44 protein-coding genes, 2 tRNA genes, 3 pseudogenes and 1 riboswitch (2 of these 50 cut by a window edge) are annotated in these 57,671 nt (G+C 60.4%); of the genes and pseudogenes, 25 read left to right on the top strand and 24 right to left on the bottom strand.

All coding sequences use genetic code 11. The features are described from left to right. The 3 genes from NQ492_RS15855 to NQ492_RS15845 all read left to right on the top strand — a co-directional run. A protein-coding gene (locus tag NQ492_RS15855) for a hypothetical protein (RefSeq protein WP_044054690.1) crosses the window boundary here: on the top strand, nt 1–1,067 show its 3' portion. 367 nt of this gene lie to the left of the window's left edge; 1,067 of the gene's 1,434 nt are visible here — the last part of the coding sequence; the start codon falls outside the window, past its left edge; it ends in the stop codon at nt 1,065–1,067. Between the two features lie 99 nt (nt 1,068–1,166). Next, complete coding sequence (locus NQ492_RS15850) at nt 1,167–2,369, top strand: MFS transporter (RefSeq protein WP_015546208.1); 1,203 nt, start codon at nt 1,167–1,169, stop codon at nt 2,367–2,369. Nucleotides 2,370–2,436: 67 nt separating this feature from the next. Further along, nucleotides 2,437–3,774: a fimbrillin family protein gene (locus NQ492_RS15845; RefSeq protein ID WP_015546207.1), complete on the top strand. Its 1,338-nt coding sequence runs from the start codon at nt 2,437–2,439 to the stop codon at nt 3,772–3,774. Nucleotides 3,775–3,813: 39 nt separating this feature from the next. On the opposite strand, the gene NQ492_RS15840 is transcribed toward NQ492_RS15845, so the two are convergent. Genes NQ492_RS15840 through NQ492_RS15830 form a run of 3 tightly spaced genes read right to left on the bottom strand, consistent with a single transcriptional unit; the run spans nt 3,814 to nt 7,336 of the window. Then, nucleotides 3,814–5,022, bottom strand: a complete 1,209-nt coding sequence (locus NQ492_RS15840) for a homoserine dehydrogenase (protein WP_015546206.1) — start codon at nt 5,020–5,022, stop codon at nt 3,814–3,816. Between the two features lie 14 nt (nt 5,023–5,036). Continuing rightward, entirely contained in the window at nt 5,037–6,050 is a 1,014-nt protein-coding gene (locus NQ492_RS15835; protein ID WP_256169591.1) for a homoserine O-acetyltransferase family protein, read from the bottom strand. Beyond that, complete coding sequence (locus tag NQ492_RS15830; RefSeq protein ID WP_195635658.1) at nt 6,050–7,336, bottom strand: O-acetylhomoserine aminocarboxypropyltransferase/cysteine synthase family protein; 1,287 nt, start codon at nt 7,334–7,336, stop codon at nt 6,050–6,052. The genes NQ492_RS15835 and NQ492_RS15830 overlap by 1 nt, the downstream gene beginning before the upstream one ends. A 376-nt stretch (nt 7,337–7,712) precedes the next feature. On the opposite strand from NQ492_RS15830, the gene NQ492_RS15825 reads away from it, so the two are divergent. Then, the gene (locus NQ492_RS15825) at nt 7,713–9,896 is read left to right on the top strand and encodes an LruC domain-containing protein (RefSeq protein WP_083810168.1); all 2,184 of its coding nucleotides are present in this window, start codon (nt 7,713–7,715) and stop codon (nt 9,894–9,896) included. Next, a complete protein-coding gene (locus tag NQ492_RS15820; protein ID WP_050794748.1) occupies nt 9,893–10,084 on the top strand; it encodes a DUF4842 domain-containing protein in 192 nt (63 codons plus the stop codon). Before NQ492_RS15825 ends, NQ492_RS15820 begins: the two co-directional genes overlap by 4 nt. Before the next feature lie 279 nt (nt 10,085–10,363). Here the strand turns inward: NQ492_RS15820 and NQ492_RS15815 are convergent, their stop codons facing one another. Genes NQ492_RS15815 through NQ492_RS15800 form a run of 4 tightly spaced genes read right to left on the bottom strand, consistent with a single transcriptional unit; the run spans nt 10,364 to nt 16,683 of the window. Next, complete coding sequence (locus NQ492_RS15815) at nt 10,364–10,945, bottom strand: TetR/AcrR family transcriptional regulator (protein WP_015546204.1); 582 nt, start codon at nt 10,943–10,945, stop codon at nt 10,364–10,366. Further along, nucleotides 10,945–12,315 (bottom strand): TolC family protein, encoded by a 1,371-nt coding sequence (locus NQ492_RS15810; protein WP_015546203.1) that lies wholly within the window; start codon nt 12,313–12,315, stop codon nt 10,945–10,947. The genes NQ492_RS15815 and NQ492_RS15810 overlap by 1 nt, the downstream gene beginning before the upstream one ends. A gap of 3 nt (nt 12,316–12,318) precedes the next feature. Next, nucleotides 12,319–15,504 (bottom strand): efflux RND transporter permease subunit, encoded by a 3,186-nt coding sequence (locus NQ492_RS15805; RefSeq protein WP_044054001.1) that lies wholly within the window; start codon nt 15,502–15,504, stop codon nt 12,319–12,321. A gap of 3 nt (nt 15,505–15,507) precedes the next feature. Beyond that, the gene (locus tag NQ492_RS15800) at nt 15,508–16,683 is read right to left on the bottom strand and encodes an efflux RND transporter periplasmic adaptor subunit (protein ID WP_044054000.1); all 1,176 of its coding nucleotides are present in this window, start codon (nt 16,681–16,683) and stop codon (nt 15,508–15,510) included. Nucleotides 16,684–16,846: 163 nt separating this feature from the next. Here NQ492_RS15800 and NQ492_RS15795 point away from each other — a divergent pair, with 163 nt between their 5' ends. The 11 genes and pseudogenes from NQ492_RS15795 (at nt 16,847) to NQ492_RS15750 (ending at nt 28,419) form a co-directional block, all read left to right on the top strand. Continuing rightward, complete coding sequence (locus tag NQ492_RS15795) at nt 16,847–17,695, top strand: AraC family transcriptional regulator (RefSeq protein ID WP_022061356.1); 849 nt, start codon at nt 16,847–16,849, stop codon at nt 17,693–17,695. A 304-nt stretch (nt 17,696–17,999) separates the two neighbouring features. Then, nucleotides 18,000–19,052 (top strand): class I fructose-bisphosphate aldolase, encoded by a 1,053-nt coding sequence (locus NQ492_RS15790; protein ID WP_015546201.1) that lies wholly within the window; start codon nt 18,000–18,002, stop codon nt 19,050–19,052. Nucleotides 19,053–19,096: 44 nt separating this feature from the next. Next, nucleotides 19,097–20,119 carry a 2-hydroxyacid dehydrogenase gene (locus NQ492_RS15785; RefSeq protein WP_015546200.1) on the top strand — a complete coding sequence of 341 codons (1,023 nt, stop codon included), beginning with the start codon at nt 19,097–19,099 and terminating at the stop codon, nt 20,117–20,119. Then, nucleotides 20,116–20,862, top strand: a complete 747-nt coding sequence (gene gpmA / locus NQ492_RS15780; protein ID WP_015546199.1) for a 2,3-diphosphoglycerate-dependent phosphoglycerate mutase — start codon at nt 20,116–20,118, stop codon at nt 20,860–20,862. The genes NQ492_RS15785 and gpmA overlap by 4 nt, the downstream gene beginning before the upstream one ends. A 315-nt stretch (nt 20,863–21,177) precedes the next feature. Then, on the top strand, nt 21,178–22,368 hold the full coding sequence (locus tag NQ492_RS15775; protein ID WP_407651285.1) for a cupin domain-containing carboxymuconolactone decarboxylase family protein: 1,191 nt from the start codon (nt 21,178–21,180) through the stop codon (nt 22,366–22,368). Between the two features lie 14 nt (nt 22,369–22,382). After that, the gene (locus NQ492_RS15770; protein ID WP_015546198.1) at nt 22,383–23,225 is read left to right on the top strand and encodes an aldo/keto reductase; all 843 of its coding nucleotides are present in this window, start codon (nt 22,383–22,385) and stop codon (nt 23,223–23,225) included. Between the two features lie 151 nt (nt 23,226–23,376). Then, nucleotides 23,377–24,187 (top strand): annotated as a pseudogene (locus tag NQ492_RS16325) (4Fe-4S binding protein); the annotation flags it as partial. 65 nt (nt 24,188–24,252) lie between these two features. Next, nucleotides 24,253–24,879 (top strand): annotated as a pseudogene (locus tag NQ492_RS16320) (4Fe-4S dicluster domain-containing protein); the annotation flags it as partial. 13 nt (nt 24,880–24,892) lie between these two features. Next, nucleotides 24,893–26,299, top strand: a pseudogene (locus tag NQ492_RS15760) (aldo/keto reductase). 104 nt (nt 26,300–26,403) lie between these two features. Then, a complete protein-coding gene (locus tag NQ492_RS15755; RefSeq protein ID WP_015546194.1) occupies nt 26,404–27,756 on the top strand; it encodes an MATE family efflux transporter in 1,353 nt (450 codons plus the stop codon). 84 nt (nt 27,757–27,840) lie between these two features. Beyond that, nucleotides 27,841–28,419 carry a Crp/Fnr family transcriptional regulator gene (locus NQ492_RS15750; RefSeq protein ID WP_015546193.1) on the top strand — a complete coding sequence of 193 codons (579 nt, stop codon included), beginning with the start codon at nt 27,841–27,843 and terminating at the stop codon, nt 28,417–28,419. 9 nt (nt 28,420–28,428) lie between these two features. On the opposite strand, the gene NQ492_RS15745 is transcribed toward NQ492_RS15750, so the two are convergent. Genes NQ492_RS15745 through NQ492_RS15735 form a run of 3 tightly spaced genes read right to left on the bottom strand, consistent with a single transcriptional unit; the run spans nt 28,429 to nt 34,193 of the window. Then, nucleotides 28,429–29,826, bottom strand: coding sequence for an efflux transporter outer membrane subunit (locus tag NQ492_RS15745; RefSeq protein ID WP_022061616.1), 1,398 nt, complete (start codon nt 29,824–29,826; stop codon nt 28,429–28,431). Further along, on the bottom strand, nt 29,823–32,921 hold the full coding sequence (locus NQ492_RS15740; protein ID WP_015546191.1) for an efflux RND transporter permease subunit: 3,099 nt from the start codon (nt 32,919–32,921) through the stop codon (nt 29,823–29,825). The genes NQ492_RS15745 and NQ492_RS15740 overlap by 4 nt, the downstream gene beginning before the upstream one ends. Before the next feature lie 6 nt (nt 32,922–32,927). Further along, complete coding sequence (locus NQ492_RS15735; protein ID WP_015546190.1) at nt 32,928–34,193, bottom strand: efflux RND transporter periplasmic adaptor subunit; 1,266 nt, start codon at nt 34,191–34,193, stop codon at nt 32,928–32,930. Nucleotides 34,194–34,416: 223 nt separating this feature from the next. Between NQ492_RS15735 and NQ492_RS15730 the strand changes: the two genes are divergently transcribed. Further along, a complete protein-coding gene (locus NQ492_RS15730; RefSeq protein ID WP_083810166.1) occupies nt 34,417–34,989 on the top strand; it encodes a L,D-transpeptidase in 573 nt (190 codons plus the stop codon). A gap of 59 nt (nt 34,990–35,048) precedes the next feature. On the opposite strand, the gene NQ492_RS15725 is transcribed toward NQ492_RS15730, so the two are convergent. The 9 genes from NQ492_RS15725 to NQ492_RS15685 all read right to left on the bottom strand — a co-directional run bounded on the left by NQ492_RS15725 (nt 35,049) and on the right by NQ492_RS15685 (nt 44,776). Continuing rightward, nucleotides 35,049–36,764, bottom strand: a complete 1,716-nt coding sequence (locus NQ492_RS15725; RefSeq protein WP_022061620.1) for a sensor histidine kinase — start codon at nt 36,762–36,764, stop codon at nt 35,049–35,051. A gap of 3 nt (nt 36,765–36,767) precedes the next feature. Next, nucleotides 36,768–37,889: a sensor protein KdpD gene (locus tag NQ492_RS15720; protein WP_015546187.1), complete on the bottom strand. Its 1,122-nt coding sequence runs from the start codon at nt 37,887–37,889 to the stop codon at nt 36,768–36,770. Between the two features lie 3 nt (nt 37,890–37,892). Further along, the gene (locus tag NQ492_RS15715) at nt 37,893–38,540 is read right to left on the bottom strand and encodes a TorF family putative porin (RefSeq protein WP_044054686.1); all 648 of its coding nucleotides are present in this window, start codon (nt 38,538–38,540) and stop codon (nt 37,893–37,895) included. A gap of 105 nt (nt 38,541–38,645) precedes the next feature. Then, complete coding sequence (gene kdpC / locus NQ492_RS15710; RefSeq protein ID WP_015546185.1) at nt 38,646–39,215, bottom strand: potassium-transporting ATPase subunit KdpC; 570 nt, start codon at nt 39,213–39,215, stop codon at nt 38,646–38,648. 15 nt (nt 39,216–39,230) lie between these two features. Further along, nucleotides 39,231–41,273 (bottom strand): potassium-transporting ATPase subunit KdpB, encoded by a 2,043-nt coding sequence (gene kdpB, locus NQ492_RS15705; protein ID WP_015546184.1) that lies wholly within the window; start codon nt 41,271–41,273, stop codon nt 39,231–39,233. A gap of 13 nt (nt 41,274–41,286) precedes the next feature. Continuing rightward, complete coding sequence (kdpA, locus tag NQ492_RS15700; RefSeq protein WP_015546183.1) at nt 41,287–42,978, bottom strand: potassium-transporting ATPase subunit KdpA; 1,692 nt, start codon at nt 42,976–42,978, stop codon at nt 41,287–41,289. A 4-nt stretch (nt 42,979–42,982) separates the two neighbouring features. Next, nucleotides 42,983–43,063, bottom strand: coding sequence for a potassium-transporting ATPase subunit F (locus tag NQ492_RS15695; protein WP_015546182.1), 81 nt, complete (start codon nt 43,061–43,063; stop codon nt 42,983–42,985). A 6-nt stretch (nt 43,064–43,069) separates the two neighbouring features. Beyond that, nucleotides 43,070–43,270 carry a hypothetical protein gene (locus tag NQ492_RS15690; RefSeq protein WP_044053998.1) on the bottom strand — a complete coding sequence of 67 codons (201 nt, stop codon included), beginning with the start codon at nt 43,268–43,270 and terminating at the stop codon, nt 43,070–43,072. Nucleotides 43,271–43,441: 171 nt separating this feature from the next. Beyond that, a complete protein-coding gene (locus tag NQ492_RS15685; RefSeq protein ID WP_015546180.1) occupies nt 43,442–44,776 on the bottom strand; it encodes a sigma-54-dependent transcriptional regulator in 1,335 nt (444 codons plus the stop codon). A gap of 483 nt (nt 44,777–45,259) precedes the next feature. Here NQ492_RS15685 and NQ492_RS15680 point away from each other — a divergent pair, with 483 nt between their 5' ends. Further along, complete coding sequence (locus NQ492_RS15680; RefSeq protein ID WP_022061629.1) at nt 45,260–46,393, top strand: acyltransferase family protein; 1,134 nt, start codon at nt 45,260–45,262, stop codon at nt 46,391–46,393. A 95-nt stretch (nt 46,394–46,488) separates the two neighbouring features. Here NQ492_RS15680 and NQ492_RS15675 read toward each other — a convergent pair whose 3' ends face one another. The 3 genes from NQ492_RS15675 to NQ492_RS15665 all read right to left on the bottom strand — a co-directional run bounded on the left by NQ492_RS15675 (nt 46,489) and on the right by NQ492_RS15665 (nt 48,606). Then, nucleotides 46,489–47,628, bottom strand: a complete 1,140-nt coding sequence (locus NQ492_RS15675) for a site-specific integrase (RefSeq protein WP_015546179.1) — start codon at nt 47,626–47,628, stop codon at nt 46,489–46,491. 179 nt (nt 47,629–47,807) lie between these two features. Further along, a tRNA-Gly gene (locus NQ492_RS15670) sits at nt 47,808–47,880 on the bottom strand. Nucleotides 47,881–48,003: 123 nt separating this feature from the next. Continuing rightward, on the bottom strand, nt 48,004–48,606 hold the full coding sequence (locus NQ492_RS15665) for a nitroreductase family protein (RefSeq protein WP_015546178.1): 603 nt from the start codon (nt 48,604–48,606) through the stop codon (nt 48,004–48,006). A gap of 94 nt (nt 48,607–48,700) precedes the next feature. Here NQ492_RS15665 and NQ492_RS15660 point away from each other — a divergent pair, with 94 nt between their 5' ends. The 6 genes from NQ492_RS15660 to NQ492_RS15635 all read left to right on the top strand — a co-directional run bounded on the left by NQ492_RS15660 (nt 48,701) and on the right by NQ492_RS15635 (nt 54,753). Continuing rightward, entirely contained in the window at nt 48,701–49,687 is a 987-nt protein-coding gene (locus tag NQ492_RS15660; RefSeq protein WP_015546177.1) for an acyl-CoA reductase, read from the top strand. 56 nt (nt 49,688–49,743) lie between these two features. Beyond that, entirely contained in the window at nt 49,744–50,259 is a 516-nt protein-coding gene (locus NQ492_RS15655) for an IS1096 element passenger TnpR family protein (protein ID WP_015546176.1), read from the top strand. Further along, the gene (gene miaA, locus NQ492_RS15650; protein WP_015546175.1) at nt 50,249–51,154 is read left to right on the top strand and encodes a tRNA (adenosine(37)-N6)-dimethylallyltransferase MiaA; all 906 of its coding nucleotides are present in this window, start codon (nt 50,249–50,251) and stop codon (nt 51,152–51,154) included. Before NQ492_RS15655 ends, miaA begins: the two co-directional genes overlap by 11 nt. A 42-nt stretch (nt 51,155–51,196) precedes the next feature. Further along, nucleotides 51,197–51,282 (top strand) — tRNA-Leu (locus tag NQ492_RS15645). A gap of 763 nt (nt 51,283–52,045) precedes the next feature. Next, a complete protein-coding gene (locus tag NQ492_RS15640) occupies nt 52,046–52,357 on the top strand; it encodes a hypothetical protein (RefSeq protein ID WP_227042872.1) in 312 nt (103 codons plus the stop codon). Nucleotides 52,358–52,446: 89 nt separating this feature from the next. After that, entirely contained in the window at nt 52,447–54,753 is a 2,307-nt protein-coding gene (locus NQ492_RS15635) for a TonB-dependent receptor (protein ID WP_044053997.1), read from the top strand. A 15-nt stretch (nt 54,754–54,768) separates the two neighbouring features. On the opposite strand, the gene NQ492_RS15630 is transcribed toward NQ492_RS15635, so the two are convergent. Then, nucleotides 54,769–55,515 (bottom strand): Dph6-related ATP pyrophosphatase, encoded by a 747-nt coding sequence (locus NQ492_RS15630; RefSeq protein ID WP_009597486.1) that lies wholly within the window; start codon nt 55,513–55,515, stop codon nt 54,769–54,771. Beyond that, nucleotides 55,503–56,075 carry a DUF2284 domain-containing protein gene (locus NQ492_RS15625; RefSeq protein WP_044053996.1) on the bottom strand — a complete coding sequence of 191 codons (573 nt, stop codon included), beginning with the start codon at nt 56,073–56,075 and terminating at the stop codon, nt 55,503–55,505. Before NQ492_RS15625 ends, NQ492_RS15630 begins: the two co-directional genes overlap by 13 nt. An 86-nt stretch (nt 56,076–56,161) precedes the next feature. Then, nucleotides 56,162–56,358: riboswitch (cobalamin riboswitch) on the top strand. A gap of 144 nt (nt 56,359–56,502) precedes the next feature. Between NQ492_RS15625 and NQ492_RS15620 the strand changes: the two genes are divergently transcribed. Continuing rightward, nucleotides 56,503–57,671, top strand: partial view of a putative transporter gene (locus NQ492_RS15620; RefSeq protein ID WP_044053995.1) — the 5' portion only. Its footprint extends 514 nt past the window's final position; only the first 1,169 of its 1,683 coding nucleotides appear in the window; it begins with the start codon at nt 56,503–56,505; its stop codon lies beyond the right edge, outside the window.

Below are 57,671 nucleotides of genomic sequence, written 5' to 3'. Positions count from 1 at the left end.
TGAGCGGCAAGCCGGCCAACAGTTATCTGATCAACAAGAAGGAGACCAACTACCTGATCGACGCCATGTACAAGGGCGACCTGACCGGGCTGGCGACCTCTTCGGTCGATGTCGTCTGGCAGAGCCAGTCGAATCTGATCCAATACCTGGAGTTGAAAGACGGCAAGGCGTCGTTCTACGTGGCTGCCGACAGCGACGACGGGGACAAGATCAAGGAGGGCAACGCCGTGATCGGGGCCTACGACGCCGGCGGCACGCTGATCTGGAGCTGGCACGTATGGGCTGCGGACTACGATCCCGAAGCCGAGGGCGGTGCGGTCGATTTCAACGGCTATTCGATGATGACCCGCAACCTCGGGGCGCTGGCCGCCGACAACTCGTCGGTGGAGAACATCCTCGCCTCGTACGGACTTTATTATCAGTGGGGCCGTAAGGACCCCTTCATCGGCCCGAGTTCGTACAACGCCGCCAACGGCGCATCGGCCAGCATGTACAACGGCGGCGGCAGCCGCGTCTACCTGCGGACGGCCGCTTCGAGCGCCGAGACGGGTACGGTGGCTTACGCCGTGCAGCACCCGCTGACCTTCATCACGGGCGTCTCCGGTTCGGAGAACGACTGGTTGTGGAGCGCACATTCCGACGATTTGTGGTCCGCTTCGGAAAAGAGCGCCTACGACCCCTGCCCCTATGGCTGGCGGGTGGCTCCGTCGGCCGTGTTCGACGGTTTGAAACTTGTGGGAGCCCCCACGGCGGCGGATGCCGACAAATACGGCTGGGGCCTGACCGATCCGGAGCGGGGAACCTCGTCGCTGTTTATCGGCGCAGGACGCCGCCGTTACGACAACAGCACGATTCTGAACGTTTACAACCCCGTCACCGTGCGCAGCGTGGCCGAGGAGGCGCAGCCTTGGGAGGGTCTTTATTGGACCGCAGGGACGCTGTCGGGTACGAAATCCCCGGCTTTCCACTTCTGGTTCGAGAAGAAGACCACCGGCGGAGGCCTCGAAAACAACGTCCCCTATGCCCGTGCCAACGGCATGTCGGTGCGTTGCGTGAGGGTGCAATAGGGACATCCGGAAGAAACCGAACGACGGACCGGCCTTGATGCCGGTCCGTTTTCGTTTGGTATAACAGTTGCGGGGATAGCGGTACTAAAATCCCCGGCTATGAAAATCAAGACAGGAAAAGGCTCCGTTACGCTCGTCGTGCTGCTGGCAATCTGGTCCGTGTCGGCCATTGCGTCGCTGCCCGGACTGGCCGTCTCCCCTATTCTGGGCGATCTGAACAAGGTGTTTCCCAAGGTTACGGACCTCGAAATCCAGATGCTCACCTCGCTGCCGTCGCTGCTGATCATCCCCTTCGTGCTGCTCTCCGGAAAACTCTCCGAGGGGAGGGACAAACTCAAAATCCTGATCGTAGGACTTTCGATTTTCTTTTTGAGCGGCGTGGCCTGCCTGTTCGCCCGCAGCATGGCGTGGCTCATCGTCATCAGCTGCATCCTCGGTGTCGGCGCCGGCATGGTCATCCCCCTCTCGACGGGCCTGATCGTCGACTATTTCACGGGGGACAGCCGCGTCCGGCAGCTGGGGTACAGTTCGGCGATCAACAACCTCACGCTCGTCGTGGCGACCGCCGTGACGGGTTACCTGGCCGAGGTCAACTGGCATCTTCCGTTCCTGGTCTATACCCTGCCGGGCATCTCGCTCGCGCTGTCGTTTTTCCTCCGGCGCAGCCGCTCCACGCCCGAGCCGGAGCAGAGCATCCAGATGCGCCACAAACGGATCGACCGGGGCAAGCTCGTCGGACTGATGCTCTTTTACTTCTTCGCCACTTACGCCGTGCTGGCCATCGCCTTCTACGCCTCGTTTCTGGTCGACGACTACAAGATCAGCAGTTCGTTTTCGGGTGTGCTGATCTCGTTGTTCTTCCTGGCGATCATGCTTCCCGGGCTGTTTATCGACCGGATCATCCGCGCGCTGAAGCAGAACGTCAACCTCGTGTCGCTGGGGCTGGTCTGCGCGGGGCTGCTGTGCGTGGGGATCTTCCGTGACAAGACGATGCTCGTCGTCGGGGCGTTGCTCACGGGCTTCGGCTACGGGGTGATCCAGCCCGTCATCTACGACAAGGCGGCGACCATCGCTCCGCCCCGCTCGGCGACGCTCGCGCTGTCGTTCGTCATGGCGATGAACTACCTTGCGGTGATGATCTGCCCCTTCATCATGGACATGTTCCGCCATCTGTTCCACACCCACAGCGACCGTTTCCCGTTCTTCTTCAACGCCGCGCTGGTGTTCGCGCTGGCCGCCGTCACCTGGTTCCGGCGCGGGAATTTCACGCTCGGACTCGACGAATCGTATTACAAAAACTGACCGGAGGTCTTGTGAATAACATAAAAAGGTTTATTTTTGTGCTTAAAAGTCGCAAAAATAAACCTGAATGATGAAAAGACAACTCCTTCTTGCGCTTCTGGCGGCGGGCCTCGCCGCTGCACCCGGCTGTGCCGATAAGCGGGATGCGGTTCCCGGCATCCGGATCACGCCGTCGATCAAAACCCGCGTCACGGGGCTTCATTTCGATACGGGCGACTGTATCGGTCTGACCGTCACGAAGAACGGCTCGGATTACGTCCGGAACCACCAGATGACCTACGACGGCTCGGCCTTCACGGCTTCCGGCCTGCTGTGGTACAACGACCTGAACGAAACCTCGACGCTCACGGCCTATTTCCCCTATTCGGCGTCGGGCGTTCCCGACGAGTTCTCCGTGGCGCGGGATCAGAGTGCGGGCTGCGCCTCCTCGGACCTGCTGGGGGCCGTGGCGAAGAACGTGACGCCCACGGGCGCGCCCGTCGGGATGCTGTTCTATCACCTGATGTCACAGCTGACCATCGTCATTACCAACAATTCCGATGCTGCGGTTTCGGGCGTCGCCGTGGGCGGATTCGTCCCGACGGCCTCGGTGGATCTCTCCGTGCCGACGGCTTCGGCGAAAGCCGGCGCGGCGGCCGCTGAAATCGAAACCTTCGAAGTGACGCCCGACGCCTCCTACCGTGCGATTCTCGTGCCGCAGCAGGGGGCGCTGACCGTCACGGTCTCCACGCGCGACGGCAAGAGCCGCAGCAAGACCCTCTCTTCGGCGACGCTCGAAAGCGGCCGAAGGTACGACATGTCGGTGCTCGTCACCAACATCGACATCGAGCTGAAGCTGAGCGGCGAGGTCAGCGACTGGGAAGACGGCGGTTCGCTTGACGAGGGCGACGGCGGGGAGGCTTCCGAACTGGAATACGGCGGCGATACCTACCGCACGGCGAAGATCGGCGGACAGGTATGGATGGCCGAGAACCTGCGCTACCAGCCTGCGGGTACGGAGATCGGCGATGGCGTATGGTATCCCGAGGAGGGGCTTTCCGCGGTGGCGGAAAAAGGGCTGCTGTACGATTATAAGACGGTGACGGGCGGCGCCACGGTCCGGTCCGGGACTCCGCTGCGGGGCATTTGTCCCGAGGGCTGGCACGTTCCCGCATTGGCCGAACTCGAAGCGCTCCTTGCCGCCGGGCCTGCGGCCGGATTTTTCAGGTGCGCCGGATACTGGATCGTGAACGGCACGTCGAACAGGTACGGAGACGCCGACAAAGGTTATCTGATAAGCTGCGAGGCCACGGCCGAGCGGAGCGGCTGCCTGGTTTACAGCACCACGACCGATCCGGTGACCGGCGAGGTTCCGCTCGGATACGGCCTGTCGGTCCGCTGCGTGAAAGACGACGCCGTGCGGTAGACAATGAAAAAGGTCCCTTGTCAAGGGACCTTTTTCTGTTTAATCGCGGTTCAGGAAGAAGATCGGGATGTTCGCCAGGAAGACGTCCCTGCCCGAAAGCTGCGATCTTTTTTCGAGCAGTTCGCGCAGCGGAATCTCGCCGATCACGTAGTTGCTCTCCTCGCTGATGAACTGTTCGTGAATCTTCGAGAAGTTCAGAATGCCCTGCACGTCGGTCTCCTTGTAGCGGGCGTAGATTTTCAGCGTGATGTCGGTCGTGTAGTCGGGTTTCTCGATGTAGTTCATCTTCTTGTACTCGTAGCGGTAGTTGTTCAGCCGCGCCATGATGTCGCTCAGGATCGACGACGCCGTGGGCAGGCTGCCCGCGCCCTTGCCGAACATGAACTGCCGGTCGTAGCATTCGCCGCGGATCACCACGCCGTTGTACTCGTCGTCGACGCTGTAAATGTACTTGGCAGGCGTCACGAACTCCGGCATGACGAACATCGTGAAATGTTCGTCGCTCACCTTGACGACCTGCGCCACCAGCTTGATCTTCACGTTTTTCTCACGGGCGTACTGAATGTCCGAATCGTGGATCGTCGAGATGCCGTAGGTGAAGATGCGCTCCGGGGCGACGTAGGTTCCCAGCGCATGCACGGTGATGATCACCAGCTTGAACAGCGAGTCGTAGCCCTCGATGTCGAACGAGGGATCGCTTTCGGCGAAGCCCAGCGCCTGCGCCTGCGCGAGGGCGTTGGCGTAGGAGTCCTTGTGGTCGAAGACGCGCGAGAGGATGTAGTTCGACGAGCCGTTCAGAATGCCCTTGACCTCCAGCAGCAGGTCGTTGTCGTAGTACTCTTCGAGGTTGCGGATCACGGGGATCGAGCCGCACGACGAAGCGTCGTAGAGCAGCGCCACGTTGCGGGTTTTCTGAATCTCGATCAGCTCGGGAAGGTGTTTGGCGAGCATCGTCTTGCTGCCCGACACGACCGGGATGCCGCGCAGCATGGCCCGTTTGACGATGTTGTAGGCGGCATCGGCATCGTCGATGACCTCCACCACGAGGTTGATGTTCTGGTTGTCGAGGATGTCGTCGACCGAGGTGGTGAACAGCGAAGGGTCGACTTCGATCTTGCGCGGCTTTTTGGGGTCGCGGACGCAGATTTTCACGATTTCGGCGTGGGCGTTCTTCGATTTGCGCACCACTTCGTAGATGCCCTGTCCGACGACGCCGAATCCGAACAGTCCGATTTTGATTTTGGTCATGGGGTATCCGGTTTTTAATTGTTCATAAAAGGCAGCAGTATGTCGTTCAACTGTTCGTGTTCGACGAGGAATCCGTCGTGGCCGAACGGCGAGTCGATTTCGTGGTACGCGCTGCCGGGGATCATGGCGTGCAGGCTGCGCATCTCGGCGGGCGTGAAGATGATGTCGGTCGTGATGCCGACCACCAGCGTCCGGGCCGTGATGCTGCGGAGCGCCTGCTCCAGTCCGCCCCGCCCGCGGCCCGCGTCGTGCGTGTCGAAGGCGTCGAGGATCGCGTAATAGGAGTAGGCGTTGTAACGGCGGCGGAGTTTTTCGCCCTGGTATTGCTGGTAGGTGCACGCCCGGTGCACGGCGGGGCGCTCCTCGCGGTCCTGCTGGGTGAGGTTGTAGCCTTCGGGACCGCGGTAGCTCAGCAGGCCGATGGCCCGGGCCGCCGCCAGTCCTTTCATCCCGGCGTCGTCGCGCGGCTGGCCGAAAGTCGTGTCGGCCTCGATGGCCATGCGCTGCGTTTCGTCGATGGCGATGGCCCAGGGCGAAGCCTTGGCCGCGGTGGCGATCAGCACGAGCCGTTCGATCCGCTCCGGTTCCGAAACGGCCCACTCGATGGCCTGAAAACCTCCGACCGAGCTGCCCACCAGCGTCCCGATGCGCCCGATGCCGAGCGCGTCGGCCAGCAGCCGGTGCGCCCGCACGATGTCGCGGATCGTGAAGGGCGGAAAATCCTTGTACCAGGGCCGCCCCGTGGCGGGATTCACGTGCAGCGGCCCCGTCGTGCCGTAGTGCGAGCCGATGATGTTGGCGCAGACGACGAAATGGCGCGCGGGGTCGAGGAACCGTCCTGCCTCGACCGTGTGGGGCCACCAGTCGGCGACGTCCGAATTGGCCGTCAGCGCGTGGCACACCCATGCCACGTTGTCCTTGGCGGCGTTCAGCGTGCCGTAGGTGTGGTAGGCGATCCGCAGTTCGGGCAGCGTGTGGCCCGTTTCGAGTTCGAACGGTCCGGGAGCTATGTAAATCTGCGGTTCCATTATCCGATTTGTGCGAAAGCCTGTTCGAAATCCTCGATGAGGTCGTCGGCGTTTTCCAGTCCCAGCGAGATGCGCAGCAGCGTGGGCGTGACGCCTGCCGCCGCAAGGTCGGCGTCGCTCAACTGTTTGTGGGTCGTCGACGCCGGATGGGTCACGACGGTGATCGAGTCGCCGATCATGGTCATGTTGGCTGCCAGGCGGAGCGATTCGACGAAGCGCACGGTGCTTTCGAGCGTGCCCTTGAGTTCGACGGTGAAGACCGCCGACGAGCCGTAGCGGTAGTATTTGCGAGCGTTTTCATGGCTCGGGTGCGTGTCGAATCCCACGAAGCTGACCCGCTCGACCTTCGGGTGGCTGCGGCAGTATTCGGCCAGTTTCCAGGTGGATTCCACCTGATGCTTCACGCGCAGCGAGAGGGTCTCCAGCCCGATCATCATCAGGTAGGAGTCGAACGGCGAGGGGCAGCATCCCAGGTCGCGCAGCCCGTCGACGCGGCATTTGACGATGAAGGCCGCCGGACCGAACGCCTCGTGTAAATTCAGCCCGTGATACCCTTCCGAAGGTCCGTCGATCTGCGGGAATTTGCCGTTCGCCCAGTTGTAGTTGCCGCCGTCGACGATCACGCCGCCCATGGCCGTTCCGTGGCCGTTGATCCACTTCGTCGCGGAGTCCACGACGATGTTTGCGCCCCACTCGAACGGGTTGCAGAGGTAGCCCGCCGCGCCGAACGTGTTGTCGACGATGAACGGAATGTCGCGCCGCCGGGCCAGTTCGCCCAGCGCCTCCAGGTCGGGGACTGCGCAGGTGGGATTGCCCATGCTCTCGGCGTAGAGCGCCTTGGTGCGGCTGTCGGTCAGCGCCTCGAAATCCTCGGGACGCTCGCTCGGGGCGATGCGGCAGTCGATGCCGAGCCGGCGCAGCGACGTGCGGAACTGGTTGTAGGTGCCTCCGTAGAGGAACGGCGAGGCGACGATGTTGTCCCCTTCAGCCGCCAGCGAAAGCACGGCGATCAGGATGGCCGACATGCCCGACGAGACGGCGAGCGCCCCCACAGCCCCGTACAGGGCGGCGATGCGCTGTTCGTAGGCCGTCGTGGTGGGGTTTTGCAGGCGCGTATAGATGTTGCCGCCTTCGCTCAACTCGAAGAGCCTTGCGGCGTGGTCGCAGTTTTTGAACCGATAGGCCGCCGTGGGATAGATCGCCACGCCCCGGGCGCCGGTGGGTTCGTCGGGTTGCAGGCCCGCATGAATCTGGAGGGTTTCGAAACGGTACTTTTTTGAATCCATGGTATGTTATATCTGTCGTTAAAAAATCCGATAAAAAAATCCGACCTCTACGAAGCCGGATTGTGTCATTTTCAGTGCATGAAGGAGCTACACCCGGCGAAAACGGTTGCACATGCACATGGACATCATCATCGTTCCGCGGTGTTCTCCGCGGCGCCGACAGTCGTATGTTGCAGGGCTGGTCATTCGCTTCTGTTGCTCTTACGGTGCAAATATAGGAAATTTTTTCGGAAATCCTCTTTTTCGGCCGGAATTTTGTTTTGCGTGAAAAAATGGGCTTTTTTGTCATATAAATGAGCGGAATTTTGTAGTTGAGAAAATTATACTTATATTTGTCGCGAAGACAGAATGCATCACACTTTTAGAGAATTACGATATGAAAAAACTTTGCACGGCTTTGATGGCGGTGGCTGTTGTCGCTTCCTCCTGCCAGAAGGATCTGGGCGGAAGCCCTGACAGTCCGGTTGTGCCGGGGGCTGTTCCCGCCGATTTCGACTGGAAAACGACCCGGAACGTGACCGTTTCGGTGTCGGCGCCCGTCGTGGAAGGCACGACGCCACCCTATGCCGTGATCCGCATTTACTCCTCGCCGATCCTTTCGGCGGAGAATCTGGCGGCCCGGGGCGTGGCGAAATCCGCTATGCCTTTCCGGTCGGCGTTCACGCTGCCCGCCGGGACCGAAAACCTCTATGTCCAGACCACCCTGCCCGACGGCACGAAGTCGGTGAAGATGGTCGGGGCGCACGGCACGGTAGCCGTGACGGGCGCTTCGATGAAGGCTGCCGCTGCGCCGAAGATGCGTCTGGCGGCGAACGCCCGGGTCGGGAGTTCGATGCCCGATTATCCGAAAATGGAGGCGCCCGATGCGGCGTCGTTCGATTCCAAAGCCGTGATCACTGCGATCGAGAGCGGCAAGAGCTACCAGCTGGGAGCCAGTTGGGCTTTTTACGCCGCTCCCGAATACCTGATCCCTGCCGGGGCGGAGGTTGCGGGCAAATTGGATCTCAACGGCGGGTTCAGCCCCTATCAGGCCCCGATCCTCTATGTCGCCGGCAAACTGACGCTTTCGTCGCTCAACATCGGACGGGCCAAACTGGCTGTATTGCCGGGCGGCGAGGTGAAGATCGGGACCCTGAAAATTCAGCCTTCCGCCGCCGACGGGGCTGCGGTCTACGTCTTTGCCGATGGCAAGCTGTCCGTCGGGAAACCCAATGTCAGCGGCAAATGCATCGTAAACAACGGTACGTTGACGGTCGATGGCAGCCTCGACATGAATAGCGGTCTGACTGTCTACAACACGGCGACGGGCGTGCTGACCGTGACCGACGAGATGAAGGTTTCTAACTCCGCGCGGATCTACAACGACGGCGCCGTTACGGTCGACGATCTGAAGATCAATTCCGACGGCGAGTTCCACAACTGCGAGAACGCCCTGCTCGTCGTGAACGACGAGTGCGAGTTGGAGCGCAATACGGCCATTTACCAGCGCGGCCGGGCTTCGATCGAAGAGATGACCGCCCGCGGTACGATCTGGGTGAACTGCCACACTTCGGTGAACGAGCTGGAGGCCCAGGGGGCGGAGTTCAATTTCAGCGCGAATGCCGGACTCGATGCCGGAAGGGTCGAATTCAACAATACGAACGTGTCGATGGCCCGAGGCGCGATCTTCACGATGGAGGAGTACAACGCCGACGAAAAGGGCGGCAAGAACAATTTTACGTTTACCGGCGACGCCGATCCAAGGGCCGTGGTCCTGATTTCGGAGAAGGCGTATATCCGCAAAGGGCATGAAACCTATTTCTCGGGAGCGATCGAGGTCGTTTATGACAACGACCGGGATGAGGATTACACGATCCGGAAGGATTATCTGACCGACGGGGCCGTGATGTCGGCGTCGCAGACGACGATCATCACAGAAAACGGTTGCAACGGCGGAAAGGACCCCGTAAATCCCGATCCGGAGCCGGAACCCGACGAGTATGCGAACGTTCCCGGACGTACCTATACTTATTGCTTCGAGGACAACTGGCCGTGGCTGGGCGATTACGACATGAACGACGTGGTCATCGTGAGCCGTATCGACCGTATGACGTCGAAGGACGGCGGCAAGGTCTCGGCTCTTACGATCAACTGGGAACTGCGTGCTGCGGGGACCACCTACGACATCGCCGGAGCCGTGCAGATGGACAAGGTGCAGACGTCGGACGTGGCCGGCGTCGTCTCGTCGCACGAGGGCTTCGGCAGCGGTGCGTTCGCTTCGCGGGGGCTCGACGCCGACAGCCCCTGTGCCGTGATTCCGTTCTTCAACAGAACGGAGGAGTTGTTGAGTGCCTCGAACACCTGGAAGGGACAGCCCGCCGCCGCAATCCGGAAACACACCACGACGGTGACCTTCTCGCAGCCGGTGGACATCGCCTCGGTACTGGATTCGGAGATGAACTTCTTCATCGCGCCGAAGCAGCGCACCAGCGAGATTCACATGCCGGGCTATGCGCCGACCGCTCGGGGATTATCGGCAAGGGTTCGTTCCTGCCTTCGGACCCCTACAAGTTCTTCGTGACGGAGGGCGACCAGACCAAGAACAACTACATGATGTGGGCGCTGATGATTCCGGGCGAGTTCCGCTACCCTGCCGAGGCGAACGACATCCGCGGCGTCTACGAATACTTCATGGCATGGGCCTCGTCCAACGGCGCGGAGCACGCGGAGTGGTATCTGGAGAGCGCCGATGCCGGCAGGATCTATTGAGAAAACGACCTGTTATGGGAAGAGGCTGCGAACGATTCGCAGCCTTTTTCGCATCCGGAAGATGCCGGCGGACCGAGGGCTGCGCGGGTATCGAGGACGGCCGGGCCGTGCGGGGCTTCCGCAGGCCCGGGGACCGCAGGCTTTGAAACTCCGCGGGAACCCGCGGCTTCGCTTCGCAGAGGTCTGCGGGCCTCGGGCGTCCGGCGGCCATGTCGTTTCCGGGCGTAAAAAAGCCCCGCAGTTCGGCTGCGGGGCTTTTTTACAGGCGTATTGCGAAACTCACGGTTTGCGGTCGATCAGTTCGATGCCCTTCCGGGTCCCCGCGCCGCGGAGTATCGTCCGGCAGAAGAGCCGGAGTTCCTCGCGGACCGTGCCGTTCAGGCGCAGGTCGAGGATCGTGTTCATCAACTGTTCGGCAAATGCCGGGGCGTCGATTTCGGGCAGCAGAAGCTGTTCCTGGCGACAGGTTTCGAGGTAGTCGGTCAGTTCCTTGCGCCAGAATTCCCGGTGCTCGTCGTAGTGCTCCGCGAAGATGATCTTGCGGCTGATGTCCGACAGGAAACGGTGGTCTACCGTATAGAGGTTGTCGATGTATTCGTTCGTCAGCCGGAGCACCTTTTGCAGCGGATTGCCGCCGCGCCGTTTGCGGCAGGCGACGATGCGTTCCCGCTGCTGGTGGCTCATGGCCTCGAGGCATGCGCTTACGAGGTCATTCTTGTCGGTGAACATTTCGTACAGGGTGCGTTTCGAGATTCCCAGCGTCTGCGCGATCTCATCGACCCGGACGGCACGGATGCCGTTTCGGGCGATAAGCTCCTGCGTAGCGTGGATGATCTCCTCTTTGGTCACTCCCCGTTTCATTATTTTTCCTCCGTAATGTCACGTCCGCCGCCGAGAGCCTGGTAGAGGTTCACGGTTCCCTGGATTTCGTCGAAACGGTCTGCGATCTGCGACAGCTGTGCCGAAAGCAGCGACTGCTGGGCGGTCAGCACTTCGAGGTAGGTGGTCGAGCCGTGCTGCATCAGCAGTTCGGTCGACTCCACGGCGCGCTCCAGCGCTTCGATCTGCCGCTCGCGGAGGTCCGCCTTGGCGCGGGCCGACTGGCACTGCGTGAGGGCGTTGTTGACCTCGGCGCCTGCGTTGAGCAGCGTCTGCTGGAACGACAGCTTCGATTCCTCCTGCTGCGCCTTGGCGATCTTCACGCGGGCACGGTTGGCGTTGGCGTTGAAGATCGGTTGCAGGAGCGATCCTGCGGCGTTCCAGATCAGCTTGCCGGGATTGACGATGCCTGCGCCGCTATTGTTGGTCCAGCCCACTGTGCCGCTCAGCGTGATCGAGGGATAGAGGGCCGAACGGGCGCTCGCCGTGGCGTAGTACGACTGCATGAGCGAATACTCGGCCGAACGTACGTCGGGACGGTTCGAAAGCATCAGCAGGGGTACGCCGACCGTCAGGTCGTCGGGCAGCTGCTGGTTTTCGAGACGTCCGCGTGCGATGGTGTGCGGAACCTCTCCCAGCAGCGAGCAGAGCGAGTTCTCGGCCTGCGTACGCTGGTAGCCCAGGTCGTGCAGCGATGCCTCGATGGCCAGCGTGTTGGCCTCGTACTGGGCCACTCCGGCCTCGTTGGCGTAGCCCGCCTCTTTCAGGGCGCGCATCGCCTCGACGCTCTGGCGCCATTTGGCGGCCGTCTCCTCCGTCACCTCGTACTGGCTGTCGAGCATCAGCAGCGTGTAGTAGAGATTGGCCACGCCCGAGATCAGCTGCGTCTTCACGGCCTGCTCGTACTCCTTGCTCTGGGCGTAGAGCGCCTTGGCCTTGCGCTTGGCGTTGGTCAGTCCGTTGAAGATGTCGATCTGCCAGCTGGCCGTCACGGGAATCGAATAGGTTTTCGCCGTCGGTCCGCCGTCGAAGCTGCTCAAGCTGCCCTGCGGGGCGAAGTTGAACGACGGCAGGTAGGCCAGACGCGCCGATTTAAGTGTCGCCTCGGCCTCCTTCACGCGCCAGCCTGCCGACAGCAGGTCGGTGTTGTTCTCCAGCGCAAGCGCGATAAGCGCCTGCAACTGGGGATCGGTGAACATTTCCTGCCAGCGAATGTCGCCCAGGGTGGTCGTGTCGGCGGTCTCCGCCGATCCGTACAGCCCTGCGGTCGTCACCTCGGGACGGGTATAGGGTTTGTAGATGCCGCAGCCGGTCAGCGCCGCCGCGGCGCATATAATCAGGATCTTTTTCATGTGTTACTCCTCCTCTTTCTCGTTTTTACACTCTTCCAGTTCGGCGCGCACGGCCCACTGCGGATCGGGATCGAATTCCAGGGGCTTGACTTTCTCCTGCAACGTCTGGAAGACGATGAACAGCGTCGGCACGAGGAACAGCAGCGCCAGCGTACCTACGATCATACCGCCGATGACACCTGCACCGAGGGTCGAGTTGCCGTTTGCGCCTACGCCGTGCGAGAGCACCAGCGGGATCATACCGAACACGCAGGTGAGGACGGTCATCAGAATGGGACGCAGACGGGCTTTGGCGGCCGACACGGCGGCCTGCGAGAGGCTCATGCCCGCGGCGCGGCGGTCGGCGGCGTACTCCGTGATCAGGATGGCCGTTTTCGACAACAGACCGATCAGCATGATGATACCCGTCTGGAGGTAGATGTTGTTCTCCAGTCCCATTATCTTGGCGAGCAGGAACGAACCCATCAGACCGCACGGAACCGACAGAATGACGGCGAACGGAATGAGGAAACTCTCGTACAGCGCGCTCAGGATGAGGTAGATCAGCAGGATACAGATACCGAAGATGATGACCGTGTTGCTGCCCGTCTGGGCCTCCTCGCGCGTGATGCCGTCGAACTCGTAACCGTAGCCCTTCGGAAGCACCTGCGCGGCCGTTTCCTGAATGGCCCGGATGGCGTCGCCCGACGAATAACCGTCGGCGGCCGTACCGTTCACGGCGATCGAACTGTACATGTTGAAGCGGTTCAGCACCTCGGAGCTGTAAACCCTCGTCAGATTTACGAACTGGCCCAGGGGAGCCATCTCGCCGCTGCTCGAACGCACGTAGACGTTGTTGAGCGACTCGGTGTCGAGACGGTATTTCGGATCGGCCTGCATCGTCACATAGTACATTTTCGAGAACCGGTTGATGTTCGAAACATACTGGCCGCCGTAGTAGCCTGCCAGCGTCGAGAGGATCGAGGTCGGCGATATGCCGGCACGCTTGGCCTTCGCCGCGTCGATGTCCACCATGTACTGCGGGAAGTTGATGTTGAAGGTCGAGTATGCGCGGGCGATCTCCGGACGCTGGTTCAGCGCGCCGATGAATTGCAGGTAAATATTGTAGAATTCGGTCAGGTCGCCGCCGGTCTTGTCCTGCAGGTGCATGGAGAAACCGGTCGAGGTTCCGTAACCCGAGATCATCGGCGGAGCCACGGCGAAGATCTGTGCGTCCTTGATGTCGGCGGTGCGGCCGTAAATCTGGCCGATGACGGCGTTCACGTCATCCTCCTTGTTCGGACGCTCGTCCCAGTCCTTGAGTTTGATGATGGCCATACCGTACGACGAACCCTGTCCGGCGATCATGCCGTAGCCGGCCACCTGCATGTAGTCGCGAATCTGCGGAATGCCGCTGATGCGCTGCGAAACCTGCTCCATGACCTTGTGGGTCTCGGCGAGCGAGGAACCCGGGGCCGTGGTGACGTTGACCATGATTGTACCCTGGTCCTCGTCGGGAACCAGACCCGTCTTGGTGGTGTTCATCAGCAGAACCAGCGCCGCGATGGCCAGGCCGAGCGTCGACCACATCAGCCACTTGTGCTTGATGAAGAGCATCACGCCGTGCTTGTACTTGTTGACCAAGGCTCCGAATGCCGTGTTGAAGGCCTTGCGGAAACGCGCCGCGAAGTTGTCGCGCATCTCGCCGTTCTCGTCGAGGTACGGCTTCAGGATCATGGCGCAGAGCGCCGGCGACAGCGTAAGGGCGTTGACGGCCGAAAGACCCACGGCCACGGCCATCGTGATACCGAACTGCGTGTAGAAGACGCCCGACGTTCCGCCCATCATGGCGACGGGGATGAACACGGCCATGAAGACCAGCGTCGAGGTCACGATGGCCGACGTGATACCCGACATGGCGTCGATGGTCGCCATGTAGGAGGATTTGTAGCCCGCGTCGAAGCGTGCCTGCACGGCTTCGACGACGATGATGGCGTCGTCGACGACCGTACCGATCGCAAGAACCAGCGCGAAGAGGGTCAGCAGGTTGATCGAGAATCCGGCGAATGCGAGGAAGCCGAAGGTTCCGATCAGCGCCACGAGAATCGACACCGTGGGGATGAGCGTCGAGCGGATGTCCTGCAGGAAGACGTACACGACCAGGATCACGAGGAGGATGGCCTCGAACAGGGTCTTGACCACCTCTTTCATCGAGGCGTAGAGGAAGTCGTTCACGCTCTGGAGGTGTGCGACGGCGATGCCTTTCGGCAGTTCGGCCTGCAATTCGTCGAGCAGGGCGTTGACGTCGTTCACGACCTGCGTGGCGTTCGAACCGGCCGTCTGGAAGATCATCGTGCTGACGCCCGGATGGCCGTTGGTGTAACCTTTGTAAGCGTAGGATTCGCTGCCCAGTTCGATGTCGGCGATGTCCTTCAGACGCAGGAGCGTGCCGTCGGGCTTCGAGAGCAGCACGATTTCACCGAACTCTTCGGGCGTCTGGTGGCGTCCGCGGTATTTCATCGTGTACTGGAACGTGTTCTGGGAGTTCTCGCCCAGCGTACCGGTCGCCGACTCGATGTTCTGTTCGGCCAGCGCCGCCGTCACGTCCGACGGGATGAGCTTGTACTGGGCCATTACGTCGGGTTTCAGCCAGACGCGCATCGAGTAGTCGGCGCCGAGGGTGAACACCTCGCCGACGCCGCGGATACGCTGGATACGCGGCTCGACGTTGATCTTCAGGTAGTTCGACAGGAAGGTCTCGTCGTAGGAGTCGTCGGGGCTGTACAGCGAGAAGATCTTGACCATCGAGGTCTGGCGTTTCATGGTCGTCACACCGATCTGCGTGACCTCGGAAGGAAGCTGGCCGGTGGCGCGCGACACTTTGTTCTGCACGTTGACGGCCGCCATGTCGGCGTTGGTTCCCTGGCGGAAATAGACCGTCACGGAGGCGCTGCCGACGGCTGCGCTGGAGGTCATGTAGGTCATGTCCTCCACACCGTTGATGGCCTGTTCGAGCGGTACGATGACCGACTTCTGAATCGTTTCGGCGCTGGCTCCCGGATAGGAGGCGCGCACCATGACCGTCGGGGGCGCGATGTCGGGATACTGCTCGACGGGCAGTGTCGCCAGACCGATCAGACCGGCGATTACGATTACGATTGATATGACCGACGCCAATACGGGTCGTTCTATGAAATGCTTGAGTGTCATAGGTTATTCCTCCTTCTCGGTTTGGGTTTGAGCGGCGGACTCGTCGGTTGCGGGAGCTGCGGCAGCGGCTGCTGCGGCCTGACCCTTCGGAACGATGGGCGTGCCTTCGCGCAGCAGACCCACGCCTTCGGCAACGATCACGTCGCCCGGCACGAGTCCCGCGCGTGCTATATACTCGCGGCCGTTCGAGATCTTCTCGACGTCGATCATCGCCGAAGCGGCCTTGCCGTCCACCACTTTATATACATATACTTTGTCCTGGAGTTCGAACGTCGCGGCCTGCGGAATGGCGATGCAATCCTTGTAGATGCTCGGCAGGATGACGTTGCCCGCGCCGCCGCTGTGCAGCAGCCCGTTCGGGTTGGGGAACGCCGCGCGCAGCGACACGCTGCCCGTCGAGGTGTCGATGACGCCGCTGATCGACTCCACGCGGCCCGTCTGGTCGTAGGTCGAACCGTCGCTGAGCTGCAACTGTACGCCCGGCATGCTCTTGAGCGTTTCGGCGATCGAGCCGTACTGGCGTGTCAGGGCCAGGAGCTGGTTTTCGGTCATCGAGAAGTAGACGTACATCTCCGAGTTGTCCGACACGGTGGTCAGCGGCTGCGAGATCGAAGCGCTCACCAGCGCGCCGACGCGGTACGGCAGCGTTCCCACCACGCCGTCGGTCGGAGCCTTCACGACCGTGTAGGAGAGGTTGTTGGCGGCGTTCACGCGCTGTGCCTCGGCCTGTGCGAGCTGGGCCTTGGCCGTCAGCAGGTTGTTGTTGGCCGTCGAGAGGTCGAACTGCGAAACGACGTTGCGGGCGAAAAGCTCCTTCTTGCTGTCGTAGGTGAGCTGTGCGGTGGCCACGCCGGCTTTGGCGGCCTCGACGTTGGCTTCGGCGGTCTGCAAGGCGGCTTTGTAGGGAACCTGGTCGATGATGAAAAGGGTCTGTCCCTTGGCGACTTTCTGACCTTCGTTGACGCAGAGCTGTGAGATCGTTCCCGAAACCTGCGGATAGATTGCGATGTCCTGACGGCCGCGGATCGTCGCCGAGTAGTTGCTCGGGATTTCCCGGTCGGTGGTGGCGATGGTCATTACGGCGTATTCGCCGGGGCCCATTGTCATCGGAGCCTGTTTGCATCCGACGGCCGCCATGCAGCATGCCAAAACGGCAGCTTTCACAAATGTTTGCTTCATAACAATTCCTTTAACTAATTGGACTAAAAAACTTTTTCAGGTGCAAAAGTATTTTAAAAACGGTATCAATGTACCCTTTATTGCGAACAGAATTGGTACTTTTCGGAATAAAAATGGAACATTTATCGAAAATTTCATTATTTTTGTTCGAAAAAAGAATTGTATGCCACAGGTCAATCCGCTAATCACCACTCCCGAGGAGCAATTTGTTGTGGGCGAATCCGATTTCGCCTTTTTCGGCAATTACGCCTGCCGTGTGGAAGGAGGTGCGATTCTCTTCTGTCGCAGCGGCAGCGCCGACGCCACCGTCAACCAGTACCAGGGGCAGGTGCGCCGCAATACGATGGTGCTGCTGCTGCCCGGATCGATCTTCATGCTCACCGACCGCACGGAGGATTTCAGGGCGGCCTACTGCTCGTTTTCGCGGGATCTCTTTTCCGAGGCGGCCTTCCGGATGGACCCTTCGTTTTTCCACGCCCTGCGCGAGCGTCCGATCTCCCATCCGCCCCAGCGGATCGTCGAGGGGGCTTCGATCTGGCTCCAGATGGCGGCCTACACCTACCGCGACCGCGGCAACGTGTTCCGCAATACGATCATCAAGAACCGTTTGCAGAATCTGCTGCTGGAGAGTTACGACAAGATGCAGCGTTTCGCAGCCCGGCAGCACCGCGTGCCGGAGACGACCACGCGGCAGTCGGAGCTGTTCCACCGTTTCGTCGCTCTCGTGCACGAGCATTGCGCCCAGGAGCGCGAAGTGTCGTTTTACGCCGACAAACTCTGCATTTCGACCCGTTACCTGTCGACCATCGTGCGCAGCGTGGCGCACAGTTCGGCCAAGGAGTTCATCGACCGTTCGGTGATGCTGGAGATCAAGATGATGCTCCAGTCGACCGACCTTTCGGTGCAGGAGATCGCCTACCGGCTCCGGTTTCCCGACCAGTCCTACCTCGGGCGTTTTTTCAAGAAGCACGCGGGGGAATCGCCCACCGAGTACCGCAACAACAAAAAATAGGTATCCGGGTTTCGGACTTTTGTCCGCTCCGGGCGGTAAATTCTGCGTCCGGGACGGTTTGTGTCCCTGCGTAGTCCGGCCCGCAGCAGCCGGAACGCTTTGAACGGGCCTCGCCGCATGCCCTGAACGGGCGCGCCCGCTTCGTATTTCTGTCCTACCTCTGTACCATTCGGTCCGAATCCGCGCTCCGCCTTCCGCGCCGGGAACAACCTCCCGGATTTTTCGGTAACTTTTAGGCCGTAAACGGGACCTGATTGGACCCGGAATTGCACGGGATTCGTAAAATGACCAAAACACAGCGATTATGAGCAAGACAGTTGAAATTTTAGGGGAGCAGGCCGGCTACTACCTCTCCCACGTATGCCGCACCATCGACAAAAAGTCGTTGTACCTGCCGGGACCCGACACCGTGGACCGCATCTGGGCCGAATCCGACCGCAGCGTCCGTACGCTGGGCAGCCTGCAATGGATTCTCTCCAACGGACGGCTGGGCGGCACGGGCTATGTCTCGATCCTGCCCGTGGATCAGGGCATCGAGCACTCCGCGGGGGCTTCGTTCGCCCCGAACCCCGCCTATTTCGATCCGGAAAACATCGTCAGACTCGCCGTCGAGGGCGGTTGCAATGCCGTCGCCTCGACTTTCGGCGTGCTGGGAGCCGTGGCGCGCAAATACGCGCACAAAATCCCCTTCATCGTCAAAATCAACCACAACGAGCTGCTGTCCTACCCCAACACCTACGACCAGGTGTTGTTCGGCACGGTGCGCGATGCCTGGAACATGGGCGCCGCAGCCGTCGGGGCCACGATTTACTTCGGTTCGCCGGAGAGCCGCCGGCAGCTGGTCGAGATCGCCCGCGCGTTCGACCTGGCGCACGAACTGGGCATGGCGACGATCCTGTGGTGCTACCTGCGCAACGAGGGTTTCAGGAAGGAGGGTGCCGACTACCACGCTTCGGCCGATCTCACGGGGCAGGCCGACCACCTCGGTGTGACGATCAAGGCCGACATCGTGAAACAGAAACTCCCGTCGAACAACGGCGGTTTCCGGGCCGTCGGCTTCGGCAAGACCAGCGACAAGGTCTACACGGAGCTGACTTCGGACCACCCCATCGACCTCTGCCGCTATCAGGTGGCCAACGGCTATATGGGCCGCGTGGGCCTGATCAACTCGGGCGGCGAGTCGCGCGGGGCCTCGGACTTGCAGGAGGCCGTCACCACGGCCGTGATCAACAAGCGCGCCGGGGGCATGGGGCTTATCAGCGGCCGCAAGGCCTTCCAGCGTCCGATGAAGGACGGCATCGCCCTGCTGCACGCCATTCAGGACGTTTACCTCGACGACGAAGTGACCATCGCATAATATCCGGGTCCCCGAAGACGTTTTTATATTAAAAAAGTGCAACTATGAAAATAACGCTATTCGGCACGCAGCCCTACGACCGGGAGTCGTTCGACCGCATCCGCGACACCTACGGGTTCGACATCTGCTACCACCGCAGCCTCCTGAACGCCAATAACGTGGCCCTTGCGCAGGGTTCCGATGCGGTCTGCATCTTCGTCAACGACACGGCCGACGCCGGGACCATCCGCCAGTTGGCCGGGATGGGCGTGAAGCTGATCGCGCTGCGCTGTGCGGGCTTCAACAACGTCGACCTGAACGCCGCGGCCCGTTACGGGATTCCCGTGGTGCGGGTTCCGGCCTATTCGCCGCACGCCGTGGCGGAACACGCCGTGGCGCTGATGCTGGCGCTCAACCGCAAGATACACCGCGCCTACTGGCGCACGCGCGACGGCAACTTCTCGCTCCACGGGCTGATGGGCTTCGACATGTACGGCAAGACCGCAGGGATCGTCGGCACGGGCAGGATCGCCCGCGAGCTGATCCGCATTCTCAAGGGGTTCGGCATGGAGGTCGTGGCCAACGATCTGTTTCCCGATCCGCAGTACGCCGCGGAGGCGGGCATCGCCTACGTGCCGCTCGACGAGCTTTACGCCCGTGCGGACATCGTTTCGCTCCACTGTCCGCTGACCGACCGGACGCGCTACATGATCGGCGACGCGGCCATTTCGCGCATGAAACCGGGCGTGATCCTCATCAACACGGGCCGCGGTCAGCTGATCCATACCGAGGCGCTGATCGACGGACTGAAAGAGAAGAAGATCGGCGCTGCCGGACTGGACGTATACGAGGAGGAGGCCGGGTACTTCTACGAGGACACTTCCGACCGCATCATGGACGACGACGTGCTGGCGCGCCTGCTGTCGTTCAACAACGTGATCGTCACCTCGCATCAGGGCTTCTTCACACGTGAAGCAGTGGATAATATAGCACGCACCACGATGCAGAACATCAAGGACTTCAGCGAATGCCGGCGTCTGGAGAACGAGGTGCGCGCCGAACCGGAAAACGCAGTCGGACAGTTATGAAAAAGATCGTTTTGCTCCGCCACGGCGAGAGCGTCTGGAACAGGGAAAACCGGTTCACGGGGTGGACCGATGTGGATTTGAGCGAGAAGGGCGTCGCCGAGGCCGTCAAGGCCGGGGAGACGCTCCGCAAGGAGGGTTTTCATTTCGGCCGCGCCTATACCTCCTATCTGAAACGGGCCGTGAAGACCCTCGACGTCGTGCTCGACAGGATGGACCGGGACTGGATTCCGGTGACGAAGACCTGGCGGCTCAACGAGAAGCACTACGGCATGCTTCAGGGATTGAACAAACGCGATACGGCCGAAAAATACGGTGACGAGCAGGTGTACGTCTGGCGCCGCAGCTACGACGTGGCTCCCGCGCCGCTTCCGGAGGACGATCCCCGCAATCCGCGCTTCGATCCCCGTTACGCCGGGATTCCCGACGCCGCGCTGCCCCGCACCGAGTCGTTGAAAGACACCGTGGCCCGCACGATGCCCTACTGGGAGTGCGAGATACTCCCGGCGCTGGCCCGCCACGACGAACTGCTGGTGGTGGCTCACGGCAACAGCCTGCGGGGCATCATCAAGAACCTGAAAGGGATTTCGGACGAGGCCATTTCGGAGTTCAACCTTCCGACTGCCGTGCCCTACGTCTTCGAATTCGACGAGGGGTTGGGCTGTGTGAAGGACTATTTCCTGGGCGACCCGGCCGAGATCGCCTCCCTGATGGAGGCCGTCGCCAATCAGGGCCGGCGGGGCTGACCCCCCCCCTCACTCCCGGTGTGCGAGACGCCGGTTTCGGAGGCAGTCGTCTGCCGATCCGTTTTTGATCCGGTTCTGTGTCTGGGGCGCAGAACCGGTTTTGCGTGCAGACGGTCTTCACCCGACCGAAAATGACGCCGCTCCGTAATAATGGTATGCCGAACCGTAATCGGGGTACGGAACCGTTGCGCGAAATACCCTATTTTTGCATCGTGAAACCATTCTTTTGAACCGATGAAACGAATCCTCTTCGCGGCCCTGACCGCCGCAGCCCTTTTTTCGGACGGAATCCTGCAATCCTTAAATGCTCAAAATATGGAAATACCGAAAAAAGTCAGCCCGTTTCCCGTGGGCGACAAACTGCCGGAACAGTTTTCGAAGTACTTTGTCGGGCAGGCCTGGCTCGCTCCGCTGACGGACGACAAGCGGCTGAACGCGCCCGTGTCGAACGTCACCTTTTCGCCCGGATGCCGCAACAACTGGCACAGCCATACGGGCGGCCAGCTCCTGATAGCCGTCGGGGGCCAGGGCTATTATCAGGAGAAGGGCCGTCCGGCCCGGGCGTTGCTTCCGGGCGACATCGTGGAGATCGCGCCCGACGTGGTCCACTGGCACGGCGCGGCTCCCGACAGCTGGTTCTCGCATCTGGCCGTCGCGTGCAATCCCGCGACCAACGAGAACACATGGCTCGAACCGGTCGACGACGCGCAATATGCGGCAGCGACGGCTTCCGTCCCGGCTCCGGCCTCCCGCCTGGGCGAAGACGCCCGACGCCGCCTGGCCGAATTGTTTCCGGGCGGAATACCGGAACTTGGGGATGCGGACCCCGAATTATTTGAAATTTTTGGTAACTTTGCGCTCGGCGAAGTGACCGCCTACGGCCAGCTCGACACGCGGACGCGCATGCTGTGCATCCTGGCCTCGAACATCGCCTCGCAGGGCCGGACCGCCTACCGGACGACGCTCGAAGGCGCGCTGAACGCCGGAGTGACGCCCGTCGAGGTGAAAGAGACGCTTTATCAGGCCGTTCCCTACGTCGGCATGGCGAAGGTCGCCGACTTCGTAGGGATTACCAACGAGGTGCTGGAGGCGCGCGGCGTGACGCTGCCGCTTGCGGGGCAGTCGACGACCTCGCCCGCGGACCGCTTCGAAAAGGGGCTGGCGGTGCAGCGGTCGATTTTCGGCGCGGAGCGTATCGACGGGATGCGCGAAGCGGCCCCCGCGAACCAGAAGCACATCCAGCGTTACCTGTCGGACAACTGCTTCGGCGATTTCCTGACCCGCGGAGGCCTGGACGTGAAGATGCGCGAGCTGCTGACCTTCTCGATGCTCGTCTCGCTCGGGGGCTGCGAATCGCAGGTGAAGGGCCACATCGCCGGAAATGCGAACATAGGCAACGACAAGGCCACCCTGCTGGCCGTCGTGACCCAGTTGCTGCCCTATATCGGTTATCCCCGCACGCTGAACGGCATTGCGTGCCTGAACGAAGTTTTGCCGGAAAAATAAAAAAGTAGTGAGGTATGGAATACGTAAAATTGAACAACGGCGTCGAAATGCCGGTCCTCGGCTTCGGCGTTTATCAGATTTCGGACCCGGAGGTTTGCGAACGGGCGGTCGGCGACGCCCTGAAGATCGGTTACCGTTCGATCGACACCGCCGCGGCCTATGGTAACGAGGAGGCCGTGGGACGTGCCGTCCGTCGCAGCGGCGTTCCCCGCGAAGAGCTGTTCATCACCACGAAACTGTGGATCAGCGACGCGGGTTATGAGCCTGCCAGAAAGGCGTTCGAGGAGTCGATGTCGAAGCTGGGGCTGGACTATCTGGACCTCTATCTGATCCACCAGCCTTACGGCGACGTCTACGGTTCGTGGCGCGCCATGGAGGAGCTTTACCGCGAGGGCCGCATCCGCGCCATCGGTGTGTCTAACTTCTACCCCGACCGCCTTCAGGACCTGATTCTGCACAACGAGGTCGCGCCGGCGGTCAATCAGGTCGAAACCCATCCGTTCCACCAGCAGACCGCCGCCGCGGAGTTCATGCGCACGAAGGGCGTGCAGATCGAGTCGTGGGCGCCTTTCGCCGAGGGCAAGAACGGGCTGTTCTCGAACGAAGTCCTGCTGGCGGTCGCTGCCCGGTACAAAAAGACGGTGGCGCAGGTGGTGCTGCGCTGGCTGATTCAGCGCGGTGTGGTCTGCATTCCCAAGTCTGTGCACGCGGAGCGCATCGCGGAGAATTTCGACGTGTTCGGCTTCGCGCTCGACGCCGAGGACATGGCCGTGATCGCCTCGCTGGACCGTCCGGAGAGCAGTTTTCTGGATCACCGCGATCCCGAAACGGTTGAATGGTTGAGTAATTTGCATTGAAATCAATCCGCTGGCCCTGTTCGCCGCCGGTGGCGTCGCTCCCGAATCCGGTCCACCTCCAAAACCCCGTCTCGGGCGGCCCGGCGGCCACGGCGACGGCCCGATACGACATGAGTTCCGAAATAAATTCACTTGATTCAGATTTGAATCTATGTTACGAAAAATCAGAATTGCGGCCGCGGCCTTTTTCTTCGTGCTGACGACGCTGCTGTTCCTCGATTTTACCGGAACGCTTCACGCGTGGTTCGGCTGGATGGCGAAAATCCAGTTCCTGCCCGCCCTGCTGGCCCTGAATGTCGGCGTCGTGGCGTTCCTGGTGATCCTGACGCTTCTTTTCGGCCGCGTGTACTGTTCGGTCATCTGCCCGCTGGGGGTGATGCAGGACATCGTTTCGTGGGCCTCCGGGAAGCGCAGAAAGCACCGGAACCGCTTCGCGTACTCCCCCGCCCTCACCTGGCTGCGCCGGGGGATGCTCGTCGTGTTCGTCGCTGCGATGCTGGCGGGTGTCGGTTCGCTGCTCGCGCCTTACAGCGCCTACGGCCGCATCGCCTCGAACCTGCTGGCCCCGGTCTACGCGTGGGGCAACAACCTGCTGGCATACATCGCCGGGCGCATGGACAGCTACGCCTTCTATTCGGTCGACGTCTGGATGAAGAGTCTCTCCACGCTGCTTGTTGCCGTCGTGACGTTCGCCGTGCTGTTTGTTCTTGCGTGGCGCAGCGGCCGCACCTATTGTAATACGATCTGTCCGGTGGGCACGGTGCTGGGATTCCTCGCCCGCTACTCGCTGTTCAAACCGCGTTTCGACACCTCGAAGTGCAACGGATGCAAGCTCTGCGCCCGCAACTGCAAGGCGTCGTGTATCGACCCTGCGGCGCATAAAATTGATTACAGCCGTTGCGTGGCCTGTATGGACTGCCTCGAAAACTGCCGCCAGGGGGCCATCACCTATACGCTGCGGCGGCGGAAACCGGACCCGGCTCCCGCGCCGCAGAGACCGGCGGCCGACGCCGCAAAGACGCCTTCCGACGCTTCGCGCCGCCGGTTCCTCGGCCTGGCGGGCATCGTGGCCTACTCCGCGCTCCGGGCGCAGGAGAAGAAGGTCGACGGCGGGCTGGCGGTGATCGTCGACAAGAAGATTCCGAACCGTGCCACGCCCGTCGTTCCGCCCGGAGCGCAGAGCCTGCGGCACTTCAACGCCCATTGCACGGGATGCCAGTTGTGTGTTTCGGTGTGTCCCAATCAGGTGTTGCGTCCGTCGGGCAAGCTGATGACCCTCATGCAGCCCGAAATGTCGTTCGAGCGCGGATACTGCCGTCCGGAGTGCACGAAGTGCGCCGAGGTGTGCCCCACGGGCGCCATCCGCCTGACCGACCTCGCCGGGAAATCGTCGATCCAGATCGGCCATGCCGTGTGGATTGCGGAGAATTGCGAGGTCAACACCGACGGCGTCAGCTGCAACAACTGTGCGCGCCATTGCCCTGCCGGGGCGATCAAGATGGTGCGCCGGGACCCCGACGACCCCAAGTCGCCGCGCATCCCCGCCGTGAACGAAGAACGCTGCATCGGCTGCGGGGCCTGCGAGAATCTCTGTCCGGCGCGTCCGTTCAGCGCCATTTATGTCGAAGGCCATTCGCGCCACAGAATCGTCTAAACGCAAGAAAAAAATGGAGAAGAAAAAGATAGACCGCCGGAAATTCCTCAAAACGTTCGGTGTCGGCGCGGCCGCCGCAACGGCCGGGCTTTACGGCTGTAAGACGAAAGGTACGGCGCCGAGCGCTGCCGCCGCGGGTGAGGTCCCGACCGATCGGATGACCTTCCGGACCTGCCCCTCGACGGGCGACCGCGTGTCGCTGCTGGGCTACGGCTGCATGCGCTGGCCCCTGCTGGAGTCGCCGGCGGCCGACGGCAACCCGATCGACCAGGAGGCCGTCAACTAGCTGGTCGATTATGCCATCGCCCACGGGGTCAACTATTTCGACACGGCCCCCGTCTACATACAGGGCTTTTCCGAAAAATCGACGGGTATCGCCCTCAAACGCCATCCGCGCGAGAAGGTGTTCATCGCCACGAAGATGTCCAATCACCGTATGGCAGGGCGGGGAATGTCTCCCGCTCGGATATTCAAGGATTCGGAGGAGATGTACCGGCGGTCGCTTCGCGACTTGCAAACGGATTATCTGGATTACTATCTGCTGCACGCTGTGGGCGGCGACAAGGGCATCGAGACGTTCAACGAACGTTTTATCGACTGCGGCGTGCTCGACTTTCTGCTGCGCGAGCGCGAGGCCGGGCGCATCCGCAACCTCGGGTGGTCGTTCCACGGCGATCAGAAGGTCTTCGACCACCTGCTGGCCATGCACGACAGCGGCGAGGCGCGGTGGGATTTCGTCCAGATCCAGATGAACTACGTCGACTGGAAGCATGCTTCGGACAGAAACGTCAATGCCGAATATCTCTACGGCGAGCTGGAGAAGCGCGGCATCCCGGCCGTGATCATGGAGCCGCTGCTCGGCGGGCGCCTTTCGCGGCTGAACGACCATCTGGTCGAACGGCTCAAGGAGCGCCGTCCGACCGAGAGCACCGCTTCGTGGGCCTTCCGCTACGCGGGTTCCTGGCCCGGAGTGCTGACCGTGTTGAGCGGTATGACCTACATGGAGCACCTGCAGGACAATATCCGCACCTATTCGCCGCTCGAACCCTGCACCGGCGAGGAACTGGCGTTGCTCGAAGATACCGCGCAGCTGATGCTCAAATACCCCACCGTGCCCTGCACCGAGTGTCAGTACTGCATGCCCTGCCCCTATGGGCTGGACATCCCGGCGATCTTCGCCCACTACAACCGCTGCGTGAACGAAGGCAATGTGCCCAAGGACCGGCAGGACCCCGGCTACCGGGAGGCCCGCCGGGCGTTCCTCATCGGTTACGACCGCTCGGTTCCCAAACTCCGGCAGGCGAGCCATTGCATCGGCTGCAACCAATGCGTGTCGCACTGCCCGCAGTCGATCAAGATTCCGCAGCAACTGCGGCGCATCGACCGTTTCGTCGAGCAGCTCAAGCAGGGTACGCTCTGATTCCGGCTTGCGAGGCCCCTCCCGTCGGGAGGGGCTTTTTTTACCAAATGTTAACTTTCGCCCGGCCGGAAGCGAGTATCTTTGCACTCGAAAAAACGAATGCGATGAAAGACAGTATTGATTTCGGCAGCATGGAGATTCCGAAGCTTTTTCGGAAACTGCTGATCCCCACCGTTCTGGGAATGGTTTTCTCGGCTGTTTTCGTGATCACCGACGGGATTTTCGTGGGACGCGGCATCGGCAGCGACGCGCTGGCCGCCGTCAACATCACCGCGCCGCTGTTCCTCATCAGCACGGGCGTCGGACTGATGTTCGGCGTCGGGGCGTCGGTCGTGGCGTCGATCCACCTTGCGCAGGGGAAGGTCAAGGCGGCGCGCATCAACGTCACGCAGGCCGTTGCGGTGTCGTCGCTCCTTCTGGCGGCGTACAGCTTCCTGATCACTTCCTGCGCCCGTGAGGTGGCCCTGCTGCTGGGCAGCTCCGAACGGCTCCTTCCGCTGGCCGTGGAGTACATGCACTGGTTCGCGCCGTTCCTGCCCTTCAGCGCGCTGTTAAGCTCGGGCATGTTCTTCATCCGGCTCGACGGGTCGCCCAACTACGCGATGCTTTGCAACGCCGTTCCGGCGGTCATCAACATCGTGCTGGACTACGTTTTCATCTTCATCCTCGGCTGGGGCATGACGGGCGCGGCGCTGGCCACGAGCCTCGGTTATATCGTGGGTGCGGGGATGATCCTCGGCTACTTGGGACGCCGCCGCAACGTCGTGCGCCTGTGCCGTGTGAAGACGAGCCGCAAGAGCATGCGCCTGACCCTCCGCAATGTGGGCTACATGTGCCGGCTGGGGCTTTCGACCTTCCTCTGCGAGGGGGCCATCGCCATGATGATGTTCGCCGGGAACTACGTTTTCATCCGCTATCTGGGCGAGGACGGCGTGGCGGCGTTCAGCATCGCCTGCTACTTCTTCCCAATCATCTTCATGGTCTACAACGCCATCGGGCAGTCGGCCCAGCCGATTTTGAGCTACAATTTCGGTGCGGGAAACGGCGCGCGCGTGCGCAAGGCCTTCCGGTTGGCGCTCCTGACGGCCGTGGCGGCCGGACTGGGGTTCTTCGGCCTTACGGCGCTGTTCAGCCGCTGGATCGTGGCCATGTTCATCGACAGCTCCTGCCCCGCCTGTGCGATTGCCGTCCGGGGGCTTCCGTTGTTCGCTTCGGGATTCGTTTTCTTTGCGGTGAACATCGTCTCGATCGGCTATTTCCAGAGCGTCGAGCGGCCCCGTCCGGCGATGGCCGTGACCGTCCTGCGGGGATTCGTCTTCATGGCGGCGTGTTTCTTCGGTCTGCCCCTGCTGTTGGGTGTGGAGGGCATCTGGCTGGCCGTGCCGCTGGCCGAGGCGCTCACCTTCGCGGTCGTTGCGGCGATTTACGGGCGGACCCGCTTAAAAAGTGCGTTTTAGAAGGGTCGCAGCGTGGCTTTGCCGCTGAAACGAAGCCGGAAATTTGTTTTTTGTGCTATCTTTACGGCCTCAAACCTGTAAGGCATGGAGGCGTTTATCGAGAAATTCAGCAGGAAATACAACCTGCCCGCGGCGGACTGCCTGCGGCTGATCGGGCTGATGGAACGGCGCGTGTTCTGCAAGGGGGAGTGCGTCGTCCGTCAGGGCGAGCGGAATTCCGATTTCTACGTCGTGAGCCGCGGCATCTGGCTGGGACACTATCTCGACGACGGCGCGGATGTCTCGGTCTGGTTCGCCGGCGAGGGCGAGGCGCTCTTTTCGACGTGGGGTTACGTGGGCAACGAGGTTTCGAAAATCTCCATCGAGGCGATGTGCGACGCCGAACTTTACGGCATCTCCAAAGCCGACCTGGAGGCCTTTTTCGCCCGATCGGCCGGAGCGGCCAATTTCGGGAGGAGGCTTTTCGAGGAGCAGTTCCTGGCGCTCGAAAACTGGATGCTCTCGGGCGGCGCTCCGCGGGCCGAGGAGCGCTACCGGACGCTGATGGAGGAAAGCCCCGAACTGCTGCAATACGTGCCGCTGAAGCACATCGCCTCCTACCTCTGGATCACGCCGCAGTCGTTGAGCCGCATCCGGGCCAAACTGGGGAAGAAAAAGGGTTGACCATCACGGTCAACCCTTTTTTTCGGCATCCGACGGCTGCCACCCGCCCCCGAGGGCCTTGTACAACCCCACGAGCGCGAGGTGCTCGTTGCGCACCGCCTTGCTCTCCTCGACCTGTGCGTCGAAGAACTTCCGCTGGGCGTCGAGCACGTCGATGTAGCGGATCACGCCGTTGATATACTGCAATTTGGCCAGCACGACGTATTGCCGGGCCGCCTCCTTGAGGTTGAATTTCAGTTCGGCCGTCCTGCGCATGTTGCGGTAGGCCGTCACGGCGTCGTTCACTTCGCGGAAAACCTCCAGCACTTTCTGTTCGTAGGCCAGCCGCGCCTGGTCGTAGGCCGCCAGCGCCGCGCGGTATTTCGCACGCTTCGATCCGAAGGCGAACAGCGGCGCGGTGAGGTTGCCGGCGGCGTAGGAGAAGGGCGAATTGATGAGTCCCTTGAGCGCGTCGTTTTCGAGCCCTCCCGTCAGCGAGATCGTCAGCCGCGGGAACCGGTCGGCATAGGCCATGCCCGCCGAGGCCATCGCCGCCTTGAGGTTCTGCTCGGCCTGCCGCACGTCGGGACGGCGTTGCAGCAGCGTCGAAGGAAGGCCCACGGGCAGCGAGTCGGGCATCCGGACGTTCATGTCCATCTTCGAGCGCGCCACGCGCGAGGGATAGTCGCCCGCGAGCACCGAAATCTGGTTCTCCTTCTGGGCGATGCGCAGTTCGAGGTCGGGAATCAGCGCCGAGGCGCTCGCCAGCTCAACCTTCGCCTGCTGGTAGGCCGTTTCGGAGGTCAGTCCTCCTTCGAAACGCAGTTTCGCCTGACGCACGCTCTCCTCGCGGGTCTCCACCGTGCGGCGTACGACGCCCAGTTCGTGGTCCAGAGCCACCAGCTCGAAGTAGGCCGTGGCGACCTCCGCCACGAGCGTCATCTGCATGGCGCGCGCCGCCTCGACCGAGGCGAGGTATTCGGCCGCGCCCTTGCGCTTGGCCCAGCGCAGGTTGCCCCACAGGTCGGCCTCCCAACTCAAGGTGGCTTTCACGTCGAACTCGGCGTCGCCCTTGTGCGCTTCGCCGTAGTAGTCGTTGGTCTCGTAGTCGGCAGCGGCCAGCCCGCCCAGCGACGGCAGCCGGGCCGCCTTGCTTACGCGGTAAAGCTCCTCCAGCTGGCGGATGCGCGCTTCGGCCGAGAGCATGTTGCGGTTGCGGTCGAGCGTGCGGCCGATCAGCCGGCAGAGCGTCGTGTCGGTGTAGACCTCCCACCACTTCCGGTCGCTCAGCGTCAGCGTGTCGCTCTGCCCGGCGACGATCTCCGCGGGCATGTCGAGCTGCGGAGCCTTGCACTTCTTCTGCACGGAGCAGCTTCCCGCCGCGAGCAGCAGAAGCACTCCGAGGAGATATGTTGCGCTTCGTTTCATCGTGTTGTCCATTTTTCTTTCAGTTTGTAAACCCAGACGAAGAAGAGCGGTACGAAGACGATGCCCACGGTGATCGCCACGAGCATGCCGAAGAAAACGCCCGTGCCGATGCCCTGGCGGCTGGCCGACCCGGGTCCGCTGGCGAAGACCAGCGGTAGCATGCCGAGGATAAAGGCCAGCGAGGTCATGACGATGGGCCGGAAGCGCAGGCGCGCGGCCAGGATGACGGCCGTGAGGATGTCGCGGCCCTTTTCGACCTCGTCCTTGGCGAACTCGACGATCAGGATGGCGTTCTTGGCCACCAGACCCACCAGCATCACCAGTCCGATCTGGAAATAGATGTTGTTCTCCAGTCCGCAGGCCCAGTTGCCCAGGTAGGCGCCGATGCCGGCGATCGGCAGCGAGAGGATCACCGCCACGGGGATCAGCCAGCTCTCGTACTGCGCCGCGAGGAACAGGAAGACGAAGAGGAAGGCCAGCGCCAGCACGTAGCCCGTCTGGCCGCTGACGTGCTTTTCCTGATAGGAAAGTCCGCTCCACTCGACGCCGATCGTCGACGGCAGGTGGCGGCGTGCGATCTGTTCGAGTATGGCCATGGCCTGCCCCGAACTGTATCCCTGCGCCGCCTCGCCCGAGATGGTCGCCGCGTTGAACATGTTGAAGCGGCGGATCGTGCCCGGTCCCGTGGTGTAGGAGGTCGTGCCGAGCGCCGTGATGGGAATCATCGCCTTGTCGGCGCCCCGGACGAAGAACAGCCCGAGGTTTTCCCGCTGCGCCCGGTACGGGGCTTCGGCCTGGATATAGACGCGGTAGATGCGGTTGAACATGTTGAAGTCGTTGACGTAGACCGATCCGGTGAAGGTCTTCATCGTCGAGAAGATGTCGGCCATCGGGACGCCGAGCATCTGGGCCTTGTCGCGGTCCACGTCGAAATAGAGCTGCGGGATGTCGCTCTGCATCGACGACGAGAGTCCCGTCAGCTCCTTGCGCTTCGAGGCGTAGTGCAGCAGCGTGTCCACGGCCCGCTGAAGGTCGCCGTACGAGGCGTTGCCGCGGGCTTCGAGCACCATTTCGAACCCGCCCGAGGCGCCCAGTCCCGGAATGACGGGCGGCGTCGAGAGGTAGACCTTGCTTTCGGGATAACGGCGCATCTCCTCGCGGATGTCGTTCATCAGCCGGCGGATGTTCGAACTTTTGCGCTCCTCCCACGGTTTGAGGATCACCGTCAACTGGCTGCGTGACTGGTTGGTGCCCACGCGGGGGCTTGATCCGGTGACGTTGAGCACATATTCCACGTCTTCGAGCGACATCAGGTACTTCATGGCGCGGTCTGTCACGCGGCGCGTGCGTTCGAGCGTGGCTCCTTCCGGAAGTTCCAGCTCGACGGTGAAATAGCCCTGGTCCTCCTGCGGCATGAAGCTCTGGGGTACGATCTTGTTGAGCGCCCACAGCGCCACGAGAGTCAGTCCGAACAGCGCCAGCATGCGTTTCGAGTGGCGCACGCCGCCGCGGATCATCCGCTCGTAGAACTTCGTTCCGCTGCCCAGCCAGATGTTGATGCGGCGGAAGAGGCGGTTTTTCCGCTTGCCCGAATCGGGACGCAGGATCAGGGCGCAGAGGGCCGGCGAGAGGGTCAGGGCCACGAACGTCGAGATCAGCACCGACACGGCGATCGTGATGGTGAACTGGCGGTAGAGCTGGCCGGTGATGCCCGAAAGGAAGCTCACGGGAACGAACACGGCGCACAGCACCAGCGATGTGGCGATGATGGCGCTGCCCAGTCCGCTCATGGCCTTTTTCGTGGCTTCGTAGGGCGATAGCCCCTCCTCGTTCATAATGCGCTCGACGGCCTCCACCACCACGATGGCGTCGTCCACGACGATGCCGATGGCCAGGATCAGGCCCAGCAGGGTCATCATGTTGAGCGAGAATCCGAATGCCAGCATCACGCCGAACGTACCGATCAGCGAGATCGGCACGGCGATGGTCGGGATGAGCGTCGCGCGCCAGTTTTGCAGCGAGAGGAAAACCACGAGGATCACCAGCAGCAGGGCTTCGAACAGCGTGTGGTAGACCTCCCTGATCGACTGCGAGATGTAGGAGGTCATGTCGAACGGTATCTTGTAGGAGATGCCTTCGGGGAAGCTGCGGCTGATCTCCTCCATCGTCTCGCGCACCGAGCGCGCCACCTCCATGGCGTTGGCGCCCGGCAGCATGTTGATGTTCATCACGGCCGCATTGCCGCCGTTGATGCCGCTCTCGGTGCTGTACGACGAGGCTTCGAGCGAGATGCGCGCCACGTCGCGCAGGCGGATGAGCGATCCGTCGGGGTTGGCGCGGACGACGATCTCCTCGAATTCGCCCACCGACGAAAGGCGTCCGCGGGCGGTGATCGGGATCGTGACGTCGAGGTCCGTGATGGGCTGCTGGCCCAGTACGCCCGCCGCCGATTCGCGGTTCTGGTCCTTGAGGGCCTTTTGCAGGTCCTGCACCGTCAGCCCGAGGTTGGCCAGCCGGTCGGGCTGCACCCATATCTGCATGGCGTAGTAGCGGCTGCCGACGTTCGAGACGCTGCCGACGCCCTTCACGCGGCGCAACATGTCCAGCACGTTGAGCGTGGCGTAGTTCGAAAGGTATATTTCGTCGAACTTGGGGTCGTTCGACAGCAGCGTGATGGTCATCAGCCGGCTCGAAGCCTGCTTTTCGACCGAGATGCCGTTCTGGATGACTTCGGCCGGGAGGCGCGCCTCGGCCTGCTTCACGCGGTTCTGAATCTCGACGGCCGCCAGGTCGGCGTCTGTGTCGATGTCGAAGGTCACGGTGGCGGAGAAACCTCCCGAGTTGCTGCTCGTCGACTCCATGTAGAGCATGCCGGGGGTTCCGTTCAGCTCCTGTTCGATGGGCGTCGCCACGGCCTGCGTCACGGTCTGGGCGCTGGCTCCCGGATAGGAGGCCGAGATCTTGACCACCGGGGGCACGATGCGCGGATACTGGTCCACGGGGAGCATCACCAGTCCTAACAGGCCGACGATCACGATGACCACCGACAGGACGGTTGAAAACACGGGCCGGTCGATAAAGAAATCCGATTTCATGGCTCGCTATTTTTCAGACGCCTCCGTCTCGGTTGCACTGCTTTTTTCGGGGACCGGCACGGGGGCGACCTTGTCGCCGTGCGTCAGTTTGTGGAAACCCTCCACGACGATCTTCTCGCCGGGAACGACGCCGCGTTCGACGATCACCCGGTTGTTGACCTCGGGGCCGAGTTCGATCAGACGGCGTTCGGCGATGCTGTCGGGCCGTATGACGAAGATGTAGGCGCCGCCCTTCTCGATGACGACCGACTTGGTCGGCACGACCGTGGCGTCTTCGCGCACGTCGAGCAGCAGGCGCACCTTCGTGAACTGTCCCGGCAGCAGAATGCGGTCGGGGTTGGCCATTTCGGCGCGCACGGAGAAGGTTCCCGTTTCGGGGTCGACCTGCGGATCGGCGAAGTCGACCAGTCCGCGCAGCGGATACTGGGTGTTGTCGGCCAGCGTGATGGTGATGTAGGGGTCCCACTTGCGGGTGGAGTCCTTCTGACCCAGGTTGACGTTGCGGGCCTTGCTTTTGAGGTAGTCGAGTCCCGTCATGCTGAAGTCCACGCGCACGGTGTCGCTCTTGACCACCGTCGCCAGCAGCGATTTGCCGTTGGGACCTACGAGCGTGCCGATGTCGACGCTGCGCTCGGAAATATAGCCCGACAGCGGCGAACTGACGGTCGTGTAGCTCAAAGCGGTTTCGGCCTGCGTGAGGTCGGCCTCGCTCATCGCCACGGAGGCCGTGGCGCTTTCGTAGGAGGCGATGGCGTTGTCGAGGTCCAGTTGGCTCGCGGCGTTCTGCTCGTAGAGCGGGCGGATGCGTTTCAGGTCGCGGTCGGCCTTGAGTTCCAGAGCCTTGTCTTTGTTCAGCTGTGCCTTCGCCTTGTTTACCCGGGCTTCGTAGAGCTTGGGGTCGATGATGAACAGCGGCTGCCCCTTCTTGACGTAGGTTCCCTCCTCGAAAAGCATTTTTTCGAGGAAGCCCTCCACCCGGGCGCGGATTTCGACGAACTGCTGGGCGCGGATGCGTCCCACGTATTCGCCGTAGAGTTCGATGTCGTCGGTTTCGGCAGGCTCGACCTGGACCACGGGCAATATGGGTTTTACGGGTTCGGGGCGCAGCCACCACCAAAGCCCTCCGACAGTCAATACGGCTATTCCGGCCAGGATCAGCCAGGAGCGTTTCGACAGACGGCGGATTCTGCCGCCCGCCTCTTCGCCGAGTTGTAGCGTACGGCGGCCGGCGCGGGCCGCCTGCTGCACGATTTTCTCGTGTGATAGTTTCATGTTGTTTCCAAATCCGGAATTGTTTGCCTGGTATCCCGGTATATCGGCGCAAAAATACGATTTTTTCGCCGATATGCTATTTAAACGTAAAAGTTAGGCGAATATGATGCCGGAATTCCTGTTTTTGTTCATACGGAGGCTATTGGTGTCTTTTCGGAAGACAGCCTGTGACTTTCCGGGCCGATGCCGCGGATTTTCTCCGGGAAATCGTATCTTTGCACTTATGAAAACAATCTTATGTACCTTTTTTGCATGTGCGCTGTTCTGCGCCGTCGACGTACGTGCACAGCAGACGCCGCCTTCGGGGGCGGCATTTATTGCTGTCTGCAAGGAGTCGATGACTCTTGCGGTTTACGATTTCAACAGCTGCCTGCGGGCCGTCTATCCCATTGCCTGCGGACGGGCGCTGGGCAACAAGGAGAAGCCGGGTGATATGAAGACGCCCGAAGGGCTTTTCTCCGTCCAGCAGATTCAGGACGCAAGCGCATGGACGCACGATTTTGGCGACGGTAAGGGGGAGATCAGAGGGGCCTACGGTTCGCATTTCATCCGTCTGAAGACGCCCGGTCACTGCGGCATCGGTATCCATGGAACCCACGATCCCGCCTCGATCGGCACGCGTGCAACCGAAGGGTGCGTCCGGTTGAACAATAGCGATTTGCTCGAATTGGTGAAAAAGTATGTCTACGTCGGTATGCCGGTCGTGATCCTTACCTCCGAGGCGGACAGCGCCGTGCCCTGCCGCTTTCCCGCCGCCGTCAAGGCAGGACCCCGGCTGATGGCGCAGACGGAGTAAGGAATTTCGTCTGTTCGCGGCGCTCCGAACAGTCTCCGAAGCGGGCGGCGGGTAGTTTTTCAGGCCGGGAGCAGAATCGAGAAGCGGCTGCCGCGGCCGATTTCGCTCTCGACCGAGATCGTGCCGCCGTGCGCTTCGACGAACTCCTTCGAGATGGCCAGCCCCAGCCCGCTGCCCTGCACCTTGGTTCCCGGGACGCGGAAATAGCGCTCGAAGATGCTCTTGTGGTAACGCGGGTCGATGCCGCGCCCGAAGTCCTGGACGTAGATCTCGACCGCCTTTTCGCGCTGTACGGCGCCGACGATGATGCGCGACCGTTCGGGCGAATGGTGGATGGCGTTCGACAGCAGGTTGGTGATGACCCAGGCGATCTTCTCGTTGTCGACGAAGAGTTTCGAGATCTTTTCGGGATAGTCCACCTCGACGAAACAGCAGAACCTCTCGGCCAGAACCTGCGTAGCCTTTACGGCGTAGTCTATCAGTTCGATAGGCTTGGTTACTTTAGGTATCAGTTTAAGTTTGCCGGTCTCGATCTGGGTCATGTTCAGCAGTTCGCCCGTGATCGAAAGCAGGCGGTCGCTGCTTTCCTTGATGCTCGTGACGAGCTGTTTCTGCTCGCCGTTCAGCGTTCCCAGCCGGTCGTCGCCGAGCAGCTGCAAACTCATCAGGATCGACGAAATCGGGGTTTTCATTTCGTGCGAGACGGTCGAGATGAAGTTGGTCTTGGCGGAGTCCAGCTCCTTGAAGCGGGTGACGTTGTTCAGGACGATCAGGTTGCCGACGAACTGCTGTTCGCGCCCGCCGACGGGAGTGATGTAGAGCGGCGTGTTCTCCACCTGGAAATAACTCTCCTTGTTGTCGGCGTAGATTTTCAGCGGCTCCTTGTCGGCGTCCTTCTCCGTGTCGTTCACTCCCCGGACGAGCCGCCGCAGCAGGTCGTTCGACAGCGCCACTTCGGCGGCGTCGCGTCCGACGGCGTCCTCCCGGAGGTTCAGCACCGAGAACGCCTCGCGGTTCATAAAGAGGATTCTGCGGTCGGGACCCAGCCCCACGATCGGCTCGTGCAGCGTGTCGACGATCGCCTCGATGCGCTTTTTGGCGGTCATCAGGTCGTCGAGCGAACTGCGGCGGTATTCGTCGAGTTTGGCGGCCATGTCGTTGAACGACTCGGCGACGGATTCGAACTCGCGGTTGCCCGGGAAATCGAGCCGTTCCCGGTAGTTGTGGTTGGCGATCTGGGTGATCCCCTTTTTCAGCGCGTCGATCGGACGCAGCACTGACTGCGGGAACCAGACGAGGATGCCCCCGGCGATCAGGGCGCAGAGCGCGGCGACGGCGATCAGCCACCACATGGCGTAGTCGGCGCGCTGCTCCACCCCGGCGCTCTTGGCGCGGATGGCCGCCATGTTCAGCTCCATGATCCGGAACAGGTCTTCGCGCACGGTCCGGATTTCGGCTTCGGTGACCGGGTCGCTCAGCGAAGCGACGTGGCGTTCGAGCGCCGCGGTGGTCTCCTTCTCGCTGATCTCGGTGATGTTCTGCTGTTGCAGGGCGAGGTTTTCGCGCAGGGCGTGCCGCGATATGGAATCCTGCCCGATGTCGTTGAGCGACCGCAGCATCTCCCCGGCGTATTGCAGCGAGTTGTAGTTGTCGGCGAGGATGGTTCCCGTCGCCCGCGACAGCTGGCGGACGTAGCCGACCGACTGGATGCCCAGCAGCAGGATCATGGTGAAAAGAATGCCGATGCCCAGGGTGATTCTCCTTTGTATTCTCATGGCTTATGAAAAAATGAAAAGGTCGATGTTCATGCGCGACAGCCGGACGGTCAGACGCCGCAGGCGGATTGCGCTTTTCAACAGCGAAAATAGTGAAAATTCGGGACGCCCGATGCAGACGATGTTTATTTTTTGCTCCCGGCACACTCCGGCGATGCTCTCCACCGGGGAGTTCGAGCGTATGCGGCGGACCTCGCCGCCGAGTTCCGTGGCGAGGTTCAGGTTGTTGATCAGGTAACGCTGCCGGGCCAGCGGAATGCGGTCGTCGGCCTCGCGGTCGCCCTGCACGTAGAGCACCGTGAAGGCGGCGTTCAGGTGCGTGGCCATGCGCGCCGTCTTGCGGATGACCCGGCGGGCGCGTTTTTCGGAGGAGTCGATCACGGCCAGCAGTTTGTCGCGCCGGAAGGTTTCGGAACCGGTCACCTCGCTATCCACCTTCTTCTCCACGCGCAGCGCCACCTCTTTCAGCGCCAGTTCGCGCAGTTGCAGCAGGTTGTCCTGCGTGAAGAAGTTGCCGAGCGCCGCGGCGATCTTGTCGGGGCGGTAGATCTTTCCGGCTTTCAGCCGTTCGATCAGTTCGTCGGCCGTGAGGTCGATGTTCACCACCTCGTCGGCCATCGCCAGCACGCTGTCCGGGACCCGCTCGCGGATCTCGATGCCCGTGATCTCCTCGACGACCTCGTTCAGCCCCTCGATATGCTGGATGTTGACGGCCGAAATGACGCTGATCCCTGCGTCGAGAATCTGCATCACGTCCTGCCACCGCTTGGGGTTTTCGCTCCCCTCGATGTTGGTGTGGGCCAGTTCGTCCACGACGACGATCTCGGGGCGGAGGTTGACGATGGCCTGCGTGTCCATCTCCTCCAGTTCCTTGCCCTTGTAGAAGAGTCTGCGGCGCGGCACGAGCGGAAGCCCTTCGACAAGGGCTTCCGTTCCGGCGCGGCCGTGCGTTTCGATGTAGCCGATGCGGACGTCGACGCCCGCGTCGAGCAGCTGGCGGGCCTCTTGCAGCATGCGGCAGGTCTTGCCCACGCCGGCGCTCATGCCGATGTAGACCTTGAACTTGCCGCGGTGCGAACGCCGGATCAGTTCCAGAAACCGCTGAACGCTGTCCTGCCTCTCCATCGGTTACATCCGGAAGGAGATGCCTCCCACAAAGTTAACGTCGTCCAGGGCCGGATTCCAGATCAGGTTGGTGAAAACGCCGACCGACATCGAATCCGTCCCTTTGATGGTCCATGATTTTCCGGCATTGAGGAAGACGTTCTGCACGCAGAACCCGCGGTCTCCGGTGAGGTAGGTCGCGGCGGCGTTCCTGGGAACCATGCCCACGCCGGCCTTCATGTCGACGGTCTTCACCGTGAACGGGCAGGCCGCCTCGAAATACGAGGCATAGGCGCGTTCGCCCTTGTGGTTCACGTCGGCCGCGCCGAAGAGAACCGTGTACCACGACAGCGTGACGGGGACCTTTTCCGAAACGACCCAGCTGGCGCCCACCTCGATGCGGTGGGGCGAACGGCTGTCGAAGACGAAATAGCGGTCGTCGGCGTGTCCGGTCCAGTAGAGGTCGGCCACCGAAAGGGTCACGGGTCCGAGCGCGTAGGCCAGCGTGAGGTCCATCTCCTTGTAGGCGCTGTCGAAATCGACCGAACCCCAGGCCGTCGCCGAGAAGTTTCCGGCGCTCATCGTCAGCGACGGCTGGAAAGCCGGGCCGCTTTCGCGGACGCCGCGCCATACGTAGGTGCTCACCAGGTCGGTTCCGCCCGAGAATTTCACCCCGCGCTCCCGGGCGCAGAGGTCGGCGGTCAGAAAGATTGCCAAAGCGGCGATCAGAATGAATACCCAGCGTTTCATCTTTTTATCTATTTTCATGGTTTGCGATTAGTTTTCGTTCAGTTCTTCCAAAGCGACGTTCAGGCGCAGCACATTGACCTTCTCCGTGCCGAAAAGCCCCAGCCACGATTTTTGGGTCAGCGAGTCGACCAGATGCCGTACCGTAGCGATGTCCAGCCCGCGGGCCTCGGCTACGCGGCGCACCTGCGCCTGCGCCCCGCGGGGCGAGATGTCGGGGTCGAGGCCCGAGCCGCTGGCCGTGACCATCTCGGCGGGAACCTCCGCACGCGAGAGGTAGGGATGCGCCGCGAGAAAGTCCTGCACGCGCTGTTCCACCCCGGCGAGGTGCTCGGGGTTGGTCGTAGCCTTGTTGCTGCCGCCCGAACCGCCGCCGTTGTAGTCCACGGCCGAGGGACGGCTCCAGAAATAGCGGACATCGGTGAACCGCTGCCCCACGTTCGCCGCGCCGACGACCTGTCCGTCGAGCGTTACCACGTCGGCCTCTCCGCCGTTGGGGCCTGCGACGGCCGACACGCCGCGCAGCACGAGGACATATCCCACGCCGAGCACGATACACATCGCCAGCGTTATTTTGAGTGAAATCCAAAGGTTTTTCATAGTTGAAGCAATGCTTTAAAAGAATACGCTTATTAACATGTCTATCAGTTTGATGCCGACGAACGGGACGATCACGCCGCCGAGTCCGTAGATAAAGAGGTTGCGGCGCAGCAGGGCCGAGGCCCCGATCGGTTTGTAGGTCACGCCGCGCAGGGCCAGCGGGATGAGCAGCGGAATGATCAGGGCGTTGAAGATCACCGCCGAGAGAATGGCGCTTTCGGGCGAGTGGAGGTGCATGACGTTCAGCGCGCCGAGCGACGGAATCGAGGCGATGAACAGCGCCGGGACGATGGCGAAGTACTTCGCGACGTCGTTGGCGATGGAGAAGGTCGTGAGCGTGCCGCGCGTCATCAGCAGCTGTTTGCCGATCTCGACGATCTCGATCAGCTTCGTGGGGTCGTTGTCCAGGTCGACCATGTTGCCCGCCTCCTTGGCGGCCTGCGTGCCGCTGTTCATGGCCACGCCCACGTCGGCCTGCGCCAGCGCCGGGGCGTCGTTCGTGCCGTCGCCCATCATGGCCACCAGCTTGCCCGACTGCTGTTCGCGGCGGATGTATTCGAGCTTGTCCTCGGGACGTGCTTCGGCGATGAAGTCGTCGACGCCTGCCTTCTCGGCGATGTATTTGGCCGTCAGCGGATTGTCGCCCGTGACCATCACGGTCTTCACGCCCATCCGGCGCAGCCGCTCGAAGCGTTCGCGGATGCCCGTCTTGATGATGTCCTGCAACTCGATGACGCCCATGATCCGTTCGTTTTCGCAGACTATGAGCGGTGTGCCGCCGTTCTCGGAGATGGTGCGCACGGTGGCTGCGATTCCGGCCGGGCAGGGGTTTTCGTGCTCGGCGGCGATGCGGAAGATCGCTTCGGCGGCTCCCTTGCGGATGCGGCGTCCGTCGGGCATGTCGACGCCCGAACACTTGGTTTCGGCGGTGAATTTCACCATCCGCACGCCGACCATCGCCACCGGGTCGGTGCGGACCCCTTCGGCGGCGCCCAGCTCGACGACGGATTTGCCTTCGGGGGTCGGGTCGGCGACGGACGAGAGCACGCACATGCGCACGAAAGCCTTGGGGGCGATGCCGTCGGCGGGATGGAAGCGCGTGGCCTTGCGGTTGCCGATGGTGATGGTGCCGGTCTTGTCCAGGAGCAGCGTGTCGATGTCGCCGGCGGTCTCGATGGCCTTGCCCGACTTGGTGATGACGTTGGCCCGCAGTGCGCGGTCCATGCCGGCGATGCCGATGGCCGACAGCAGGCCGCCGATGGTGGTCGGGATCAGGCAGACGAACAGCGAGATGAACGCCGCGACGGTGATATTGGCCCCCACATAGTCGGCGAAGGGCTTGAGCGTGGCGCAGACGATGACGAAAACGAGCGTGAACCCGGCCAGCAGGATCGTCAGCGCGATTTCGTTGGGCGTCTTCTGGCGCGAGGAGCCTTCGACCAGGGCGATCATCCGGTCGAGGAAACTCTCGCCGGGCCGTGCGGTGACTTTCACGAGAATGCGGTCGGAGAGGACCTTCGTGCCGCCCGTGACGGAGCTTTTGTCGCCGCCCGCCTCGCGGATCACCGGGGCCGATTCGCCCGTGATGGCGCTTTCGTCGATCGACGCCAGGCCCTCGACGATCTCGCCGTCGGCGGCGACGGTGTCGCCCGCGACGCACTCGAACAGGTCGCCCTGCTTCAGTTCGGAACTGCTGACGATGTGCGACTGTCCGTCGGGTTCGATGCGTTTGGCGGGGGTCTCCTCGCGGGTTTTGCGCAGCGAGTCGGCCTGCGCCCTGCCGCGGGCTTCGGCGATGGCCTCGGCGAAGTTGGCGAAGAGCACCGTTAAGAGAAGTACGGCGAAAATCACGAGGTTGTAGAGCAGCGAACCCTGCGACGTGTCGCCCGTCACGGCGATCCGGACGATCAGCAGCAGCATGGCGAAGGTGACGGCCTCGACGGTGAACATGATCGGGTTCTTGATCATCTGCCGCGGGTCGAGTTTCGTGAACGAAGCGCGAAGGCTCCGGCGCAGCAGGACAGGATCGAAAAGCGAGTTATTTTTGTTTCGTTTCATAGCGGTAACAGGATTAGAAGGTCAGGTAATCGGCGATGGGACCCAGCGCCAGCGCGGGGAAGAACGAGAGGGCCGCAACGATGATGATGACGGCGAAGGTCATCAGCGAGAAGGTTCCCGTGTCGGTGCGGAGCGTGCCGGCGCTCTCGGGAATGCACTTCTTCGACGCCAGCAGTCCGGCTATGGCGACCTGTCCCACGATCGGGAAGTAGCGGCCCATGATCAGGGCGATGCCCGTCGAGATGTTCCAGAACGGCGTGTTGTCGGCCAGTCCCTCGAATCCCGAGCCGTTGTTGGCCGCCGAGGAGGTGTATTCGTAGAGCATTTCGCTCAATCCGTGGAACGAGGGGTTGTTCAGCCACCCTATTTCGGGGTTCGCGGCGGCCACGGCGGCCGAGATGCCCGTGCCGACGAGGATCAGGAAGGGATGCAGCAGCACGACCAGCGTGGCGATCTTCATCTCGCGCGCCTCGACTTTCCGGCCGAGGAACTCCGGCGTGCGGCCCACCATCAGTCCGCTGATGAAGACGGCGATGATGAGGAATGCGAAATAGTTCATCCACCCTACTCCCACGCCGCCGAACCAGCAGTTGATCTGCATGTTGAGCATCTGGAGCATGCCGCTCAACGGGGTCTGCGAATCGTGCATCGAGTTGACCGAACCGTTCGACGTGACGGTGGTCGTCATGCCCCACATGGCCGATGCGGCCGAGCCGATGCGGATCTCCTTGCCCTCCATCGAACCGAGCTCCTGCGAGATGCCCATGCCGTCGATCTGCCGGCTGCCGCCCGTCTCCTGCCAGACGGAGAGGACGACGCCTGCGGTATAGGCCAGGAGCATCACGCCGAAAATCCATGTCGCGAGACTGCGTCGGCGCGTGTAGAACCCGAAGGCGAAGACCATCGCCATGGGCAGGATCAGGATCGACCAGCATTCGAGGATGTTGGTGAAGGCGTTGGGGTTTTCGAGCGGGTGCGCCGAGTTGGTTCCGAAGTAGCCGCCGCCGTTGGTTCCCAGCTGTTTGATGGGCACGATGGCTGCGGTGGGACCCTGCGAGATGACCTGCTCGGTGCCTTCGAGCGTCGTGAGCGTTTGCTTGCCGTCGAAGGACATCGGCGTGCCGTTGATGACGAGCAGGATGCCGACGGCGAGCGACAGCGGCAGCAGGATGCGCGTCACGCTCCGGGTGAGGAAGACCCAGAAGTTGCCGATGGTCTTCTTCGTTTTGCCCGCCAGCGCCTTCATCATTCCGGCCATGGCGGCCATGCCGCAGGCGGCGGTGACGAACTGGAAGAGCATGATGACGAACAGCTGCGTGAAGTAGGACAGGCCCGTCTCGCCGCTGTAATGCTGGAGGTTGCAGTTGACCATGAACGAGATGCAGGTGTTGAACGCCAGGTCGGGCGACTGTCCCGGGTTGCCGTCGGGGTTGAGCGGCAGCCAGCCCTGGAAGACCAGCAGCAGCATGCCCCAGAAGAACCAGAAGAGGTTGACCGTCAGGAGCGCTTTGAGGAACTGTTTCCAGTTCATCTCCACGGCCGGGTCGATGCCGCAGAAGCGGTAGATGGCCCGTTCGACGGGAGCCATGAAGTCGAGCCACGTGCGTTCGCCGCGGTAGACTTTGGCAATGTAACGCCCCAGCGGGTAGCAGAGCGTCACCAGAAGGGTCCATTGCAGGATTACGCCTGAAATTTCGGTATTCATCGGTTCAGAATTTTTCGGGTTTGACGAGCACGTACATTAGATAGACGAATCCGAGGATGCTCAGGATAAGGAGACTTGTAAACATAGGGCGTCAGATCTTTTCGAACCAATCCACACATTTGAAATAGAATCCGTAGCACAGCGCACCCAGGGCGCAGAGCAGCAGGAACAGCATGATTTCATTCATCTCTTCGTTTTTTTGAATTAGACATTTTTTCACGAACCCGCACAGCATCAGGTCCAGCAGCAGCATTGCGCCGCAGAAAATCAGTAGGAGGATAACGATTGCCATTTTGCCGTCGGGGTTTGTTGCCCGTAAGCATACGAAGGGGATGCCGGAATTTATGCTCCGGATTCAATGCGTTGACAGGCAGTTGTTTGCCGGATAGGTATGGGCGCCGAAAAAGAGGGCCGCCTTATCATTTTGATAGGGCGGCCCTCTCGGAATGAGACGGTGAGGGGCTTATTTCACCCCGTAGCCGTCGAGTTTGCGGTATAGCGTGGCGATGCCGATGCCCAGCAGGCGGGCGGCTTCGGCCTTGTTGCCCCGGGTGTGTTCCAGCACCCGGAGAATGTGGCGGCGTTCGAGGTCGTCGAGCGCCAGCGAATCGGGGTCGGCGGAGCCGGCCGCCGCGTGGAATTCGGGCGCGAGGCAGTCGGCCGTGAGCCGGTTGCCGTCGGCCATGATCATGCTGCGCTCCACGGCGTTGCGCAGTTCGCGGACGTTGCCGTGCCACGTGTGGCGTTCGAGAGCGGCGATGTAGTCGGCGTCGATCGAGTCGATGCGACGTCCCATTTTGTCGGCGAACTGCGCCGCGAAGACGCGGATATATCCGGCGATGTCGCCGGGCCGCTCGCGCAGCGAGGGAAGGTGGATGCGGAACACCGAGAGGCGGAAATAGAGGTCCTCGCGGAAATTCCCGGCGGCGATCTCCTTTTCGAGGTCGCGGTTCGTGGCGGCGATCAGGCGCACGTCAACCCGTGTGGGGCGTGTTTCGCCGATCTTGATGAATTCGCCGCTTTCGAGCACGCGGAGCAGTTTGGCCTGCAATTCGACGGGCATCTCCCCGATCTCGTCGAGGAATAGCGTGCCTTTGTCGGCCTCCTCGAAAAGGCCCTTCTTGTCCTTGGCGGCGCCCGTGAAACTGCCGGCCCGGTGGCCGAACAGTTCGCTTTCGAGCAGTTCGCGCGAGAAAGCCGAGCAGTTGATCGCCACGAAAGCCCCCTTCGCCCGGCGGCTGGCGTGGTGGATGGCTTGCGCGAAGACCTCCTTGCCGGTTCCCGTCTCGCCGGTGAGCAGCACCGAAGTGTCGGTGACGGCGACCTTGCGGGCCAGGTCCACGGCCCGGCGCAGGACCTCCGAGTCACCGACGATCCGGTCGAAGGAGTGCTCTTCGGAGAGCTTGTTCTCGATGCGGGTCAGCCGCCGCTGCATTTCGGCCTTTTCGGCGGCCCGGCTCAGCAGGGGCAGGATCTTGTTGTTGTCGTCGCCTTTGGTGATGTAGTCGAAGGCGCCGTTCTTGATGGCCTGCACACCGTCGGGGATATTGCCGTAGGCCGTCAGCAGGATCACTTCGGTGGCCGGAGCGGCCTCCTTGATGCGGCTGACCATCTCGACGCCGTTGCCGTCGGGCAGCTTGACGTCGCACAGCACCACGTCGGGGTCGTACCGGCGGAGCGTTTTCATCCCCGAAGAGCAGTCCGGAGCCTCGGCCACCTCGTAACCTTCCAGCCCGATGATCCGCGCCATCAGCCGCCGCAGCTGCTCTTCATCGTCGATGATCAGAATTTTCGCCATGTCGTTCGCTCGTTCCGTTCTTTCGGGCAAAGGTAAGACATTTTCGGCTTGCGCCGCTGCGGTATGACCGGATTTTGTTGTTTTTTGAATAGTTGCCGCCCCCGATTTCGGGCCGGAATCCCGCAGAACACCGTGCGCGATGCCTACTGTTACCTGTACGACCTCTACCCCACGCTTTGCGGCCTGGCGGGCATCGGGGTCCCGGCCACCGTGAAGGGAATTTCGCTGGAGGAGACCCGGAAAGCTGGACTGGAAGCAGGTGGTGCAGGTGAATTCCTGACGCCCGCAAGCCGCGGAAAATCCGAAAACGGGGAGCCTGGACAAAATGGCTCCCCGTTTCCGTTTTGAAAGCGGCTATATTTTAGTATCTTTGGGGCCGGAACGACAATTTTCAGTCGGAAGGCTCCGCCGAACCGGGTGTATCCGGTTTGACATCCGTCCGGCTCTTTACGATCTTTACTTCTCCCAAACATACGAAAGCCGATGTCAAAAATCTCATCAGCTGCATTTGCAGACACCAAACCGCACTACGACATACTCGACGGATTGCGCGGCGTAGCGGCGATCATGGTCGTCTGGTTCCATCTGTTCGAAGCCTATGCGACCAGCCATCTCGACCAGCGGATCAACCACGGCTATCTGGCCGTCGATTTTTTCTTCATACTTTCGGGTTTCGTCATCGGTTACGCCTACGACGACCGCTGGAAGAAAAAGATGTCGGTAAAGGATTTTCTCAAGCGGCGGTTGATCCGTCTGCATCCGATGGTCGTCATGGGGGCCGTGATCGGGGCCGTCATGTTCTATTTTCAGGGCTGTTCCGTCTGGGATGTCTCGGCGGTGTCCCTATCCATGCTGCTGACGGCCACGCTGCTGAACGCGCTGCTGATTCCGGCGACGCCCGGTTCCGAAATCAGAGGGCTGGGTGAAATGTATCCGCTCAACGGCCCGAGCTGGTCGCTGTTTTTCGAGTATATCGGCAATGTCCTCTACGCTCTCTTCATCCGTAAGCTTCCGACCCGGGCGCTTTCCGTGCTGGTGCTGCTCGCCGGCTGCGGGTTGGCGGCGTTCGCCGTCTGGGGACCCCTCGGCGACATCTGCGTCGGGTTCGCCATGGACGGGGACAACATGCTCGGCGGCTCTCTGCGCCTGCTGTTCGCCTTCTCGGCCGGACTGCTGCTTTCGCGTGTGTTCAAGCCCGTGCGGATTCGGGGCGCGTTCTGGATCTGCGCCCTGGCGATCGTGACGCTACTTTCCGTGCCGCGCATCGGGGGAAGCGAACATTTGTGGATGAACGGGCTGTACGACACCCTGTGCGCCGTAGTCCTCTTTCCGCTGCTCGTCTGTCTCGGGGCTTCGGGAAAGACGACGGACCGGGTGACGACCCGGGTCTGCAAATTTCTGGGGGATATTTCCTACCCGCTGTACATGGTGCACTACCCTTTCATCTACCTCTATTATGCCTGGGTCAAGAACGAAAACCTCACCTTCACGGAGTCCCTGCCCGGCGCCCTGGCGCTCGTCGCGGGTTCTGTGATATTGGCTTATCTCTGTCTGAAACTCTACGACGAGCCTGTGCGCCGGTTCCTGACCGACCGCTTTTTGCGCAGGGAGAAATAGACACTGTTTTTTAAGACCAAAAGAGGTGTGTGCAATGTTGACACACAGCTCTTAATATTTTATCTTTTTCATTTTCGCCAAAATTTACAGTTCCTTCACGATAAATCGGAATGACCGAGCGATTCGGAAATGATGGCAATATTCACTCCCGAACGCTTCAAGACCGTTGCGAACGTGTGCCGAGCGACATAGGTAGTCAGTTCGATTTTCAGCCCCAATAATCGGCTCCACTCGTGCAGGGCCTTGTTCACATGTTTCAGCACCTTGCGCACTCGGTCGTAAATCTGTTGCTCGGTCTTGTGTATGCGGCGGTCGAGTATCGGGAAAATATAATCCTCGTCCGCATGGTCGGATTTGGCGTATTTGCCGATAATCGCTTTCGACTGTTCCGAGAGGTGGCAGGTCATCTCCTTGCTGGTTTTGTGGCGGGCATAGTAGATTCTTTCCTCGTCCATATCGCAGTAGCGCAAGGTGGCGATGTCCTTAAAATTGATGCCTGCCGAGAGGTACGAAAACAGGAAAATGTCCCGTGCGAAATCCAGATAGGCCGAACCGTCGGCGGGTATCTCCGCTTGCATCAGCCGTTGCACCTCCTCCTTGCGGATGGCGCGTTTGCGGGTGGCTGTCCACAACCGTCCGATTTTGAATTGCAGAAACGGACTGTGCGGCGTGGTGAAAATCCCCTCGGCAAGAGCCTTGTTATAGACGGCTTTCAGAACGCTGAATTTCGTGGCTATCGAATTGCTCTTGTTCCCCTTTTTCATAAGGAACAGTTCGAAATCACGCAGGTAGCCAACCGTAATTTCGTCGAAACGGATATTGGTCGAGCGGAATTGTTGCAGGAGTGAAAACGTGACCTTGTGTTTCGATGCCGAGCCGATTTTACCCACCGATTCCAACTGTGTAATCGTGCGGCGGAAATATTCGGCTATCGTGCAATAAACCCTCCGTCCGTCGGTTTCCAGCACATTGTCCAGCGTTACGGGGACCTCCAACGCTTCGAGCCGTTTGATGCGCTTGTCGTATTTCTCGATTTGCTCGTAAATCCGTAGCTGAACGGCGGGATTTTGGGTTTTAAGCGTCTGGGTGTCGAAATCCCAATCGTCGGCAGGGATATTGATTCCCGTGCTTACATAACGGCTGCGGCGATTGACGGTAAAACGCAGGTAGATGTTCGTGGTGCGGTTTTGATTGATGCGGTCTTTTCTGCAAATGGCATTAATGCTGACACTCATAATGTTGCGGCATTATGCAGACAAGCGCGAACGGTGTTTTGCCGCCGTAAAACATGGTTAAACAAATGGTAAAACATTCTTCGGAAAACGGCGCAAAAAAGGCATTACGGGGAGTTTCATTTCGCACCCGTAAAAAGAAAAACGAGCGATAATTCATTGATTATCACTCGTTTTCGAAGAGCGGAAAACGGGACTCGGACCCGCGACCTCAACCTTGGCAAGGTTGCGCTCTACCAACTGAGCTATTTCCGCAAAAGCATGTTTCGTAATTGCGAGTGCAAAGGTAACTAAAAAATTCGAAACTCCAAATTTTTCCAATGTATTCTGCAATTTTTTTTACGATATGCCTGCCGCCGGGAGCTTCTACGGGAGCTTCTATTTGAATATCCGTATGCGCTCTTCCCAGGGCTTGAAACTCTTTTCCTGCGGCTCTCCGCCCGGCGCTCCGAACGGCATCTGGGCGATCAGCCGCCACGCTGCGGGCAGATCCCATCGTTCGCGCACCTCTTTGTCGATGAGCGGGTTGTAATGCTGGAGCGACGCGCCGAACCCGGCGTCTTCGAGCATCGTCCATACCGCCAGCTGGTGCATGGCCGAGGTGTGCTCCGACCAGATCGGGAAATTGTCCGCATAGGTCGGGAACTGTTCCTGCAGTTTCCGCACGACGGTCGTATCCTCGTAGTAGAGCACCGTGCCGTATCCCGATGCGAAACTGCGGTCGATCTTCTGCTCCGTGGCGACGAACGCCTCTGCGGGAACGATGGCTTGCAGGGTCCGTTTCACGATCTCCCAGAACGCTTTGTGCTGTTCGTGCAACAGGAGCACCAGCCGCGTCGACTGCGAGTTGAAGGCCGACGGGATGTGTCGTATCGCAAAATGAATGATTTCCTCGATCTTTGCGTCGTCGATCGGGGATTCGGGGGTCAGTTCATAATAACTGCGCCGGTGTTGCAGCGCGTCTTTCAAATTTCTCTCCATAGTCGTTGACATGTTATTGTATGCCCTTTTGCAAAAATAGCACAACTTTTGGAAAAATGTGCGGATTACAACGTGAAATAGTATCTTTGTAGCCATGAAAAACATGATCAAAACATTTTCCGCATTGGGCGCGCGCCTGCTCGGTTTCGGCGATGACGATGCGACGCGCGCGGTCATTGACTCCGCCTGCCGTGTCAACGGCTGGTTTACGCCCGCCGACATCCGTCGTGCGGTGCGCGCGATCGCCTGCGACATGCTGCAACGCGAAAAGCTCGAAGCGTGGCTGGCTGACTACCCTGCCCTTCCGGTTGCGGAGCCGCGGCGCGTGCTGGTCGTCATGGCCGGAAATATCCCGCTCGTCGGTTTTTTCGACCTGCTGTGCGTGCTTGTGAGCGGCCACGGCTGCCTCGTGAAGCCCTCCGCCAAGGATTCCGTGCTGATGGAACATGTCGTGGGGCTGCTGCGCGAAATCGACCCTTCCGCGCCGGTCCGCCTGTACGACGGAACGTCGCCCGTCGACGCCGTGATCGCCACCGGCAGCGACAACGCCAACCGCTATTTCCGGGCGCATTACGCCGGCATTCCCTCCCTGCTGCGGGGCAGCCGCCAGTCGGTAGCCGTGCTTTCGGGGCGCGAGACGCCGGAACAGCTTGCCGGACTGGCCGACGACATCTGGGCCTATTCCGGGCTGGGGTGTCGCAGCGTGTCGCTGATTTTCGCGCCGGAAGGATATGAACCTGCGCTTCAAATACCGCCTGTAAACGATAAATATATAAACAATTACAGGCAGCAGCGCGCCTTGCTGGAAATGCAGGGACGGCCGTTTGTCGATCTGGGATGCGCCGTGGCTGTCGAGCAATGCGCCTTTCCGGCGGCGTTGAGCCGGATCGCCTATGCGCATTACGCGACGTTGGACGAAGTGGCCGCATGGCTTGCCGGGCATGACGGTGAACTGCAATGCGTCGTCACCGGGTGTCTCCCCCACAGCCGCCGCGCCGGTTTCGGCTGCGCACAGTCTCCGGCCCTGACCGATTATCCCGACGACCGCGACGTTCTTGCGTGGCTTGCGGCGTTGGATTGACAAAAAGTGTTATATTTGGTGTCGTAACGAAACAATATTCTAAAAATACTACTGCAATGTCGATGGTTTTCCGATTCCGGATGTTGAGCGACGAAAACGATAATTTCGTGCGCGATTACGAGGCGATGTACGACATGACGCTGCTCGATTTCCATGATTTCATCCTTCAGTCGCTTGATTATGAGCCTTGTATGGCTTCGTTCTTCACGGCCGACGACCGCTGGGAGAAGCAACGCGAATTTACGAGCGTGGAGATGGACGACGGCTCCGGGGACGCTCCCGCGGCGATGGAGAGCGTAACGCTCGGCCAGGTCATCCACAACCGCCGCGACCGTCTGATCTATCTCTTCGACATGTTCGGCGACCGTGCTTATTTTCTGGAACTTACCGGAACCTTCGAGGCCGAGAAGGGCGCTTCCTATCCGCGTGAAATCTATGCGCAGGCCGCAGCTCCCGACCAGTACGATCCGTCGAAAACGCGCGCGGAGGACGATGACGGGTCGATTTTCGGCGAAGTGATGAGCGAATTCAGCGATTTCGAGGGCGACGATAATTACGACGATGAGTACTAAACGGCTGCTGGTCATCGTCGGGCCGACGGGTTCGGGCAAAACGGATTTGAGCATCCGTCTGGCCGGCCATTACGCCGCTCCGATCCTTTCGACCGATTCCCGGCAGGTTTACCGGGGGATGCCGATCGGCACGGCGCAGCCCACTTTCGATCAGCTTCAAGCGGTTGAGCATCATTTTATTGCCTCGCACGATATAAAGGATTACTTGAGTTGCGGGGAATACGAGGTGCAGGCCCTTGCGCGGCTCGAAAAACTTTTTGCCGGCCACGATTACGTCGTTGCCGTCGGCGGCGCGGGGCTGTATGTCCGGGCGTTGTGCGAAGGCATGGACGACCTGCCGCAGGCCGACGAATCGCTGCGCGAGGAGATGGATCGCTGGCTGGCGGAGGAGGGACTCGGAGCGCTTGCCGAGAAGCTCCGGGAGCTGGACCCGGAGTATTACCGGATTGTCGACCTCAACAATCCGGCGCGTGTCGTGCGGGCATTGGAGGTATGCCTTCAAACCGGCATGCCCTACTCCCGGCAGCGTACCGGCATACGGCGAGCGCGTCCGTTCGAAATCGTGAAAATCGGCGTCGACCTGCCGCGCGAGGAGCTTTACGACCGCATCAACCGCCGGGTGGACCGGATGCTTGCCGACGGTCTGGAAGCCGAGGCGCGGGCGCTGTACCCCTACCGGGAACTGAATGCGTTGCAGACGGTCGGCTACCGCGAGTTTTTCGATTACTTCGACGGGCGTATCGGCTATGACGAGGCCGTGGAGCTGATCAAACGCAATTCGCGCCGCTATGCCAAGCGGCAGCTCACCTGGTTCCGCCGCGATCCGGAAATCCGCTGGTTCCGGCCCGACGACGATGCGGCGATGATAAATTACATAGATTTTGGCAAATCGTAAATATTTTCGTACTTTTGCCGGCGTCTTTCGGCGAAAGACTGCGCCCGGATGGTGGAATCGGTAGACACGCCGGACTTAAAATCCTGTGGCCAGTAATGGCCGTGCCGGTTCGATCCCGGCTCCGGGTACAAGTAAAATCGCTTAATTTGTTGATTATGGCAAGTTAGGCGATTTTTTATTTTCGGATTTTCCCCGCATTTTCCCCACAGAGAAGAAATGGTTGTAATGTGAAAACCAAATGTTGGATATCCCTTTTGTTATTGTGTAACCTGTTGGTTGAATTAAAATAAAGCATATTTGATAATACAAATTTTGTCGATGATTGTAGAAGCTGAGGTATTGCAGCATGACCAAGCTCGATTTTAACGGCTGTACGGGTAAACAGCCCGTATGTCATACTAATCAAGAACTGGTTAAGTTGAGAAATCTTTTGATATGCTTTCTGGAACGATTGTAAGCTCATGAGAGTTGTTTCCGGTTCTTTTGGTTCAGTTGATACGGGACTTCAAGTTTGATATGAGCCATTTTGAAAAGGTCTTGTTGCATATCAATATTCAAGTACCATACGTGCCGAAATAATTTCTGAATATCAATCTTTTATACGATTGATACCCAATTTTACACCCGAAAAATGTAAAATTAGGTGTTGTATTTTCTCTATATCGAATCACACAGGCTAATGAATAAGGAAAGATCATTGAGCTTTCGGGTACTTTTTGGAAATGTCAAATGATTGGTATTTAATAATATGAGATTTGTATTTCGTATTTTGCATCCGCAATTTGTCTGCATTTCTTATGATGACAATGCATTTTTCATCTTTTTTCGTTATCTTTGGAGCCAATCATATAAAGAATAGTGCGAAAATACAAACGGAACATAGGTGCGGTATTGCTACTGGTACTCTTCGCATGGTACTGGAGTTCTGTTACGCTGTTTCCCCATGCTCACAATATCGACGGGCATATCTATGTTCACTCGCATCCTTTCTCCGGTACCTCGAATAATCCCGGCCACAGCCATACCCCGCAGCAGTTTCAACTGATCGCACACCTGTCGCTGCTGGTAATGATGGTGGCGACGCTCGTCGCATTCGCCTTACGGCTGCTGGGAGTTTCCTTCATTTTCAAAACGCAAAAACCGGCCGTCCGGCAGGACGCTCCGATCCGGATTTACGGGCTGCGTGCACCTCCCGTCTGCTGATACACATTCCATTCTGAACGGGACGGGCTTGTTGCCCGCACCCGTTGCCATGTATATGTATCAGTAATTATCAAAAACCGGATTTTTCCATGAAAGAAAAAATATTGGGGGCATTTCTCATGCTCCTGCTCCCCGCGGTATGCTCCGCCGGGGAGGAGCCTGCCATGAAGCCCCAAAAGCAGAGCGACGCAAATATCACCGGCCATGTGGTCGATGCCAAAACCTACGAACATCTGGCCTTTGCCACCATCGCCGTGAAAGGCACGACCATCGGCATCGCTACCGATGCCACGGGGCACTATTTCCTGAAGAACCTGCCGCAGGGCCGTTTTACGCTCGTTGCCTCGTCTGTGGGTTACAGGAGTGCCGAGCAGACGGTCGAGATCTCGCCCGACAAGACCATCGAGGTCAATTTTTCCCTGACCGAAGAGGCGCTTTCTGTCGAAGAGGTCGTCGTGTCGGCCAGCCGGACGGAGACCAACAAGAAAACATCACCGACTATCGTATCGGTGGCCTCGGCCAAACTCTTCGAATCGACCGCCTCGTGCAATCTGGCCGAGACGATGAATTTCCAGTCGGGATTGCGCGTCGAAACCAACTGCGGCAACTGCGGTACGACCCAGCTGCGCATAAACGGACTCGAAGGGCAGTATTCGCAGGTACTGCTCGACAGCCGCCCGATCTTCAGTTCGCTGGCATCGGTCTACGGCCTTGAACAGCTGCCCGTCGCCATGATCGAGCGGGTCGAGGTGATCCGCGGAGGCGGCTCGGCGTTGTTCGGGGCGAATGCCATCGGCGGTGTGGTCAACATCATCACCAAGGAGCCGCTGCGCAACTCCGTCACACTCTCCAATACGACCAATATCTTTGAGGGCGGTACGGCCGACTTCAACACCTCGCTCAACGGCTCGTTCGTCTCCGACGACTACAAAATGGGTGTCTACCTGTTCGGCATGATTAAGGACCGCGATTCGTATGACCGCAACGGGGACGGATTCTCGGACATCCCAAAACTCAACTCCGAGACGGCCGGATTTCGGGCCTATTACAAAACTTCGCCCTATACGCGTCTGACGGCGGAATACCACCATATTCACGAGTTTCGCCGTGGGGGCAACGAGTTCGACCAGCCGCCCCACATGGCCGATATCGCCGAACAGCTCAATCACAAGATCGACGGCGGCGGATTGAAATTCGACTGGTTCAGTCCGAACAACCGCCACCGGATGGGCATCTATACTTCGGCGCAGAATATCGACCGTGACAGTTATTTCGGCACGGACAAGAAGCCCGACGCCTATGGCGCTACGGACGACAAGACGTTCGTGGCGGGAGCCCAATATACCTACTCTTTCCATAAACTGCTGTTCCTGCCCTCGGAACTGACGGCGGGCGTCGAGTACAACTACAATACGCTGCACGACAAATACCTCGGCTTCGGGCGCGACTTCGAGCAGACCACCCATAGCACGGGTTTCTTTTTCCAGAACGAGTGGCGGAGCGAAAAGCTCAACTTCCTGATCGGCGGCCGCGTGGACAAGCACAACATGATGAAGAACGTCGTCTTTTCGCCGCGCGTGAACGTGCGTTACAGTCCGACGGAAAAGATCGGCCTGCGGGCCAGCTATTCGAGCGGTTACCGCGCGCCGCAGGCCTACAACGAGGACCTGCACATCGACGCTTTGGACAACAAGGTGGCGATCATTCGACTCGCTCCGGATCTCAAACCCGAATACTCGCACAGCCTGAGTGCATCGGTGGATCTGTATCATAATTTCGGGCGAGTGCAGGCCAACCTGCTCGTCGAAGGATTCTACACGATGCTTGAGGACGTGTTTACGCTCGAAAAAATCGGCGAGGATGCCCAGGGCAACATCATTAAGGAGCGCCGCAACGCTTCGGGAGCCACCGTGGCCGGCGTGGGAGCCGAAGCCAAGGCGGGTATTCCGGGACGGTTCGAGCTGCAGCTGGGCTACACCTTCCAGCGCAGCCGTTACGACGAACCCGAAAAATGGTCGGACGACGTGACGCCCCAGCGGCGGATGTTCCGTTCGCCGGACCATTACGGCTACTTGACGGCGAACGTCAACCTCACGCGTGATTTCACGGCGTCGGTGTTCGGCAACTACACGGGCCGGATGCTCGTGCAGCACAATGCTGGGTATATCGAGAGGGATACCGAGCGTCTGACGCCCGATTTCTGGGATATGGGCCTGCGGCTGTCGTACAATTTCCGGCTCACGAAACAACTGCGGCTGGAACTGAATGCCGGGGTGAAAAACCTTTTCGACAGCTTCCAGAAGGACCTCGATTTCGGCCAGAACAAAGATGCCGCTTATATCTACGGTCCGGCAGTTCCGCGCACTTACTTTATCGGAGCAAAATTCGCGCTGTGACCAAGATGTACCGTGTTATTCGGATGCAGGGCCGGTTCCTGCATCCGAATTTGTATTTAGAGCTTGAAGGTCGGCAAACCAATAGGAATAAGTTTTCACCGTTCCGTCGTCTAGGCGGATGTCGTAGCTTTGTGAAAAAGATCGGCCCAGCCGGAACGGCACGGGCTGTCGGAAGATCGGACCGTCGTAACAGAATGTATGATATTCGCCGTTTTCTCCATTGGGATCGACTCCGGCAGGCAGAGAGGCTATGAAGCCGCGGTCGATCTCCCGGCCTATGGCGTCGGCGCCGAGTCCGTCGGCCATCGTGGTTACGACGACCGTCCGAAATCCCGATACGAGGAAATCGTTCATCACCTCTTCCGAAGATTTTCCCCAAAGCGGTTCCACGATTTCGATTCCGTGCGGCGAGAGTTGCTGCTCCCGGTATTTGCGCACATCGTGCAGGAAAATATCCCCGAAGATGAAACGGGTCACGCCCTGCGTCTTGAAATGCTCCACGGCCCGGGACATGGCGACGTCGTAATCCTCCATATTGCCTTTGGGCGTCAGGTCTACGATATAAAGAGGAACGCCGATGCTTTCGGCCTGCATTTGCAGTAATGCCGTCGGGATGCCGTGCATCGTCGAACGGTGCGTATCCCGGTTTACGGTAGTCAGCAGCGCGACGATCTCGTATTCGCCCGATTGCTGTGCCCGCAACAGCGCATGGGCGGAATCCTTGCCGCCGCTCCAGTTGAATACGGCTTTTATCCGTTCCATATTATATTTTCTGCATTATGGAAGAACCCGCAGACAAGGGTCAAATACTCGGGCAATGATCCGTCTGTACCCCATTTCAGTTCGATGCCGAAGAGTTCGGAGGTTGTGTGTGCGATGTCGAATCCGCAGGCTTCGAGCGATGGACGTACCAGTTCGGGGTGGCGGCAGGGTTTCGCTTCGGGGCGGGTGCAGGTTCCTTCGGGGCAGTAGAGGCAGGTGCCGACATAGGCGAACGACCGTCCGCCGTACCTGCGTTCCATTTCGAGCAGCCGCCGTTCGAGCCGCTGCCGTTCGGGGCGGATCAGCCGGCCGGCTTCCGACATCGGAACGTGCTGTTCGGCAGGAGTGATCTTCGTCGCGATAATCAATGCTGACGTATATTGCGAGAGATATGCTCCGACATCGTATCCGAACGGCGGACATCCCCAGCTGCAGCCGTAATTGCGGCAGGCGCGGCAACACTCCAAAAACCGCTTGGCATCACGGAACCGGGCGATATAGTCAGCCACGGGCAATGCAGCGCAATGGTCTTCTGCGGTATATCGAAATGAAAAATCCATGAAACAAAAATAGTCGTTTCGGGCGTTTGTAATGCTGTTTCACGAAAATAATTTGTTGTCGAGCGCTGTTTTTCGGGATTAACCGTTATATTTGCCCCAGATTTGGTTTTCCGTTCCCCGTGCCGGGGAGGAAATGAAAAGGGAATCGGGTGCAAATCCCGGACAGTCCCGCTGCTGTGAAACTCCGTGAAGGTTTCGAACATCTCAGCCACTGATCCGCAAGGATCGGGAAGGCTTCGGAACAGGAGTCAGTCAGAAGACCTGCCAAGTCGATTCGATGTCAAAGGACCCCGAGGGATGGGCGTTTGATTTCGGTTGTATACTGCATGATAATTTTAATTCCGATGCTGTTGCAAGGATTGCTGTGCCGTTTTCGGCACACGGGTTTCGCTTTGCGGGAACAGCTCGGCCTAAAACGGGATTCGGTATGGAATTACTCGAACGATTGCTATTTGGTTCCGAGTCGCTTTGGGGCGGCGGTGTCGCCCACTCGGTGATGATCCTGGCGCTGGTCATCGCACTCGGCATCATGTTGGGCAAGGTGAAGGTGGCCGGGGTGTCGCTGGGGGTGACGGGTATTTTGTTCGTCGGCATCGCGTTCAGCTATTTCGGCATGAACATCGACGAGCACCTGATGCACTTCCTCAAAGAGTTCGGACTGATTCTCTTCGTCTATTCGATCGGTTTGCAGGTCGGTCCCGGATTTTTCTCCTCGTTCCGCAAGGGCGGCATCACACTGAACAAACTGGCCGTACTGGTCGTGGCGCTCGGCGTCGTTACAACGGTTGCCCTTTATTATGTCACCGGGCTTCCGATGACGACGATGGTCGGCGTGATGTCGGGTGCCGTGACCAATACCCCGGGGCTGGGTGCCGCGCAGCAGGCTTTCAGCGACCTGCACGCCGGAGCCGATGCCCCGGATATCGCGACAGGCTATGCATTGGCCTATCCGCTCGGAGTGATCGGAGCCATCCTGACCCTGCTGGCGTTGCGCTATCTGCTGCGTATCGACGTGCGGCAGGAGGAAGAGGCGGCAGGTTTGGGTACGGACGTGCTGAAAGACCTGACGACCCGGCGGATTTCCGTCGAAATCTGCAATCCTGCCGTCGAGGGTAAAAGCATCTCCGGAATACGCCGTTTGGCCCTGCGCGATTTCGTCGTGTCGCGGATTTGCCGTCCGGGCGAAGCTCCTGAACTGGCCGATGCTGCGACGACGCTCCGCTGCGGCGACCGGATTTTGCTCGTGGCGGCGCCCAAAGATGCCGAGGCACTGGTCGCGTTGCTCGGCCGGGAGGTGGATGCCGGTCCGATGATGCCGGATAGGAAGATGATTTCACGCCGAATACTTATCACCAAACCCGAGCTGAACGGCAAGACACTCGCCGAACTGCGCATCCGCTCCACGAGCGGCGTCACCATTACACGCATCAACCGTTCGGGTATCGACCTGGTGGCTGCAGGGAATCTGCAGTTGCAGCTGGGCGACCGGGTGACGGTCGTGGGTCCCGAACTTTCGGTAGCCCATGCCGAGCGGCTCTTCGGCAATTCGCTCAAGCGTCTCAACCATCCCAACCTGATTCCTATTTTCATCGGCAT

Source organism: Alistipes shahii WAL 8301 (assembly GCF_025145845.1).
Classification (GTDB): domain Bacteria; phylum Bacteroidota; class Bacteroidia; order Bacteroidales; family Rikenellaceae; genus Alistipes; species Alistipes shahii.
This window is presented reverse-complemented; position numbering and strand designations above follow the sequence as displayed.

Coding starts and splice junctions, on each gene's coding strand:
- NQ492_RS15850 (WP_015546208.1), top strand. CDS start 1,167: ATGAAAATCAAGACAGGAAAAGGCTCCGTTACGCTCGTCGTGCTGCTG.
- NQ492_RS15845 (WP_015546207.1), top strand. CDS start 2,437: ATGATGAAAAGACAACTCCTTCTTGCGCTTCTGGCGGCGGGCCTCGCC.
- NQ492_RS15840 (WP_015546206.1), bottom strand. CDS start 5,022: ATGACCAAAATCAAAATCGGACTGTTCGGATTCGGCGTCGTCGGACAG.
- NQ492_RS15835 (WP_256169591.1), bottom strand. CDS start 6,050: ATGGAACCGCAGATTTACATAGCTCCCGGACCGTTCGAACTCGAAACG.
- NQ492_RS15830 (WP_195635658.1), bottom strand. CDS start 7,336: ATGGATTCAAAAAAGTACCGTTTCGAAACCCTCCAGATTCATGCGGGC.
- NQ492_RS15825 (WP_083810168.1), top strand. CDS start 7,713: ATGAAAAAACTTTGCACGGCTTTGATGGCGGTGGCTGTTGTCGCTTCC.
- NQ492_RS15815 (WP_015546204.1), bottom strand. CDS start 10,945: ATGAAACGGGGAGTGACCAAAGAGGAGATCATCCACGCTACGCAGGAG.
- NQ492_RS15810 (WP_015546203.1), bottom strand. CDS start 12,315: ATGAAAAAGATCCTGATTATATGCGCCGCGGCGGCGCTGACCGGCTGC.
- NQ492_RS15805 (WP_044054001.1), bottom strand. CDS start 15,504: ATGACACTCAAGCATTTCATAGAACGACCCGTATTGGCGTCGGTCATA.
- NQ492_RS15800 (WP_044054000.1), bottom strand. CDS start 16,683: ATGAAGCAAACATTTGTGAAAGCTGCCGTTTTGGCATGCTGCATGGCG.
- NQ492_RS15795 (WP_022061356.1), top strand. CDS start 16,847: ATGCCACAGGTCAATCCGCTAATCACCACTCCCGAGGAGCAATTTGTT.
- NQ492_RS15790 (WP_015546201.1), top strand. CDS start 18,000: ATGAGCAAGACAGTTGAAATTTTAGGGGAGCAGGCCGGCTACTACCTC.
- NQ492_RS15785 (WP_015546200.1), top strand. CDS start 19,097: ATGAAAATAACGCTATTCGGCACGCAGCCCTACGACCGGGAGTCGTTC.
- gpmA (WP_015546199.1), top strand. CDS start 20,116: ATGAAAAAGATCGTTTTGCTCCGCCACGGCGAGAGCGTCTGGAACAGG.
- NQ492_RS15775 (WP_407651285.1), top strand. CDS start 21,178: ATGGAAATACCGAAAAAAGTCAGCCCGTTTCCCGTGGGCGACAAACTG.
- NQ492_RS15770 (WP_015546198.1), top strand. CDS start 22,383: ATGGAATACGTAAAATTGAACAACGGCGTCGAAATGCCGGTCCTCGGC.
- NQ492_RS15755 (WP_015546194.1), top strand. CDS start 26,404: ATGAAAGACAGTATTGATTTCGGCAGCATGGAGATTCCGAAGCTTTTT.
- NQ492_RS15750 (WP_015546193.1), top strand. CDS start 27,841: ATGGAGGCGTTTATCGAGAAATTCAGCAGGAAATACAACCTGCCCGCG.
- NQ492_RS15745 (WP_022061616.1), bottom strand. CDS start 29,826: ATGAAACGAAGCGCAACATATCTCCTCGGAGTGCTTCTGCTGCTCGCG.
- NQ492_RS15740 (WP_015546191.1), bottom strand. CDS start 32,921: ATGAAATCGGATTTCTTTATCGACCGGCCCGTGTTTTCAACCGTCCTG.
- NQ492_RS15735 (WP_015546190.1), bottom strand. CDS start 34,193: ATGAAACTATCACACGAGAAAATCGTGCAGCAGGCGGCCCGCGCCGGC.
- NQ492_RS15730 (WP_083810166.1), top strand. CDS start 34,417: ATGAAAACAATCTTATGTACCTTTTTTGCATGTGCGCTGTTCTGCGCC.
- NQ492_RS15725 (WP_022061620.1), bottom strand. CDS start 36,764: ATGAGAATACAAAGGAGAATCACCCTGGGCATCGGCATTCTTTTCACC.
- NQ492_RS15720 (WP_015546187.1), bottom strand. CDS start 37,889: ATGGAGAGGCAGGACAGCGTTCAGCGGTTTCTGGAACTGATCCGGCGT.
- kdpC (WP_015546185.1), bottom strand. CDS start 39,215: ATGAAAAACCTTTGGATTTCACTCAAAATAACGCTGGCGATGTGTATC.
- kdpB (WP_015546184.1), bottom strand. CDS start 41,273: ATGAAACGAAACAAAAATAACTCGCTTTTCGATCCTGTCCTGCTGCGC.
- kdpA (WP_015546183.1), bottom strand. CDS start 42,978: ATGAATACCGAAATTTCAGGCGTAATCCTGCAATGGACCCTTCTGGTG.
- NQ492_RS15695 (WP_015546182.1), bottom strand. CDS start 43,063: ATGTTTACAAGTCTCCTTATCCTGAGCATCCTCGGATTCGTCTATCTA.
- NQ492_RS15690 (WP_044053998.1), bottom strand. CDS start 43,270: ATGGCAATCGTTATCCTCCTACTGATTTTCTGCGGCGCAATGCTGCTG.
- NQ492_RS15685 (WP_015546180.1), bottom strand. CDS start 44,776: ATGGCGAAAATTCTGATCATCGACGATGAAGAGCAGCTGCGGCGGCTG.
- NQ492_RS15680 (WP_022061629.1), top strand. CDS start 45,260: ATGTCAAAAATCTCATCAGCTGCATTTGCAGACACCAAACCGCACTAC.
- NQ492_RS15675 (WP_015546179.1), bottom strand. CDS start 47,628: ATGAGTGTCAGCATTAATGCCATTTGCAGAAAAGACCGCATCAATCAA.
- NQ492_RS15665 (WP_015546178.1), bottom strand. CDS start 48,606: ATGGAGAGAAATTTGAAAGACGCGCTGCAACACCGGCGCAGTTATTAT.
- NQ492_RS15660 (WP_015546177.1), top strand. CDS start 48,701: ATGAAAAACATGATCAAAACATTTTCCGCATTGGGCGCGCGCCTGCTC.
- NQ492_RS15655 (WP_015546176.1), top strand. CDS start 49,744: ATGTCGATGGTTTTCCGATTCCGGATGTTGAGCGACGAAAACGATAAT.
- miaA (WP_015546175.1), top strand. CDS start 50,249: ATGAGTACTAAACGGCTGCTGGTCATCGTCGGGCCGACGGGTTCGGGC.
- NQ492_RS15635 (WP_044053997.1), top strand. CDS start 52,447: ATGAAAGAAAAAATATTGGGGGCATTTCTCATGCTCCTGCTCCCCGCG.
- NQ492_RS15630 (WP_009597486.1), bottom strand. CDS start 55,515: ATGGAACGGATAAAAGCCGTATTCAACTGGAGCGGCGGCAAGGATTCC.
- NQ492_RS15625 (WP_044053996.1), bottom strand. CDS start 56,075: ATGGATTTTTCATTTCGATATACCGCAGAAGACCATTGCGCTGCATTG.